Annotated in this window: 59 protein-coding genes, 1 tRNA gene and 5 pseudogenes (1 of these 65 only partly in view); 6 read left to right on the top strand and 59 right to left on the bottom strand. The window is 50.1% G+C overall.

Annotated elements, in window-relative coordinates; all coding sequences use genetic code 11:
* Positions 1–6 (top strand) — tRNA-Ala (locus tag GKG34_RS00315) (it extends 70 nt beyond the left edge of the window).
* Positions 7–193: 187 nt separating this feature from the next.
* Here GKG34_RS00315 and GKG34_RS00310 read toward each other — a convergent pair.
* From GKG34_RS00310 to GKG34_RS00280, 8 genes are all read right to left on the bottom strand, one after another.
* Positions 194–1807, bottom strand: coding sequence for a recombinase family protein (locus tag GKG34_RS00310; RefSeq protein WP_154255339.1), 1614 nt, complete (start codon positions 1805–1807; stop codon positions 194–196).
* Between the two features lie 117 nt (positions 1808–1924).
* On the bottom strand, positions 1925–2086 hold the full coding sequence (locus GKG34_RS15595; RefSeq protein ID WP_173015206.1) for a hypothetical protein: 162 nt from the start codon (positions 2084–2086) through the stop codon (positions 1925–1927).
* A complete protein-coding gene (locus tag GKG34_RS00305) occupies positions 2058–2468 on the bottom strand; it encodes a type II toxin-antitoxin system PemK/MazF family toxin (RefSeq protein ID WP_097783512.1) in 411 nt (136 codons plus the stop codon). Before GKG34_RS00305 ends, GKG34_RS15595 begins: the two co-directional genes overlap by 29 nt.
* A 5-nt stretch (positions 2469–2473) precedes the next feature.
* Entirely contained in the window at positions 2474–3271 is a 798-nt protein-coding gene (locus GKG34_RS00300) for a DUF6551 family protein (RefSeq protein ID WP_154255338.1), read from the bottom strand.
* Positions 3268–4257, bottom strand: coding sequence for a hypothetical protein (locus GKG34_RS00295; protein WP_154255337.1), 990 nt, complete (start codon positions 4255–4257; stop codon positions 3268–3270). Before GKG34_RS00295 ends, GKG34_RS00300 begins: the two co-directional genes overlap by 4 nt.
* Positions 4235–4480 carry a hypothetical protein gene (locus GKG34_RS00290; RefSeq protein ID WP_097783479.1) on the bottom strand — a complete coding sequence of 82 codons (246 nt, stop codon included), beginning with the start codon at positions 4478–4480 and terminating at the stop codon, positions 4235–4237. Before GKG34_RS00290 ends, GKG34_RS00295 begins: the two co-directional genes overlap by 23 nt.
* Positions 4481–4895: 415 nt before the next feature.
* On the bottom strand, positions 4896–5222 hold the full coding sequence (locus GKG34_RS00285; RefSeq protein WP_049935196.1) for a helix-turn-helix transcriptional regulator: 327 nt from the start codon (positions 5220–5222) through the stop codon (positions 4896–4898).
* A complete protein-coding gene (locus GKG34_RS00280; RefSeq protein ID WP_154255336.1) occupies positions 5212–5436 on the bottom strand; it encodes a hypothetical protein in 225 nt (74 codons plus the stop codon). Before GKG34_RS00280 ends, GKG34_RS00285 begins: the two co-directional genes overlap by 11 nt.
* A 419-nt stretch (positions 5437–5855) precedes the next feature.
* Here GKG34_RS00280 and GKG34_RS00275 point away from each other — a divergent pair, with 419 nt between their 5' ends.
* Positions 5856–6218, top strand: a complete 363-nt coding sequence (locus GKG34_RS00275; RefSeq protein WP_097793461.1) for a helix-turn-helix transcriptional regulator — start codon at positions 5856–5858, stop codon at positions 6216–6218.
* A 122-nt stretch (positions 6219–6340) separates the two neighbouring features.
* On the opposite strand, the gene GKG34_RS00270 is transcribed toward GKG34_RS00275, so the two are convergent.
* The 13 genes from GKG34_RS00270 to GKG34_RS15805 all read right to left on the bottom strand — a co-directional run bounded on the left by GKG34_RS00270 (position 6341) and on the right by GKG34_RS15805 (position 23819).
* Positions 6341–6562, bottom strand: coding sequence for a hypothetical protein (locus GKG34_RS00270; protein ID WP_015564162.1), 222 nt, complete (start codon positions 6560–6562; stop codon positions 6341–6343).
* Positions 6563–6701: 139 nt separating this feature from the next.
* Positions 6702–7127: a response regulator transcription factor gene (locus tag GKG34_RS00265; RefSeq protein WP_154255335.1), complete on the bottom strand. Its 426-nt coding sequence runs from the start codon at positions 7125–7127 to the stop codon at positions 6702–6704.
* A 75-nt stretch (positions 7128–7202) separates the two neighbouring features.
* Entirely contained in the window at positions 7203–8951 is a 1749-nt protein-coding gene (locus GKG34_RS00260; protein ID WP_154255334.1) for an ABC transporter ATP-binding protein, read from the bottom strand.
* On the bottom strand, positions 8952–10736 hold the full coding sequence (locus GKG34_RS00255) for an ABC transporter ATP-binding protein (protein WP_154255333.1): 1785 nt from the start codon (positions 10734–10736) through the stop codon (positions 8952–8954). It abuts the gene before it with no gap.
* A 126-nt stretch (positions 10737–10862) separates the two neighbouring features.
* Entirely contained in the window at positions 10863–12329 is a 1467-nt protein-coding gene (locus GKG34_RS00250) for an energy-coupling factor ABC transporter ATP-binding protein (RefSeq protein ID WP_154255332.1), read from the bottom strand.
* On the bottom strand, positions 12326–13078 hold the full coding sequence (locus tag GKG34_RS00245) for an energy-coupling factor transporter transmembrane component T (protein ID WP_006428309.1): 753 nt from the start codon (positions 13076–13078) through the stop codon (positions 12326–12328). Before GKG34_RS00245 ends, GKG34_RS00250 begins: the two co-directional genes overlap by 4 nt.
* A complete protein-coding gene (locus GKG34_RS00240; RefSeq protein WP_005601664.1) occupies positions 13078–13674 on the bottom strand; it encodes an MptD family putative ECF transporter S component in 597 nt (198 codons plus the stop codon). Before GKG34_RS00240 ends, GKG34_RS00245 begins: the two co-directional genes overlap by 1 nt.
* A 141-nt stretch (positions 13675–13815) precedes the next feature.
* The gene (locus GKG34_RS00235) at positions 13816–14781 is read right to left on the bottom strand and encodes an AraC family transcriptional regulator (protein WP_154255331.1); all 966 of its coding nucleotides are present in this window, start codon (positions 14779–14781) and stop codon (positions 13816–13818) included.
* 407 nt (positions 14782–15188) lie between these two features.
* On the bottom strand, positions 15189–16574 hold the full coding sequence (locus tag GKG34_RS00230) for a relaxase/mobilization nuclease domain-containing protein (RefSeq protein WP_154255462.1): 1386 nt from the start codon (positions 16572–16574) through the stop codon (positions 15189–15191).
* Between the two features lie 61 nt (positions 16575–16635).
* Positions 16636–16911, bottom strand: a complete 276-nt coding sequence (locus tag GKG34_RS00225) for a hypothetical protein (RefSeq protein ID WP_154255330.1) — start codon at positions 16909–16911, stop codon at positions 16636–16638.
* A gap of 103 nt (positions 16912–17014) precedes the next feature.
* Positions 17015–17347 carry a plasmid mobilization relaxosome protein MobC gene (gene mobC, locus GKG34_RS00220; RefSeq protein WP_347563405.1) on the bottom strand — a complete coding sequence of 111 codons (333 nt, stop codon included), beginning with the start codon at positions 17345–17347 and terminating at the stop codon, positions 17015–17017.
* The gene (locus GKG34_RS00215; protein ID WP_243139187.1) at positions 17344–23088 is read right to left on the bottom strand and encodes a DEAD/DEAH box helicase family protein; all 5745 of its coding nucleotides are present in this window, start codon (positions 23086–23088) and stop codon (positions 17344–17346) included. Before GKG34_RS00215 ends, mobC (GKG34_RS00220) begins: the two co-directional genes overlap by 4 nt.
* Before the next feature lie 374 nt (positions 23089–23462).
* A complete protein-coding gene (locus GKG34_RS15805) occupies positions 23463–23819 on the bottom strand; it encodes a TnpV protein (RefSeq protein WP_243139179.1) in 357 nt (118 codons plus the stop codon).
* Between GKG34_RS15805 and GKG34_RS15800 the strand changes: the two genes are divergently transcribed.
* Positions 23818–24348 (top strand): hypothetical protein, encoded by a 531-nt coding sequence (locus tag GKG34_RS15800; RefSeq protein ID WP_243139178.1) that lies wholly within the window; start codon positions 23818–23820, stop codon positions 24346–24348. The genes GKG34_RS15805 and GKG34_RS15800 overlap by 2 nt on opposite strands.
* Before the next feature lie 357 nt (positions 24349–24705).
* Here GKG34_RS15800 and GKG34_RS00210 read toward each other — a convergent pair whose 3' ends face one another.
* The 20 genes and pseudogenes from GKG34_RS00210 to mobC (GKG34_RS00115) form a co-directional block, all read right to left on the bottom strand.
* Positions 24706–25521, bottom strand: a complete 816-nt coding sequence (locus tag GKG34_RS00210; protein WP_154255328.1) for a hypothetical protein — start codon at positions 25519–25521, stop codon at positions 24706–24708.
* A 99-nt stretch (positions 25522–25620) separates the two neighbouring features.
* Positions 25621–25824, bottom strand: a complete 204-nt coding sequence (locus GKG34_RS00205) for a transposon-transfer assisting family protein (RefSeq protein ID WP_118554225.1) — start codon at positions 25822–25824, stop codon at positions 25621–25623.
* A complete protein-coding gene (locus tag GKG34_RS00200) occupies positions 25814–26731 on the bottom strand; it encodes an LPD16 domain-containing protein (protein ID WP_173015205.1) in 918 nt (305 codons plus the stop codon). Before GKG34_RS00200 ends, GKG34_RS00205 begins: the two co-directional genes overlap by 11 nt.
* Positions 26731–28809, bottom strand: coding sequence for a DNA topoisomerase 3 (locus GKG34_RS00195; protein ID WP_347563411.1), 2079 nt, complete (start codon positions 28807–28809; stop codon positions 26731–26733). The genes GKG34_RS00200 and GKG34_RS00195 overlap by 1 nt, the downstream gene beginning before the upstream one ends.
* 55 nt (positions 28810–28864) lie before the next feature.
* Positions 28865–29593 (bottom strand): DUF4366 domain-containing protein, encoded by a 729-nt coding sequence (locus GKG34_RS00190; RefSeq protein ID WP_154255326.1) that lies wholly within the window; start codon positions 29591–29593, stop codon positions 28865–28867.
* The gene (locus tag GKG34_RS00185) at positions 29577–29840 is read right to left on the bottom strand and encodes a DUF4315 family protein (RefSeq protein ID WP_097785686.1); all 264 of its coding nucleotides are present in this window, start codon (positions 29838–29840) and stop codon (positions 29577–29579) included. The genes GKG34_RS00190 and GKG34_RS00185 overlap by 17 nt, the downstream gene beginning before the upstream one ends.
* Before the next feature lie 14 nt (positions 29841–29854).
* The gene (locus GKG34_RS00180; RefSeq protein ID WP_154255325.1) at positions 29855–31588 is read right to left on the bottom strand and encodes a C40 family peptidase; all 1734 of its coding nucleotides are present in this window, start codon (positions 31586–31588) and stop codon (positions 29855–29857) included.
* Positions 31585–33069, bottom strand: a pseudogene (locus GKG34_RS00175) (DUF87 domain-containing protein); the annotation flags it as partial. The gene GKG34_RS00180 and the pseudogene GKG34_RS00175, both read right to left, overlap by 4 nt.
* A gap of 118 nt (positions 33070–33187) precedes the next feature.
* A complete protein-coding gene (locus GKG34_RS00170; RefSeq protein WP_154255324.1) occupies positions 33188–34984 on the bottom strand; it encodes a reverse transcriptase domain-containing protein in 1797 nt (598 codons plus the stop codon).
* 559 nt (positions 34985–35543) lie between these two features.
* Positions 35544–36452 (bottom strand): annotated as a pseudogene (locus GKG34_RS00165) (conjugal transfer protein TraE); the annotation flags it as partial.
* Positions 36424–36789 carry a PrgI family protein gene (locus GKG34_RS00160; RefSeq protein WP_154255323.1) on the bottom strand — a complete coding sequence of 122 codons (366 nt, stop codon included), beginning with the start codon at positions 36787–36789 and terminating at the stop codon, positions 36424–36426. The gene GKG34_RS00160 and the pseudogene GKG34_RS00165, both read right to left, overlap by 29 nt.
* 13 nt (positions 36790–36802) lie before the next feature.
* Positions 36803–37669 carry a VirB6/TrbL-like conjugal transfer protein, CD1112 family gene (locus tag GKG34_RS00155; protein WP_154255322.1) on the bottom strand — a complete coding sequence of 289 codons (867 nt, stop codon included), beginning with the start codon at positions 37667–37669 and terminating at the stop codon, positions 36803–36805.
* A 212-nt stretch (positions 37670–37881) separates the two neighbouring features.
* Positions 37882–37977: pseudogene (locus GKG34_RS00150) on the bottom strand (Maff2 family protein); the annotation flags it as partial.
* A gap of 87 nt (positions 37978–38064) precedes the next feature.
* Complete coding sequence (locus GKG34_RS00145) at positions 38065–39672, bottom strand: recombinase family protein (protein WP_154255321.1); 1608 nt, start codon at positions 39670–39672, stop codon at positions 38065–38067.
* Between the two features lie 134 nt (positions 39673–39806).
* On the bottom strand, positions 39807–39998 hold the full coding sequence (locus GKG34_RS00140) for a transposon-encoded TnpW family protein (protein WP_005946147.1): 192 nt from the start codon (positions 39996–39998) through the stop codon (positions 39807–39809).
* A 12-nt stretch (positions 39999–40010) separates the two neighbouring features.
* Complete coding sequence (locus GKG34_RS00135; RefSeq protein ID WP_117528307.1) at positions 40011–40850, bottom strand: ATP-binding protein; 840 nt, start codon at positions 40848–40850, stop codon at positions 40011–40013.
* Positions 40847–41587: a phage replisome organizer N-terminal domain-containing protein gene (locus GKG34_RS00130; RefSeq protein WP_005946141.1), complete on the bottom strand. Its 741-nt coding sequence runs from the start codon at positions 41585–41587 to the stop codon at positions 40847–40849. Before GKG34_RS00130 ends, GKG34_RS00135 begins: the two co-directional genes overlap by 4 nt.
* Entirely contained in the window at positions 41577–41771 is a 195-nt protein-coding gene (locus tag GKG34_RS00125) for a hypothetical protein (RefSeq protein ID WP_154255460.1), read from the bottom strand. Before GKG34_RS00125 ends, GKG34_RS00130 begins: the two co-directional genes overlap by 11 nt.
* A 174-nt stretch (positions 41772–41945) precedes the next feature.
* On the bottom strand, positions 41946–43565 hold the full coding sequence (locus tag GKG34_RS00120; protein ID WP_055221990.1) for a relaxase/mobilization nuclease domain-containing protein: 1620 nt from the start codon (positions 43563–43565) through the stop codon (positions 41946–41948).
* Positions 43537–43935: a plasmid mobilization relaxosome protein MobC gene (gene mobC, locus GKG34_RS00115; RefSeq protein WP_040647222.1), complete on the bottom strand. Its 399-nt coding sequence runs from the start codon at positions 43933–43935 to the stop codon at positions 43537–43539. Before mobC (GKG34_RS00115) ends, GKG34_RS00120 begins: the two co-directional genes overlap by 29 nt.
* 43 nt (positions 43936–43978) lie before the next feature.
* On the opposite strand from mobC (GKG34_RS00115), the gene GKG34_RS15590 reads away from it, so the two are divergent.
* Positions 43979–44431, top strand: coding sequence for a hypothetical protein (locus GKG34_RS15590; RefSeq protein WP_173015204.1), 453 nt, complete (start codon positions 43979–43981; stop codon positions 44429–44431).
* On the opposite strand, the gene GKG34_RS00105 is transcribed toward GKG34_RS15590, so the two are convergent.
* The 12 genes and pseudogenes from GKG34_RS00105 to GKG34_RS00050 all read right to left on the bottom strand — a co-directional run bounded on the left by GKG34_RS00105 (position 44376) and on the right by GKG34_RS00050 (position 51087).
* Positions 44376–44801: a hypothetical protein gene (locus GKG34_RS00105; protein WP_006573565.1), complete on the bottom strand. Its 426-nt coding sequence runs from the start codon at positions 44799–44801 to the stop codon at positions 44376–44378. The two genes, GKG34_RS15590 and GKG34_RS00105, sit on opposite strands and share 56 nt — an antisense overlap.
* Before the next feature lie 42 nt (positions 44802–44843).
* The gene (locus tag GKG34_RS00100; protein ID WP_008982227.1) at positions 44844–45041 is read right to left on the bottom strand and encodes a helix-turn-helix domain-containing protein; all 198 of its coding nucleotides are present in this window, start codon (positions 45039–45041) and stop codon (positions 44844–44846) included.
* Entirely contained in the window at positions 45019–45519 is a 501-nt protein-coding gene (locus GKG34_RS00095; protein ID WP_004853592.1) for a sigma factor-like helix-turn-helix DNA-binding protein, read from the bottom strand. Before GKG34_RS00095 ends, GKG34_RS00100 begins: the two co-directional genes overlap by 23 nt.
* Positions 45520–45635: 116 nt before the next feature.
* Positions 45636–46340, bottom strand: a complete 705-nt coding sequence (locus GKG34_RS00090) for a zf-HC2 domain-containing protein (RefSeq protein ID WP_006573567.1) — start codon at positions 46338–46340, stop codon at positions 45636–45638.
* Positions 46333–46845, bottom strand: coding sequence for an RNA polymerase sigma factor (locus GKG34_RS00085; RefSeq protein WP_003533443.1), 513 nt, complete (start codon positions 46843–46845; stop codon positions 46333–46335). The genes GKG34_RS00090 and GKG34_RS00085 overlap by 8 nt, the downstream gene beginning before the upstream one ends.
* Before the next feature lie 257 nt (positions 46846–47102).
* Positions 47103–47231, bottom strand: a pseudogene (locus GKG34_RS00080) (Maff2 family protein); the annotation flags it as partial.
* Between the two features lie 141 nt (positions 47232–47372).
* Positions 47373–48191 (bottom strand): annotated as a pseudogene (locus tag GKG34_RS00075) (TraG/TraD/VirD4 family protein); the annotation flags it as partial.
* 93 nt (positions 48192–48284) lie between these two features.
* Positions 48285–48650, bottom strand: coding sequence for a hypothetical protein (locus GKG34_RS00070; protein WP_014080225.1), 366 nt, complete (start codon positions 48648–48650; stop codon positions 48285–48287).
* 77 nt (positions 48651–48727) lie between these two features.
* Positions 48728–48922: a transposon-encoded TnpW family protein gene (locus GKG34_RS00065; RefSeq protein WP_005933543.1), complete on the bottom strand. Its 195-nt coding sequence runs from the start codon at positions 48920–48922 to the stop codon at positions 48728–48730.
* A 43-nt stretch (positions 48923–48965) separates the two neighbouring features.
* Positions 48966–49829 carry an ATP-binding protein gene (locus GKG34_RS00060; RefSeq protein WP_005933545.1) on the bottom strand — a complete coding sequence of 288 codons (864 nt, stop codon included), beginning with the start codon at positions 49827–49829 and terminating at the stop codon, positions 48966–48968.
* Positions 49826–50575 carry a phage replisome organizer N-terminal domain-containing protein gene (locus GKG34_RS00055; protein WP_005933547.1) on the bottom strand — a complete coding sequence of 250 codons (750 nt, stop codon included), beginning with the start codon at positions 50573–50575 and terminating at the stop codon, positions 49826–49828. The genes GKG34_RS00060 and GKG34_RS00055 overlap by 4 nt, the downstream gene beginning before the upstream one ends.
* A gap of 113 nt (positions 50576–50688) precedes the next feature.
* Complete coding sequence (locus GKG34_RS00050) at positions 50689–51087, bottom strand: cysteine-rich VLP domain-containing protein (protein WP_005933550.1); 399 nt, start codon at positions 51085–51087, stop codon at positions 50689–50691.
* Positions 51088–51213: 126 nt separating this feature from the next.
* On the opposite strand from GKG34_RS00050, the gene GKG34_RS00045 reads away from it, so the two are divergent.
* Both GKG34_RS00045 and GKG34_RS00040 read left to right on the top strand, forming a co-directional pair.
* On the top strand, positions 51214–51492 hold the full coding sequence (locus tag GKG34_RS00045; protein ID WP_005924829.1) for a type II toxin-antitoxin system RelB/DinJ family antitoxin: 279 nt from the start codon (positions 51214–51216) through the stop codon (positions 51490–51492).
* Entirely contained in the window at positions 51489–51779 is a 291-nt protein-coding gene (locus GKG34_RS00040) for a type II toxin-antitoxin system YafQ family toxin (RefSeq protein WP_002596328.1), read from the top strand. The genes GKG34_RS00045 and GKG34_RS00040 overlap by 4 nt, the downstream gene beginning before the upstream one ends.
* Before the next feature lie 107 nt (positions 51780–51886).
* On the opposite strand, the gene mobQ is transcribed toward GKG34_RS00040, so the two are convergent.
* From mobQ to GKG34_RS00010, 6 genes are all read right to left on the bottom strand, one after another.
* Entirely contained in the window at positions 51887–53332 is a 1446-nt protein-coding gene (mobQ, locus tag GKG34_RS00035; protein WP_007037415.1) for a MobQ family relaxase, read from the bottom strand.
* 186 nt (positions 53333–53518) lie between these two features.
* On the bottom strand, positions 53519–53809 hold the full coding sequence (locus tag GKG34_RS00030) for a DUF3847 domain-containing protein (RefSeq protein WP_005933556.1): 291 nt from the start codon (positions 53807–53809) through the stop codon (positions 53519–53521).
* Between the two features lie 28 nt (positions 53810–53837).
* The gene (locus GKG34_RS00025; RefSeq protein ID WP_035394327.1) at positions 53838–54299 is read right to left on the bottom strand and encodes a sigma factor-like helix-turn-helix DNA-binding protein; all 462 of its coding nucleotides are present in this window, start codon (positions 54297–54299) and stop codon (positions 53838–53840) included.
* A 10-nt stretch (positions 54300–54309) separates the two neighbouring features.
* Positions 54310–54762, bottom strand: coding sequence for a hypothetical protein (locus GKG34_RS00020; protein ID WP_005933558.1), 453 nt, complete (start codon positions 54760–54762; stop codon positions 54310–54312).
* Between the two features lie 103 nt (positions 54763–54865).
* Positions 54866–55279, bottom strand: coding sequence for a sigma factor-like helix-turn-helix DNA-binding protein (locus GKG34_RS00015; protein WP_035394329.1), 414 nt, complete (start codon positions 55277–55279; stop codon positions 54866–54868).
* Positions 55280–55732: 453 nt separating this feature from the next.
* Positions 55733–56194 (bottom strand): hypothetical protein, encoded by a 462-nt coding sequence (locus tag GKG34_RS00010; protein WP_038259777.1) that lies wholly within the window; start codon positions 56192–56194, stop codon positions 55733–55735.
* Positions 56195–56343 lie beyond the last annotated feature (149 nt).

Raw genomic sequence — 56343 nt, 5'->3', positions numbered from 1 at the left:
CCACCAATTTGCCGCATCGTTTTGTACGATGCGGCGTTTTTTATGCCTAAAAACTTTGGCAGACCGTGCCGGGCTCCGAACCCTGAAGTCGGATGCGAACCGGGTGGGGTCATCCATGTACTTTTTGAAAATCCATCGGTTTCACGCTTCTTTCTTTGCATTTTGCAGAGTTCTGCGGGCAAGCGCATCGCTTTTATGCCCCCTTCTCGGAAATTTCTTCAAAAATTTCCGCACCATCGTAGGTTGACACAGCCTTGAGCTGCTCCACTTGATTGAAGCTGGCGTTCAGCGTAATCGAGATCTCATAGTCTTTTCGGACGCGAATCTCCTTGATGAACTGCTGCAAAATGGCGCGGCGTTCATCGTGGTTGGCGGTGTCGTACACATCCGCCCATGTAAACAGCTCGTTGCAGATGTAGTTGCTGCGCTTTGCCGTTTTGGTGGCTTCTTCGTATTCTTCCTGTGCCTGCACGAGCTGCTTTTCCAGAGTTTCCAGAGCCTCTCTTGCCTCGGCTACCAGTGTGCCCAGCAGTTCTTTGTCCAAGGCACTCACGCCCCGGATGACGAGGATGGTTTCGGCTTTCAGGTCGTCCAGTTCTTTCTGCTTGCTTTCCAAGTCTTTCTGGATTTTCTTGACCTTCTTCTGGATGCGGGCGGCATCGTTGGTCTTGACCGATTCCAGCAGCTTCTTCCGGGAAACTTCCCGGAACTGTGCGAAGATCTGCCGGACAACTTCTTCTACAATGGAATCCAGCTTGGAAACACCGTAGCCAGACTGCCCATCGCAGTCACCCGGATGCCGGATCTTATAAAAGCAGCTATACCGGGGCCGGACTTCTTTCACCGTATGCCCATCGGCGTAGGTGTGTGTCCGTCCGCTGCTGGTCAGGCTCAAGCGGTTGCCGCAGTGACCGCAGTAAACCAGCCCGGTCAAAAGGGCTTTGGAGCTGGTGCCCAGTGAAGTGCCGCCACGCTCACAAGTGCGTGCCTGCCGCAGTTCCTGTGCCTGCTCGAACAATTCTGGTTCAATGATGCGGAGCTGTGGGCACTCGGCTTCCACTGCACCATTGATAAGGTAGCCCGTGTATCCTTTGTTCTTGATCATCCGAACGATGCTGGTGTTGGGGATATTTTTGTTGTTCCGTCCTACGACTCCCTGTTCATAAAGATAGTGGCTCAACTTCTGTGCGCCGTAGCCCTCGTAAACGTACTTGTGGAAAATCAGCCGAACGATCTCAGCTTCCGCTTCGTCGATCACAAGGTCACAGACCTCTTGATTTTTCTTGTTCACCCGACCAAGGCGGACACGCTTGTAGCCAAAAGCCACGGTGCCGCCCGTGTAGTGACCTTCCCCGGTGAGCTGTTCCAGCCTTGTCCGGGTACGGACAGAGGTTTTCAGACTCTCGCCGGATGCCTGCCAGTAGCGGATGTAGTTCATCAGCTTGTCCACATGGGTGTCGAACCGCTGCTGTCCCTCGTTCACGCTCCAGACCTCGATGCCCTGCTTCGTGAACCATTCCACGATAAAGGGCGTTTCATCATCACGGCGACCGAGACGGTCAAACATGAACACCAGCAGAATGTCAAACTTGCCCTCCATCGCGGCCTGTTGAATTTTCTGGAGTTCGTCACGCTCTTTGGCAGACTTCTTAAAGCCGGAAACGCCTTTTTCGGAAAATTCCTTGACGATCTCCCAGCCCTGACTTTCTGCAAAGTTGCGGCAGGCTTCTTTCTGCATGGGGATGTCGTCTTTCTCGACCTGTCCCTTTGTCGAAACACGGTATAAGGTATAGACACGTTTTTTCATTTCAATCTCTCTTTCTTTGAGTGAGAAAGGAAAAATCAAACGTGTTTCGTCCATATTTTGTTTTCAAGGTTCAGTTCGATTTTATCTTATCTCACGCATTCAAGGAACACAAGGATGTCAGGCAGCGGTGTGCCCTGCCGTGCGCAGGATGGTGGTTTGCAGCAGCTTCTGGATCGCATCCAGACAGTCCGTATCCGCAGGCGCATAGGTGATCTTGACCTTGCAGCCTTTGACGGAAATAGTATCCGATTTAGCGGTGGTATCGCAGATAGCGTTCATAGGCCTCCTTTCTCCATACCCATTCGTTCAGATCGAGCTGATAGAGCAGCGCATAATTGAGCCGAATGAGTTCCGGGATGCTCAACCGCCCCATCGGGCGGATCAGCCGTCCCTTGCTGATGGTCTGGACAGATTCTGCCAAGATCATAGAGGGCTGCAAAAAAGCCCGATTACCGTCCACAAGAACGTGGGCTTGGTGATCGGGCTTCTTTGCAGTATTTGATGTGACAGGCGCAACAATGAGGTTGGGCGAATAGCAGTTTGCGGTGTTGTTCTGCACCACGACCACAGGGCGGATACCGCCCTGCTCGGAGCCAAGGTGTGGCTCCAGATTGGCGTAGTAAATATCACCACGCAGAAACTTTCGGTTGACTGGAATCATGTTCATCACCGCTTGCAGGGCAAATTGTGGGTACGGCCAGCACCGTTGTAGATGGACAGGATCTGTTTCATGTGGCGGTCTGCCACATTGCCAGTGTCGTTTTGTGCCAACCGGGTGATGGTCTTGGGATGCACTGTGCGCAGCCGGAGAATCAGCCGTTCCCGGCTGTATTCGCCCTGATACAGAGCCAGAAAACGAGCCATGCCATGCAGGATGCCAGACAGGAACGAATCCGAATCGCCGCCCCACGCATCTACGAGAACGCTCAGCATTTCACGGTAAAGTGATGCACCGTAGCTCTTGTAGATGTAGTAAGCCGAGCGGATGCAGTAGATTCTCCACGGGGCACGAATCCCATCCAGCGCAAAGCGTACACCGGTATTTTCCGTTACGGCGGCAAAGCCGCAGGCGTTTTCTTCGTGTGCCACCAGTTTGGCACGAAGCTGTTCACCCGCGGTCAGTTCGCTGGAAATGCCTGTCTGCACAGCAAACAGCAGAGCTTCATGCTCTTTAGAAAGGCCGTAGAATACCTTGCAGCGAATCGGGAGGTCACGCCCACCGTTGCACGTTTTCCGTGCCTCAATGGTGTTCTGACCATCAAAGACGAAGTAGCGGCCATCCCGGTAGCTGACTTTCGGCTCATTGGCGATGTACTCCGAAAAGTTTGCTGCGATTCGTGCAACCTTGCCCATGCGGAGCAGCCGCTGATATTCGGCGCAGGGGTTCAGCAGAACGCTGTCAACGTACCGCACTTCAAAGTTGCACTCCGGCAGGCTGGAAAGGTTCAGGTTAGAAAGCATCATAGCGTTTTCTCCTTTATTTTCAGAAGATACTGTACGGCATCTTCGGTCAAGTCATGAATGATCTTGCGGCAGTCCGAATCTTCAAAAACATCCGGGTATTCTTTGAAAATGTTATTCCAGCGGCGAATAAAGTCCTCTTTGGCACCCTGTACCTCGCACATCATCAGGGAGCCGTTTGCAACGGCTCGTTCCTGATAGCGGTTGTCAATGGATGCTTTCAGAGAGGTTCTTTCTTCGGCAGTAAGCTGGCGTTGATGCCCATGGATGCTTTTGCTGATTTCAGAAAGTGTTTGTTTTGAAGAAGCGGTTTCGGCTTTTCGGGGCTGACGTTCCTGCTTTGGCTTCCGTAATTCTGCAAGAGCAGCAGGAATTTCTGCTTTTGGCGTTTTTGCCAAGGCGGTGATTTCTGCATCCGTTGCCTTGATGCGCCCGGTCAGGATTTCCTCTCTTGCACCGGGGACTGCATCTTCCGCAGCGTCCACGCCTTTGGCATACTTTTCCGCTCGCTTTACGGTAGCCGCCCCAACGCCGTTTTGTGCGGCAATGCGCTCACAGGTGGAGAGCTGCTTTGCCCTCAATGGATCATTTTGAACCATTGAGGTGAACCGTCCGTTCTCATCGTGTGCCCGCTCTTTGGAGCCGCCCCGTGCCAGCTTTTCGGATTCATACAGCTTGCCCATCAGAAACTTCTTCCGTTCCGGGTCGAGATTTCTGCGTCCAAGCTGGTTCTGGCAGATCCATGAGAGAGCTGCGTAGCGGTTAGCCAGTTCGATCTCCTGTATCTGGTAGGCGATGAACGGATGCTTCCGCAGGATGCGGTAGCGGGTATGCCCGTCCAGAATAAAGCCATTCCAGATGATAATGGGATTCAGCAGCCGCCCTTCGTGGAGAATGTTCTGCTCAAGCTGTTGTTCTTCTTCAAAATTCAGGGGCGGGATCTTGCCCTGAAACTCCGGGTCGATTTTAAGCGCATTCAGATTCATCATCGAAATGGCCTCGCTTCACATACTGCCCAGCGTTCTTATCGGGCTGTACATAATAATCGAAACCATAGCGAATCTGGCAGTAGGTGCAGACATCCTTGATCTTCTGCTTAGGGTCTGCGCGCCGGACGCGAACGCCCTTTGCCCCCTGAAAGGAATCCAGACAAATCGGGCAGAGGGTAGTCAAGCTGGCTTCGTCTACGCAGTTGTTATAAAATCGACTCATATAGATTTCCTCCATATCGGTATTTTGATGGGAAATGTAAAACCACCAGCCGAGAAATCCTCAACTGGTGGTTTGAAAAATACTGTTTTTCTCCTATTTGTCCTCGACACCCCGGAGGTGGGAACTTTTCGGCGGCGGATTTGCACCGCTCCATTGGCATCTCAGCCACCCCGTCTGCTTTCTGACCGGGCCGCGAATTACGGAAGTATCATTGTCTGGAAGTGCCGAAAAGCTGCTTCTTCAATTTTCAAGGTACACGGTACAGTTTCGGGTTTGTCGTCCCCTGTTAGGGGGGCTGCCCTTGCTGTGACCATAGTGTACTTGAAAACTGAAGTTCTCGTTAGGAACCAGTAGTTCCGGTTTTTCGATTTTAGCCGGAACCAATCGTTCCGGTTTACAACAGTAAAGCGTTTGATCAAGCAGATTCGCCCAGCATTTCCAGCATAACAAGAATCCGCCGCTGCATTTCTTTCAGTTCTTTGCGGAGCATTTGCAGCTGATCTTGCAGTTCCTGCTCCCGCTGGGACGCAGACACACCTAAGACGATGTAGTCCAGCGAGGAGCCAAATCGCTCCCGCAGCTCCACAAAGAGGTCGACAGACGGAACTTTCTCACCCTTCTCCAGATTTCTCATGTAGCGGTCACTGATGTTCAGGTCGATGGCAAGCTGTTCTTGTGTCACTTCACGGTCTTTTCGGAGGTTTTGGATTCGTTCACCCGTTGCAGCAGGATCATAAAACATCACTCCCTCCGTTTCTTCCGCCGGGAGTGGGCGGAGCTTCATCTCCCATGCCGGATACGGCCAGCACATGATTTTTCACCAACATGAAAATACGGTCGGCATCAGCACTATGATTTTTGGTGCGCTTTTTGACGTTGGAAACTTTCAGCAAGCGAGAAAGTCGAAAGTACCATGTGGTCATCTTGAACCACGGCAGCAAATAGGTCGATTTCATTATCAATAATCCTCCAGTTATTTTACGGAATGTGAGCATTCGGACAAAAAGGATCGTGGTGGCGCACGACACCTTGCCCTTAAAAGCGCGAAAACGCCAGCCTCCCATTGAGGGAAGCTGGCGCAATATTGCACATCGGCATGATTATGGGTGGTGAAGTAGAACAATTGTGCCGGTTTGTTGGCATTCTGGTCTACAGCAACAGACAGGCTTTTTTTGATGCGTTACCCCAATAAAAAATCACAGCTACCTCCACAAACGGCAACTGTGATCGAATAGCGCGTGAAATCGCCCGGACGAGTTACCGTTTTTTTATAACTCGACCGGGAAACGCAAAAATCGGCACAATAGGACAAAATCGCGGGAACGATGATGTTATACCGCTCTTTCCGCAAGAACGATACAATACTATTGAGGTGATGATGATGCCGAATGCGGATGCAATCGCTCTGGGGAAGCATATAAAGGCTGTCCGAAAAGCGATGAAAATGACACAAGAGCAACTGGCACTGAAAAGTAATGTTTCGGTGAAGTATATCGCCAATATTGAAAATGGAAAACAGAATCCTTCTTTTGACATTTTAAGTGCAATTCTCCATGTTCTGCCACTTTCCTTGGATTCGGTTATCAACCCGAACTTATCAGAAGCAGAGCGCGAATGTCGAGAGTTAGAATCGATTTATTTTGCTTGTCCGCCAGAAATGCGAAAAACGCTGTTGGATGCCACAAGGTCACTCGCAATCCATTTGACAGAACTTTCAGAACAGAACAAAAACACCTAAGCTGCCAGAGTGGACGTTACGCTTCTCTCTGGCGTTCTTTTGTCTGAATACGCAATATTCTAACAGGTCATTCAATAAAATCACGTGAAAAGCAAACGAATTACACAATAATTTTCTCGTAATCAGTCTCGTTGTGGATTTTGAACCTCTTTTTCAATGGCAAGATCATTTTCTAGCGTATCATATAGTTCTTGTGGGGTACGGCATAAGACTGCGTAGAAGTTGATAGGAGCACCCTCATTAAAAAGCCGTACATACCCCCATCGACATGGGAGAACCTCTAAATAGGATGCCGTTTGCAAAAAATCTTCAAACTCTCTCAGAACATCTTCGAAGGATTGCATCTTACCGCCTCCTAAAATCTTTTTTCTATATTTTAGAAAAGATTATTTCCGATTGCAAGGATGTCAATTTTTATCTATCCAGCTAACGATAAAAGCCATACTCAAGGTTTAAGTTACCCATTGAGTATGGCTTTTATCGTTATAAGGAATCTTTTTTCACTGAAATGTTCGGCATAAATTGGTAGCCGAGGTTGGAGATCGTTCGGATATAGACAGGTGCAGCTCTATCATCCTCGATTTTTTGCCGGATGCGTCCAATTGTATTGGTAACAGCAGTCAGGCAGCTTTCACTATCCTGATGCCACACGGCTTCAAATATCTGCTCTTTTGTAAACAATTGCCCCGGATTCCGTGCCATTAAACTTAAAACGCCATATTCGTAACGGCTCATGTACACTTCCTGTCCGTTTTTGAAAACACGACGGTGTTCTAAGTTTATTTCCAGACCGGGATAATTCAAAGTGTCTGGCGCAGCACGGTTCATTTCAATCCACTCAAAAATCGTCTGCTCTTGGGGAGGGCAGTGGCCCTTCGTGATACGAACAATAACTTCAATTTTTTGCATAGAATTCTTCTAGAATCTTTGGTGAACAACTTCTCACAGACATTTAATGCTCCGCATCGCATACGCTGAATTTTGTTAAGCAAGGCTCCATCCAGCCGCATTCTTTCGGATGTTGACAAACTCCTGATAAATGCCGGGCTGCTTCAAAAGTTCTTCGTGCGTGCCCTGCTGTGCAATCTGGCCGTTGTCAATGACCAAAATCTGATCGGCATTCTGGATGGTATTCAGACGGTGGGCGATTACGAGAAGTGTCTTGCCCTTTACCAGTTCCGAGATGGCCTCCTGAATATAGCTTTCGTTATCAGTATCTACGCTTGCGGTAGCTTCATCCAAAATGATGATAGGGGCATCTTTCAAGATGCAGCGTGCAATCGAGATGCGCTGCTTTTCACCGCCGGAGAGTGTAGCACCGCCTTCACCAACTACGGTCTGGAATCCATCAGGCAACGCCATGATGAAATCATAGCAGCGGGCCTTCTTAGCGGCTGCATAGACTTCTTCCTCTGTGGCGTCCGGTTTGCCTATGCTGATATTGTTGTAAATGGTATCTTGGAATAAGTACACTCGCTGGAATACCATGCTGATCTGCTCCATCAGCTCTGCCAAAGGCACGTTCCGAATGTCCATACCTCTTATTATTATGCTGCCAGATTTTACATCCCAAAGCCGAGCCAGCAAATTGGCAATAGTAGACTTTCCGCTGCCAGAAGGTCCGACTAAAGCAGTCATAGAATCTTTCTTCATGGCAAAGCTGATATGATGCAAAACTTCTTTGTCCTGATAAGCAAATACAACATCGTTAAACTGAACTTCTGGCTGTCCCGGCTGTGCCTGTGCAGGAAGATGCTGCTTGCCCGTGTCGGGAAGTTCAGGCTCATTCAGGACTGCTTCAATGCGGTCAAGAGCTGCATTCATAACGGTAAGGCGAGATGCTTCCCCATAAAGAGCTTTCAGCGGTCCAAAGAGGTCAAACACAAACAGCAGAACACCAAGCACATAGGCCAGCGGAAGTGCGCCGCGCTGTTCCAATACAATCGACAAGCCGAAAATCGCCGCAATACCAATGCCGTAAAGGATATTCAGACTCATTGTCCAGGGTGTCATTTTCTGCTCAAAAGCAAGGGAGGTGTTTCTGGAACGCTGGAAATTGTCAGTCAGTTCTTCTGATTTTTCGCCCAGCAGGTTGTAGCTCTTGATGACGCCAATGCCCTCCACAAAGGATAGCACCGCATCGGTCAGCCGTTCGCTTTGCTCCTGCCGCTCTGCGGCTTCCCGCAGGGAAACCTTGTTCATTCCTTTTGACACCAGCCATGCCAGAACCGTGACGGCGGCAGCAATCAAACCAAGCTGTACGTTCAAATAAAACATGAATACCAGCAGAATCAAGGAGGACAGCAGATAGCCCATCATGTTGCCCAGCGTACTCATAGCGACTTCTTCAATGAATACCATATCCGTGCTAAGAACAGAGCTGATTTTGCCAATATTCCCCGATGTAAAGTAACCCATCGGCATTTTTCTTAAATGATTTCCCAACTCCATCCGTTTATCAGCAAAGATCATAAATCCAGCGGCACTTTGCAGACGGTCGCTCAAATAGTGAACCACTGTCTGAACCACTACAACAGCTAATAATCCAAGTCCGACAAACAGACAGGTCTTTCCAGTCAGCGTATTATCAGCAAACCCGGCCAAGACAATAAACGCCATGAAGATCGGCATTTTGGAGAGAATGGACTCGACAAATGCACATAGAAATGCAGCCTGAATACGGCTTTTATACCTCCCGGAGAGGTTCAGGATTCTTGAAATCAATGCAAACATTTATCTTCCCTCCTTTGCAGTAGATACTTTCCACTCGGCGCTGTCCTGAGCCGCTTTCCACAACTTTTGGTATTCTGGGCAAGCTTGAATCAGCTCCTGATGTTTTCCGGTTGCCACCATCTTTCCGTGATCCATAACGCATATTTGATCTGCGTTCATTATAGCGGGAAGTTTGTGAGCGATAACTACCAAGGTTTTTCCCTCCACCAACTCCGCAATAGCAGCCTCCATTTTTTCCTCATTTTCTGGATCAGCATAGGCCGTGGCCTCGTCAAGCACTACAATCGGGGCATCCTTCAATATTGCCCGCGCCAGGGAAATTCGCTGGCGCTGCCCTCCGGAAAGCATTTTCCCCGCATCGCCCGCCATGGAGTGAATACCTTGAGGCAGCTTTTCCAGAAACTCCATACACTGGGCTTTCTTCGCCGCCTGCATTACTTCCTCATCGGTAGCATCCAAACGTCCAAGACGGATATTTTCCAGCAGGGAGGTGTTAAACAGGTACTGATCCTGAGCCACATAGGAAATGCGGCTGTTCAATGCCTCCAGGCTCATATCACAAAGTTTCTGCCCGCCAATGGAAATGCTCCCTTTCTGCGGGTCATAGTAGTGGATCAACAGTTTTGCAAGGGTGCTCTTGCCAGAACCGGATTCACCAACTAGGGCAGTTTTTTGTCCTGCTTGTGCCACAAAGGTAATATCGTGGAGGACTTCGTTTTCCGCTATTATCGGTTTCCCATCGGGGTCAGGCTGTGTCGTCTGATACGCAAAGGAAACATGGTCGTAAGAAATGTTAAAATCCTGTCCGTGGAAATCATCCTCAGCAGCTTGCAGCGGTGCCGCATTTAACATCTGTTCAAGTGCTGTGATCTTATAATTCAGATTCGGAATCGTCTCCATAAAGCCCAGTGCTTTCAGGAGAGGAATCCCAATGCTGAGGGAAAGGCAGAGGACTAAAATCAAATCAGGTAAAGTGCTTATGCCACAGAGAACAAACCATGCCCCAAGAGGCAAAGTCAGAATAACAGTGCAGGGCAGCAGACTTCCGTATATCGCCATCCAGGGCCAGGCGGCTTTATACCATGCCAAGGTATAATCCCGATAGTCCGTTACATCCTTGTGGAAGTTCTCGTAAGATTCACTCTCCCGGTTGAAAACCTTGACAACCTCCATACCATTGATGTACTCAATGATCGTGTTGTTCATTTTCTGTGCAGACTGATAGTAGGGACCCATGCGCTTCATTCCAACAGAGTACATAATGACCATGGAGAGCAGGCTAATCGGGATAGAGGCCAAAGACATAAGAGCCAGTTTCCAGTCCGCACAAAACATAGCAACATAAATCACCAGCGGGATCAGTAAATTTGCGATACCCTCCGGGACTGAATGAGCAAGGAGCAATTCCAAGCTGTCCACATCATCGACAAACAGCTTTTTGATTGTCCCTGTCCCTTTTTCCTCCACAATGCCAAGGGGAAGTTTCTCAAACTTCTTTTGCAGAGATACCCGCAGCCGGAACAATGTGTTATATGCTGCTTTATGAGAAATTGATAATCCCCATCCATAAAAAAACGCCTGCAAAACAAGACAGATCAAAACCCCTATAACACGCAATAAAACAAATTCTGTTTCAACAGAATCGCCCATAACCAATGGCGAAATGACCTGATAGGCCAGCACAAAAGGTAGGATGCCCATAAGAACGCTGACCAGTACGACAACCGTGGCCACATACATATTTTTCTTATATGGCCCTGCGTACTCAAAGATTTTTTTGAACATAAGCCCTCCTTATATTGAGCCGTACTGTCTGTGCTTCAAAAAAAAGAGGCCGCCAAAGTAAAGCAGCCTCTTATCATTATCTTTCTGTCCAGTCAAGGCGGCCCTGACATTCATAATTTCTAAAATTCACTGGCGGATTCGGAAAAAATCCAAAACCTTTTTACTGCCGGATTCGTCCAATGGATAGCTTTCTTTTACTTGCCCTTTTTCCATATGGACTACATACGAACATCCCGCCATCACCAACTCCGGATCATGCGTAATAACAAGAAGCGTTTTGCCCTGATCCGCGAGTGACTTCAAACTCCGCGCAACTTCCCGCATATGTTTGAGATCAAGCCCGCTGGTTGGTTCGTCAAACACAATGATCTCCCGGTTACTCACAATGGCAGACGCGATCGCTACCCGCTGTTTTTGCCCGCCGGAAAGAGAAAGCGGGTGCCTGTCTTTATATTCCAGCAGATCAAACTGTTTAAGAATTTTATCCACAACAGTTTCATCCTTGTTGTCCATGCTCAGAAGCACTTCATCCGTCACGCTTTCGGTAAATAGCTGATGGCTGGTATCCTGCATTACCATGTAGCAATGTTTGAGCCGGGCTTTCCAATCAAGGGTTTTCCCGTCAACCTGCAAAAGGCCACACTTCTTTTCCAGTCCGCAAATACAGCGGGCCAGAGTAGATTTTCCAGCGCCATTCAGACCGATAATGGCAATCGTTTCTCCAACAGGCAGTTCTGCACTCGGAATATGGAGGCTTTCCGGTTCCCGCTTTTTATACGCAAAGCAGAAATTTTGAAATTCCATCTGTTTAGCTGTATGCGCCTGATACTGATTCGCAGGCTTCAACTTCGAGAGAGAAAACGGCCGCAGCCCCATTTCTTTTCGAATGCCATCCGATAAGCTGTCAAATTCAGCAGGCGTGTATTCCCGTTCAATCTCCCCATCTTTTACATACAGCACACGATCTGCAAGATCGTGAAGGTAGTAAAGGCGGTGTTCTGCGATCAGAATTGTTTTGCCCTGCTTTTTCCAGAGGCTCAGGACCTGCCGCAGGTCATCAATAGCAGCCATATCCAAATTAGAAGATGGTTCGTCCAGGACCATAATTCCCGGCAGCAATACACTTGATGAAGCACAGGCTATTTTTTGCTTTTCGCCCCCGGACAGAGCAAACACGCTTCGCCCCATCAAATCTTCAATATGATAATCGGAAACTGTCCGGTCAATCCTTTTCAGGATATCCTCCTGAGGATATCCTAAATTTTCACAGGCAAAGGCTAATTCACTATCCGTATCCACGTTGAAAAACTGACTTTTGGGATTCTGGAATACAGATCCCACCATAGCAGCCAAGTCATAAAGCGGCGTATCTGATACGCTTTTTCCGTCCAGAAGGACATCGCCCTCTAAATTGCCCTCGTAATAATGAGGCACCAGCCCGTTTACCAAACGGGTAATCGTTGTTTTCCCACAGCCGGATTCTCCCGTGAGTAAAACAAATTCCCCTGTGTTTATGGTGAGATTGACATTTCTAATCCCTCCGCCGCTGGATTCTTCACCATAAGAAAAAGAAACATTTTGAAAATCTATCATGGCAAAATCCCTCCTGCGGAAATTATCGGGGAAGCAATCGCCCAAAACACTACAAAGCAACAAAACAAGATCAGCACCACATCGGCAAAATTGAATTTAAGCTGGCAAATGTTTGTGCGTTTGACAGGAGCGCCGAGGCCACGGGTAATTGCCGCAGCGGAAAGTTCCTCACCGATTTTCACGGAGCAGGTAATCATCGGGATCAGCTTATACTCCAATATTTTTGAAGATTTTTTCCCTCCAAGTTTAATCCCACGCATTTTCATAGCGTCACTGATTGCTTCTGACTCCTGAAAGACAGTTGGAAAGAAGCGGAACATGACCGTTAAGGGGATCGTCACTTCTTTAGGCATATGGATTCTTTCCATGCCGGAAATCAATTCACTGACCGTTGTTGTTTTCACTGCATAGGCAGCAATCGCAACACTGGGAAGGATTCGGCAGAAGAATCCTGTTGTAAACAGAACGAGGAAATTCAATATTCCCGTAAGGTGCGGCAAAACATAAATTTGAACAGCATAAAAAGCAGAAAACACAGCAATATAGCCCACAGCTTTTGCACATTGTTTCGAGGTAAGCAGCAATATAGCCGGAACCGTACAAAGAACAAGGCGGATCAGCCCCATAGCTTCTCCGCCTGTTCCACCCATGACAAAAATGCTTATGATGAAGATGAGCAACAGTTTTGTACGCGGATCGAGCCGTAACCCTTGTTCTGTTTTTTTGCTGAGCAGAATTTCCCGCGCCATTATGCAATACCGGCACGCTGGAAGTGCTTTTTGCAAATGGCTTTCCCAATCACACCTCCGACAAGGCCAAACACAAAGCAGGCAACCAGCAGAATAGGCGCAATCCACATAGGCATATATGTATTAAGGGTAGCTGCATATTCAGCGCCGTATCCTTCAGTCAACATTACCATATAGCTTTCACGGTTCAGGAAAATGGGAGCAAAGTTGCCAAACACCCAGATGCTGAACACGCCGCAGGAAAGAACTGTGCTCTTTGCACTTTTGTAGTCCGCCTTTTTCAGGATCACGTCGGCCAACAGGCCGCCAACGAGACCAGTTACCATAGTAAGATAGCCGTTGCCGAAGAACACCATGATTAGGCCAATCAGGAAACCCATGATTGCAGTCATCCCGAATTTTTTAGCCTTTGTAACATACAGCATATAGGGGATGCCGCCAATCAAAGGGCACAGCACCGCCATCAGCGGAATAAAAATGGGGATAAAGCCAAGCATCGCCACCAGCATAACAATCACGACATAGATGACGGTGTAGATGCCGATAGTAATTAAATCTTTTCCCTCAAGCCGGGAACTTTTTTTCTGGGAACTCATACCAGTATCCTCCTTATCTCTGAGAAAATGAAAATGTGGTGTGGTTAGCTTCCTCTAATCACACCACATATAATAGCAATTTGCGCCCACGATTCCAACCCAAAACCAATTTTATTCTACCCAAAATCAGTATTTTTGCATTTATCCAATCGTAGCTTCTGCTTTATAGTTTTTCGGATTCACTCCGTATTTCCTTTTGAACGCCGCTGCGAAATTGCTCGCTTTTGAATATCCCACCAGTATAGCCACCTGGCTGACATTCAAATTACTTTCTAACAGCAGGCTTGCCGCCTTTTCTAACCGCTGGTCGATGACATACGCATGAACCGATGTTCCGAACAGGGAGGAAAAGCCCTTCGTCAATTTTGAAGTGCTGATATTGACCTGCCGCGCCAATTCCTCGCAGCTCGGAGCCAGGGCAAGCTGGCTGTCAATAATTCGCTTTGCCTCTATGATGGAATCCCGGTCACTTCTGGAAATTGCAACGTAGGTTGACGCGAGAATACTCAGCTCCAGGACCTCGCTCAAATATACCGATAGCAGCTCAAAGACCTTGCTTTCCAGAAACAGGTATCCCAACCCGCCGCGATATTGCGTGAAGTCTTGCAGCTCCGCAAAAATGTGTTCCATATAGGGCGTGATATTCACCTTTGATATGCCGTCCAATAATTTTTTCTGATAGACCTCGATCTCACCAGCCTCAAAGTAGTCATTCAGAATCTTATAGAAATAGGATAGAGGTATTTTCACATTTTTGAAAAGGAAATCGCTCTTTTTAGAATAGCACAGATATTCCATTTTCCCGTGGCCGCGATAAATACAGGATTCACCCTTTTGTATGCTGGCACTTTGCCGGTTGTCTGCAATATTCCAGGAGACACCGTCATTGAAGCAGAACAGCATTTGTATGTATTCTTCACTGCTCACTCCCTGCACGTTCATATCCGAAAAGTAATTCATTCTCCAGTCTGAAACAACTGCTCCCTGTTTCGTGACGATCTGCGAAATCTGACCGGTTCCCATGTCTGTCGGAATATCTATGGTGATCGTCTGCGGTGAATTAGAGAGCAGATCACGATAAAGATTATTCATGTATTGATTTGTCATGTATGAGCGCCCTCCTTATGGTTAGCTAAAGCTAATAACAGTTTACAACACCAACCCGGAAAAGTCAATTTGTATTCCTTGTGTAGCCAGAGCCATGATGGATCACACCATGAATGGAGGTTCAGCCGTGGCCTTTTTCTGTTTTTCTTTGCGGATACAGCCATTTTACCCTTTCCAGATTGTAGTATTAGTAGAGGGAGAAATAGAAGGTAGGGTTTCGATAGCAAGCAGGGCATTCGTCTATACAAATGCTATTTTGCTTTGCAAAAATGCTTGTTGGGCTATGCCCAAACCCCATTTGTTCTGCATCGTGCCGATGCAGGCTGCGCGTTTGTTCCAAACACTTTTATAACAAAAAAGATAGCCTAGGACTCTCCCATAAGGGAAGAATCCTAGGCTATCGTCGTTTATCGGGATTTCGTTTTTTCAGTGCCGTCCTTTTCTTCTGCAAAGAACAGTTCTACGTTTCTCCGCGCACGAAGAAGTTCCTGCATTTCTTCTTTCGCTTTGCGGTAGTCCGGGTAGAGTGCTTTCTTTTCTGTCAGCAGTTTGGAATATTCCGCGTCCAACTCCTTGACCTTGGGAAGCGTTTTCAAATTGGATTCATCAAATGCTGCTTTCGCTGCCTTGTGCAGCGTGATCTCTGTGTGATGCGCCTCCAGAAATCGCTTGCTATATCCTGTCTTTCGGTAGGCATCATAAATCGGTCGCGTTTTGGCGTAGTTGATGATGTGCGCTTTCAGCACTGCAATTTCTGCCAGCCGATTTTCAGAGGCTTTAATGGAATCACCCAGTTCATGATAACGGGAAGTGGCAGCGTCCACACGCTCCTGCATTTCTTCGATGCTGACAATTTTATTTTCCTGCAAAAAAATCAGGGTCTTGGACATCTCTTTCAAATTGTAGCGTTTCGCCCACCGTGCATAGCCTTCGCTTTTGCCCTCGGAGAGCTTTGCCTGAATGTCCACCAACAGGTGGAACGGCTGCTCTTTCGGTGGCTGCTTCTGATATGGGCGGTGTTCGGCTTCTCCGGCAATGACCGCCTTGATTTCATCTTCGCTGTATCCTGCGCCTAGTGTCCGAAAACGGATAAATCGTTTCTGCCGTGTTCCTTTGACCGAAGTGTACTTTCCGCGTTTGATTTCGTAGCCCTGTTGCTCCAGCTTTTGAAGAAAGCCTTCGAAACTTGTAGGCTTCTCGCTCAGCAGGATGTTGTCGATTACGGCACACAGCTTATCACGATTACTTTCTCTGGGGGGATAAAGGGTGCGCTTCTGCCGCTCCCGGTACGGCTTGATTTCAATGACAGACAGCTGATGTTCTAGACAAATCAAATCGCTCAACCGCTGCACAGCCAGCCCGGACAACAAAAAATCCCGGAATTTCCGGGTGCTGTCTAGCGCAGTGGAGTTGTAAATAATGTGATTGTGAATGTGTTCTCGGTCGGTATGCGTTGCGACAATAAACGCATACTTGCCTTTGGTGAAACGCATTGCCAGTTCGTAGCCCACCTTGTTAGCCTCCTCTGCGGTGATCTCTCCGGGTTTGAAGGACTGTCGAATCTGATAGGCAATCACGTCATTTTTTTGTCTGCGCCCAGTCATCAGTTCATACTGGCGTTTGGAGAGCATAAATTCTTCATCTGCGGTCAAGGGGCTGCACTCATAGCTGCTGACCAACTCTCCTTTGTTCGTTTTGTCAGGATTCTGCGCATAGTCCGTGCGGCTTTTCAGGCAGGCCGCAACCGACTTGCCTTTGTTTTTGTGCAGCGCAATCAAACGTGTTGCAGCCAGTTCTACCACCTCCCGGCAAAAAGAAAATGCCGCACAATGGCGGCATCAAGATCAAAAAGCTTCACAATCCGGCAACCCAGCCACTAAAACGCTCTGCTGCATCTGCGATCAAAGCGCCCATGAAAATCAACACAAAGCAGCCAAACTCTGCCACCAGTAAAATCAAAAACTGCAGCCACTCCCGGCAGTACAGCGTATAAAGACCGCAGCCGAAAATATACATCATGGGCAGCGCCAGCACAAACGCTGACAGGTTCAGCGTCCATTTCAGCATCAGCGCAAGGAAAGCAGTAAGCAGCCAAAACGGAAAAATAATCATCTTAAAAACGAACCTCATAGCAAGCACCGCCTTTCAACTTTATTATAAAGGCATCTCCACACCCCTTGCAAGGATGTCAACCTATATGTAGCCCCGCAGCCCTCCAACTGCGGGGGAAAATTTAGAGTTCTGCCAGCCGGGAGAGAATCTGCCGGCCAATCTCAATCAGTTCATCCAGCCGCTGCCGCAGATCCTCCATGTCGGCGGCGTAGATCCGGCCATTTTCATTGGCGGCTTTGGCGTACTGGTTCAGGTTGTTGCTGCACATCTGCAAGAGATATGCCATGCGCCGCAGCTGCGGCAGGTCGAGGTTCAGACAGTAGCCATCCAGTGCCATCTTACGAATATAGGCACTCAGGCTGCGGATGCCCATGCCCAGCATCTTTTCATAAATGCGGTTCTTCTCCGCCTTTGTGGTTCTCAGGATGATGATCTCATCCCGCTTTTCTTTCACCGGGCATCACCGTCCTTGTCCAGATAGCTCTTGAAGGGCTTCACCGGCTCCAGTTTGTCTGATTTTTCTTCCAATGCTGCCAGCACCGATGAGCGGCGAGGTTTATCCTCTTGTTCTTCCTCATCCTGTTCTGGCTCATGGTGCTTTTCATCCATATCCAACTGGGCGTTCAGTTCTGCAAGACGAGCCGATTTCTCTGCCAGTTCTTCCTCCTGAGGGAAAGGCTTTTCCACTTCGATTTGTGCCGCCGCTTGCTGCTGATGCAGGGTATCCAGTTCGTTTTCGGCAGAAGTGATTCGTTCCGGGAAATTGTTCAGCGAATTATCCAGCCGGATGATGCAGCCAAGAGGGTCTTTGCCCAGTGCTACCGGGTATTTCCGCTGGCCTTTCAAAAGAGCCTGATACTCGCTGTGATAGGTGTCGAAGCGCAGGGACAGTTCAAAGCCACGGTAGCTGCCGATTACTTTTTCCTCACTGTTGGGCAGTTCGGAGCAAGCGAGGAGAAGGCGTTCGCCAGCAGTTTTTTTCTCATCGTAGGTCACGCCCTTGATGATAATACCGCAGAAGCCCTCCTTTTCCTGCGGATGGGCGGCGGCAACTTCTGCATCCGCTTTCACTCCAGCTAGATAGGCGTTCGTTTCCTGAATGTCAGCCGGGAATTTTGTGAGCAGCTTATCTTCCAGACGGAACTTCTGGCTTTGGTGGTCGGCTTTCAGCACTTTCAGTTTCGCCACCTGTACATCCAAATCCATCTTTTCCTTGATGAGCGGATTTCCAGCACACAATGCCTTGATCTCTGCATAAGACAAAGCCTGTTCGTCCACATCATCGCAAGAGCGTACCGGGGATTTTGAAGTCATGATTTGGCTGATGAATCGCTGTTTATTCTCCAAAGTTTGGAACAAGTAGCTGTCAAAAGTTCCCTCTGTGACGTAGTTGAACACCTTGACTTCCTTATTCATATTGCCCTGCCGGATAATGCGTCCGTTGCGCTGGGTCATGTCGCTGGGCTTCCAGCCGACATCCAAGTGATGCACCGCCGCAAGCCGCTGTTGGACGTTCGTTCCGGCTCCCATTTTTGCGGTGCTGCCGAGCAGAATCCGCACATCGCCGGAGCGCACTTTGGAGAACAATGCAGCCTTTTTTGCTTCGGTGTCGGCATTGTGGATGAACTCAACTTCACTTTCCGGCACCCCGGCGGCGACCAATTTCTTGCGAATATCATCGTAGACATTGAAGTTGCCATCGTTCTTTGGTGTCGAGAGGTCGCAGAACAGAAGCTGCGTCAGCTTTTGCTCCTTGCCATCCGCCCAGATTTGCAGCACGTTCTGAACACATGTGTTCAGCTTGCTGTTGGGGTCATCCGGCAGCATGGGGTTCATCAGACGGACATCCAGACCAATTTTGCGGCCATCGTTGGTGACGCAGAGCATATTGTCCTCGGACGCATCCACTGCACCGGTGTGGATTCTTGCGGCGCGTTTGCTCAGTTCCTGCACCATTTCTTTTTGAATCTCGGACGGTTTTGCTACCACGGTTTCAAACTTCGCATCCGGCACGGGCAGGTGGAGCTGGTCGCTGGTTTTAATGTCGGCTACCTCTTTGAACATCGACATCAGCTCCGGCAGATTGAAAAACTTTGCAAATCTCGTTCTCGCTCGATAACCCGTACCCTCCGGGGCAAGTTCGATGGCGGTTGTGGTTTCGCCAAAGGTCGATGCCCAACAGTCGAAATGCGTCAACCCTTTCTGCTGGAGCGTACTGTATTGCAGATACCGCATAACGGTGTACAACTCCGACATGGAGTTGCTCACGGGCGTTCCCGTTGCAAACACCACGCCGCGCCCACCTGTGATCTCATCCAAGTAGCGGCACTTGCCGAACATATCACTCGATTTTTGCGCTTCCGATGTGGACAAACCAGCGACATTGCGCATTTTTGTCGTGAGGAACAAATTCTTGTAAAAATGGCTCTCGTCAACAAAGAGCCTGTCAACGCCCAACTGCTCAAAGGTGATAACATCATCCTTTCTCGCATCGGAGCGCAGCTTTTCCAGCTTTGTTTCCAACGTTTTGCGGGTCTTTTCCATCTGCTTGATGCTGAAATTCTCGCCTGCATTGGCTTTCAGTTCTTCGATGGCGGCAAGCGTTTCATCAATCTGTTCCTGAATAATGCGTTCCTGCCGCTCGTAGGACAGCGGGATGCGCTCAAACTGGCTGTGGCCGATGATGACCGCATCATAGTCCCCGGTCGCAATTCTGGCACAGAATTTTTTGCGGTTGGCGGTTTCAAAATCCTTTTTCCGAGCCACCAGTAACTTTGCATTGGGGTAGAGGTTCAGAAACTCCGAAGCCCATTGCTCCGTCAAATGGTTGGGCACCGCAAATAGGCTCTTCTGACACAAGCCAAGGCGTTTTGCTTCCATTGCGGATGCTGCCATTTCAAAAGTCTTGCCCGCGCCCACTTCGTGTGCGAGCAACGTATTACCGCCATAAAGCACATGGGCAATGGCATTGCGCTGATGCTCCCGGAGTGAAATTTCCGGGTTCATGCCGACAAAGTGGATGTGGGAACCATCATATTCTCGCGGCCTGCTGCTGTTGAACAGTTCGTTATACTGCTTCACCAGCGCAATGCGCCGCTGGGGGTCTTGCCAAATCCAGTTGGCGAAAGCATCTTTAATGACTTGCTGTTTCTGCTGTGCCAGCATAGTGTCCGTTTTGTTCAGGACACGCTTCGGTCTACCTTCTTCATCTTCGATGGCATCATAGATGCGCACATCTTTCAGATTGAGCGTGTCTTCCAGAATCTTGTAGGCATTGGCGCGAGATGTGCCATAGGTTTCGGATGAGATAATGTCACCTCTGCCCATGGCAGACTTGCCCTCAATGCGCCATTCTGCGGTATAGGGCGAATATCTCACTTTGACTGCATGGCGCAGATAGTAGGGAATTTGGAAGGTTTCCGCCATAAATTTTTGGATGATACTGGGGTCGAGCCATGTTGCACCCAGCCGCACATCAATTTCAGACGCTTCAAGGTCTTTCGGCTGCGCCTTTTCCAATGCGGTGACGTTGACTGCAAACTCTGGGTTGGTTTCGGCAGCAAGTTGTGCCATGCGCAGCTTTGCCCGGACATTGCCGGACAAATATTCGTCTGCCATTTGCCAGCCTGCTTCCGGGTCGGTGGGGTCTGCGCCGGGGTCTTTGAAGATGACGCCGGACAATTCACTGGTAATGCGCTCATAGTCACCGGGAATACCGAGCAACTCTGCCATATAGGGCAAGTCCACCCGGCCATGTTCTCCGATGGAAACCGCCAGAGCTTCCGTGGGCGTGTCCACGTTGGTGACGGTGTGTTCCGGGCGGATGGTGCGTTTTGTGAACATTGCCGCTTTGGATTTGAGCTGACCCTGCTCATCCAGATTTTCCAGAGAACACAGCAGATAGTAAGAGGAATCCTGCTCAAATAATCTGCCGTTCTTACGGTCATTCAGCAGACCGTACTTTGCGGAAAAGGCATCGTAGGCGGTGTTCAGCTTATCCTGCGTTGCCTGAATGTCAGCATCCGGGTAGTCATTCAACTGCTGGTCGATAAGTTCGTTGACAATCTGCCGCAGTTCCACCATCCCGGTCACACGGCCTTTGGCAGTGTCAGAAAGCTCCACCTGTGTCATGACCGAATTTTCCCGGTAGTATACCTCACCGTCTACCACCGTGTAGGAGAAATTCTTCACATCCGGGTCAGCCGGAAGAATGTGCTTCTCATTTTCAGCATCCGCAATATCTGGTGTTTCCACCTCAACTTCAGCGTACTGTCCCTCAATATGCTGGATTGCTTCGGCAAGCTGGTCGGCCAGCACTGCGCCCTCGATGGGGCGCACGGTGCATTCCTCACGGCCATACTGGGTGCTTTCAGAAGTCAGCTCACCCAGCACCATCTCCGGGTGGTCTACAAAATACTGGTTGATGGCAAAGCCATCTTCCGTTTTGCCGAGCTGTACCCAGTCTGGCTCATGGTCGATAGGGCGGTCACGCTTTTGCAGAAAAATAATATCGCTGACAACTTCTGTTCCAGCATTTGCCTTGAACGCATTGTTCGGCAAACGGATAGCTCCCAGTAAATCAGCGCGTTCTGCAATGTGCTTGCGGGCAGAGCTGTCTTTACTGTCCAGCGTGTAACGGCTAGTGACAAAGGCCACAATGCCGCCCGGACGCACTTGGTCGAGGGCTTTGGCAAAGAAATAGTTGTGGATGCTGAAACCAAGTTTGTTGTACGCCTTGTCGTTTACCCGGTATTGGCCAAAGGGAACATTACCCACGGCAAGGTCATAGAAATCGCGGCGGTCAGTGGTTTCAAATCCAGCAACTTTAATGCTGGCTTCCGGGTAGAGCTTTTGTGCAATGCGGCCTGTGATGCTATCCAGTTCCACGCCGTATAAGCGGCTGTCCTGCATGGTGTCCGGCAGCATACCAAAGAAGTTGCCCACGCCCATGCTCGGCTCCAGAATGTTGCCGCTGCGGAAGCCCATTTTTTCGACTGCATCATAGATAGCGCGGATAACGGTTGGGCTGGTGTAGTGGGCATTCAGAACAGAACTACGGGCAGCAACATATTCATCTTCGGAGAGCAGTCCTTTCAGTTCGGTATACTCTTTTGCCCAGTTGTCCTTGTCAGGGTCAAAGGCATCCGGCAGACCACCCCATCCAACATACTGCGAAAGCATTTCCTGCTCCTCGGCGGTGGCTCCACGGTGTTCCTGCTCCAACTGGAACAGGGTGCGGATGGCGGCAATATTCCGGGCGTATTTCTGTTTTGCACCGCCCTCGCCCAAATGATCGTTCGTGATGTGGAAGTTTCCGGCAGCTTCCGGCACGGGTTCGGCGTTCAGAGCTTCGTCTGCGGCAGCGGCATCCGGGAAAGTCTGCCACTCGCCGTTGACTTCCACGGAAATGGGCAGCTTGTCCAGTTCTTCATCGGAGAGTTCCGGCTCATCCTGCCGCAGACCATCCTCGAACTGCTGCCTGTTCAGAACCTCATTGCTCCATGAATAGCCCTGCGCGCTGGTGTCGATGCGCACATCGGTTTCGCCTACATAGCCGATAGTGCCTTCGATGGTTCGTGTGGGCAGGTCTACAACAACGGAATCGCTAACCTTGTAATCAACTGCCTTTTCGGGAGCAGCATCAAGGGCTTCGTCCTGCTGTTCGTACAATTCCCGGACAACAGCCAGAGGTTCTTCTCGGAAAATCGGCATCCGCATATCGGCCAGTGCCATATCCTGCAAGGAAACCTTGTCCTTATCAAAGTCCACGCCATCAATCCGAAATTTCCGGCCATCCATATTGATAATGGAGTCGATGGGCAGATAGTCCTCTTTGCGCAGATACTTGGTCTGATGGTGAGTGCCATCTTCGTTTAACCCGGCAAGGTAAACATCATTGCCCGCAGACCATAATTCTTTTGACTTTCTTGCCCATAAGCTAGGGAGAAAGCCTGTGACCTGAACTTCGCCCAGTGCGGTTTTTCTCGTGAACAAAGCACTGTTGATGATTTTTGCGACCTTGGCGGCATCTTCTCCATAGAACATAAAATTTCCGCCAGCTTCAAATCCAACGAGAGTGTCCGGGTGCTGTTCCTTTAATGCCGTGTATTCGGCAGCACTGGCAGCGTTCAGTTCAAGGGGAAACTCGATGGTTCGTTTCTCTTTGTCTGACAGATAGCGGTCAGTCTGAATCATCAGGTCGATATACTTTTCGACCTGATTCCAGCGGAGAAGCACTTTCTGATGGTCTGGATAGTGTTCAAACGTCAGACCCTTGCTATCATGGTCGAGCCAACCACTGCTTCCGTCCAGATAGGTGTGCGAGGAACCGCCGGGGCCATGCGGTGCATATTCTTTCGCAAGTGCTTTTGCCCGAAGGCTTCGGTCAGGCTGCAACTGATAAATTTTCCAGATCCGAAGTTTGCTGTTTTCAAAGTTAGAACCTCTCCACAGCGCGTTTTCAATATCAGCCTGTGATAAAGAAAAAGCGAAGGACGATTTCTCGTTCTCCGCTTGGTCGATGGATTCAATTTGTTCGGCTTCGGTGGGAATGTGGGCATCGAAGAAACTTAGCTGTAGATCAGCTCGTTCATCACCAGTTCCTCGGCCTGTGCTTTCAGACTGTTCATGTGCTGCACCCACTCCATCTGATGCTGCTCCTTGTTCGGAGCCGGGTTCTTCATCAGCAGTTCCTGCATGGTCTGCCGCATCCGGCTTTCTGCGGTCTGCTCCACTTCCAACAGGTGTGGATGCAGAGTCCCCGACAGGAGCATCGAGTTGTACAGCACCGGGCGATGCTGCATCAGGTAAGTCCGGCGCAGCCGCCCGTACTTGCCCAGTGCTTTTTCCTGCTGGGGCAGGGTCAGGTTCGGGAGCTGGTAGTCCCCGATGGTCGAGTAGGTCAAGTTCCTGCTGCTCATATTCATGTTGGCTCCTTTCTACGTTGCGGCGGCGAGTGGTCGTCTTTACGGTTCTTTCGATGCTGCGCAGCAGTTCACGGCTGCAATCACTGACTGCCGTACCCAGTGCGTACACAGCGGCAGGAGTGGAAAAGGAGAAGATGGCCTGAAAATCGTCCCGGTCAAAATGTCCTTCCGGTTCAAAGCCGCAGCGTTCAAGGACGGCATAGGTGATGCTGATGGCAGCTGCACTCTTAAACTGGAACTCCTGTCCGGCTTCATCATAATCCATCAGAAGAGAGCCGTCAACGATGTCGAGAATGTCACCGCTGTTGTTATCCCAATAGGAATCCACCAGTTTGCCGCAAATGTCTGCGATTTGCTGGGTGATTCGTTCATGCCGGATGCCGTACTCTCTAGCGAGCATTTCCGACACAGGCTGAACCAGATCGGGACCGAGCTGCCATACTTCTGGATCACGCGAATTACGCCGTACTCCAGTGTCGCTCACATCGAAAACGTAGTGCAGACGCGGAACACTGCTGGACTGGTCTAACAGAGCGATGCCCTTGGAGCCACGCCGGACATAGCGGTTCATGCGGTCATTCCAGAGGTCGAAACTGGCGCAGGCGGTGGCATCAGGCCGCTGGGCGTAAATCATAAGCTGGTCGGCAAAGTTGTACTTGTACAGCCGGGATGCTGTGGTCAGGTAGTCCGTCCAGTTTTCCCAATACCGGGTCAGTTCCTTTGCCGTTTGCTGTGCAAGGTTCAAGTATTCTTGCGTTTTATTTGGCATTGCGTTCCTCCTTTCGATTTTAGGATATAAAAAGAGCGACCTTTGTAAAGGCCGCTCTCAGGAAAATAGCGTTCGGATGTATCGTGATTTCCAATAAATTAGTAAAATTAAAAGGATTTAGTCGGAATTTTGCAACAATCTCTTATACCAGTCGATTTCATAGCAATTCTCAAACGAATTTGTGGCGCGGCCTAATATTCCTTGAACATTTCCTTTATAAATATTCTCCACAACGTTACTTGTGGTTTCAGCAGCGATTCCAACCAATAAGCCAATAGTTCCGCGTAGATAATTTTCAAAAATAATAATCTTTTTGCCTTCCAAAAGAGTACTTTGAGGATTTTCTCTTATATATTTCTTGTCAACTCTACCGGAATTATGGATTATGGCATTTCGTCTTCCTAAAATCTCACTATATAGAGAAATGGCTAAACGGTATTTGGAAGAAAAAAGTGTTCCCAACTCTAATTTGCACTTATCTTTCAAAAACACATCAGCAGGATTTCCATAGAAAATACTTCGGACCTTTTCTTCAGCAAGCGTGTCAATCATTTCGTCACGCGTGCTACAACTTAAAATCAATTGGAATGCCTTAGAGGTTTCGGTTTCAGAATCAGATCCCTTCATCTTTTGAGGATAGTCTATAAACACAACCTTAGCTAAAGAGGAAATATATACTTCAAATCGCCCAACAGAATTGATGAAATGACTTCTTGAATTGCCACCGCTCAAAAACCTAGTTTGCATTCCGCCAGCATCAACAATAGTTTTATGCAATACACTGTCACTTAATAGGCTATTAAACTCAAAAGGTTCTTTAGTCGGCTTTCTTATGCAATGATTCAAGTAAGCATACTCTTCCCACTCATTATACATATCTTGTCGAAAGATACGATACTGATTGTGTATTTGTTGGACTTTAACTAAATCCATCTAAAACCTTCCTCCTTCATTTACTATATGTGATGCTACTAGTATATCACATATTTGAGGGAAGAAAAGATATTCATACTACTTATTGGCCATAAAAATTCAGTCGAGCGGAAATTCCAGCTCGGCAAACTCGGCATCGGTCATAAGTTTCAGCTTTTCAATGACCTGTTCGGACAGTTCTCTCAGGGCAGTTTCATCAGGCATCAGGTAACACTGCATCAGCCGCAGCTCCTGCATCAAACCCGGCCGGGAGCCGGAATTGTAGAGCATCATCAGCGTCAATTCTTCGCCATTAAAGTTCATGAGCATCCCTCACTTTCCGGCACCCAACGGGGCTGCACTCCGGGGCATCGCATTTTTCTTTTGCGCCAGCCAGTGAAGCCAGCTTTTCCAGCGTGGAAGGGCGGCTGTTTAGTCCCAGTTCTTCGGCTTCGGCGGCTCTGTCCATGATAAAATCGTAGTCCTGTATCAGCCGCCGACCTTTTTCCATGTGATGTGCTTCCAGAATTTCTTCCCGGACTTCCTGAATCGTCAGCTCCGGCGCGTCGATTTGGCCGCTGTCCATCACAGAGTAATCGCTGTGATAGAGGGTGTAATCCCAGCCATCGTCACAGGACTGGATGGCAATATAGCCTTTTCCGCCTAGTTCCCATGCACCTGTTTCATCCTGTGTCTGGATTTCCGGGTAATAGCTGGCTCCATTGCGCTCCATGACCTCGGAAAACTGGCAGATGTGGAACATATCGCCCAGTCCACCAACATCAAAATGATACTCGTCCCAATGTTCCAGCCGTGTTGTGAAACTTCGGCCATCCGGGTAGTCCACCTGAATCACACTGCCATTGGGAACACGGTATAAGTCCTTGTAGTTGCTGTCGATGAGCCGCACATCATTCATAGTAATGGACGGATCTTCCCAGATACGCCGCTTGCGAATGCCGGAATCCGGGATGTTGTCGAGGATTCTCACACTTTCAAGCTGGATAGCCCTGCGAGGATCATCGGATAGTTCAAAAAGGAACCAGTTCCGGGCGGCAGGAATAGCATTTCTGCCATCGGGCGGCAGATGCTCAAAGGGAATCTGTCCCTTTTCCAACGGCAGCAGGGTCAGCTTGTCATAGGTGGCGTAGCCAACGCCGGAAGTATTTTCCCGCAGATGCAGGTATTTTTCGTTGTTCAGCAGATAAACGGCTTCATCCTGTACCCTCATCAGCGGCCACCCTCAAATTCCAGCGAAAACTTGCTGCGACCATCGGCTTCGGTAGACAGCAGGACAGTGGCGTTGTATACCTTGCCCTTGGCACTCTTGCAGTCCTTCAGACGGACGCGGCCATCCCGCAGCAGCTTGTCGGCCACATGAGCATCCAGCCGTTTACCCAACCTCTTGAAGAAAGCATTGTCTTTCCACAGCACGAAACGGCAGGGATTGGATTCACAAAACCAGCCCTTTTCACGTTCCACAACAGATTTGCCACAGTTCGGACAGACACCAATCACTTTATTTTTCATAAGCACATTTGCTCCTTTCATGGCCTCGGTGGTGTTCACCAACGAGGAGATCATATCTTTGATTTCAGTCATAAATGTTTCCGACTCCATCTCGCCGCGCTCCACGCACAACAGTTTTGTTTCCCAGTCGGCGGTCATGTCAGCGGACTGGATTTCTTCGGGCATCACAGTAATCAACGCCTTGCCCTTAGCGGTGGGCAGCAGCACCTTGGTTTTCTTGGTGCCCTTGCGCTCCAGAAAGCCCTTCTGCACCAGCTTTTCGATGGTAGCGGCACGGGTTGCCGGAGTGCCGATGCCCTGACGTTCCACGCCTGCCGGCATACTGTCTGCACCCGCTGCCTGCATAGCTGACAGGAGAGTATCTTCCGTGTAGGATTTCGGCGGGGACGTTTGACCCTCTTTCAGTTCTGCACCGGCAACGCTGCACTGGCTCTGCTCCTGCACATCGGGCAGAGCAGCCGATTCTTTCTGCTTGCCCAGCAGTTCGCCCAGCATTTTTCGCTCCGCAGCTTTCCATCCCTCGGACAGCACCACCTTGCCTTTTGCGGAGAACTCCTCTTCGGCGCAGATGGTGGTGAGTGTGGTTTCTGCATAGCGGTGCGGTTCGCCTACGGCGCAGAGCAGCCGTGCGGCAATCAGCCGAAGGACATTCCGCTCCCCGGCAGGGAGTGCGGCAAGGTCTGCTTTTGCCATGCTTTTCGTGGGCAGCAGCGCATGGTGGTCGGTGACTTTGCTGCCATTGATGACCTGCTGTACATGGATGGGAAACGGTTCTTCCACAGCAAACGCTCTGCCCGTATCTGTCACCAATCCCGGAAGGGATGCCGCCATATCCTCCGTCAAAAAACGGCTGTCCGTGCGGGGGTAGGTGATGAGCCGTTTTTCGTAAAGGCTTTGGGCATAATCCAAGGTCTGCTGTGCCGTAAATCCCAGCAGACGATTTGCATCCCGCTGCAATGCAGTAAGGTCATAGAGCTGCGGTGGGCTTTCGGACTTTTCCTTGCGTTCCATCTTCTGCACTGTGACACGTCCCTCCTTTCGGCATTTGGAAAGCAGCAGTTCAGCATCCACTTTCTGTGCAAATCGTTTGCTGGATGCAGTGCCGCCGTCTGCAAGGGTCAGGGCAACCGTGTAGAATTTCTCTGGCGTAAAGGCAGTGATAGCAACTTCCCTCACCACGGTCATGGCAAGCACCGGGGTCATAACACGCCCCACCGCCAAAGGCTGGTTGTACAGACACGAAAAAAGCCGGGAGCAGTTGATGCCAACCATCCAGTCGGCACGTTCCCGGCATAAAGCCGCCTCATACAAGGCATCGTATTCAGTTGACGGTTTGAGATGGGCAAAGCCCTCCCGGATGGCGGTTTCCTCCATGCTGGACAGCCACAGACGAGAAAAGGGCTTTTTGCAGCCTGCTTGCTGGTACACCAAACGGAAAATCAGTTCTCCCTCCCGACCGGAATCGCAACTGTTCACGATGCTATCCACATCCGGGCGGTGCATGAGTTTTTTCAGGATGCCAAACTGCTTTTTGGTGGACGCAGAAACCAAATACTGCCACTTCTGCGGCAGGATGGGCAAATCGGCGATGCTCCACTTGACGTATTTGGCATCGTAAACATTGGGCGGAGCCAGTTCCACCAGATGACCGATACACCAACTGACGAGATAGCCGTTGCCCTCAAGGTAGCCGTCCTGACGGCTGGTGGCACCGAGGACTTTAGCGTAAGCCATGGCAACGGACGGCTTTTCCGCTACGATCAATTTTGCGATAAGAATCCCTCCAATCTGTTTCGGATTACAATATGTAAGGCGGCAAAATGCCGCCTTAAAATCAGATGGGTTCGGTATCTTCCTCGCCGCTTTCTTCCGCCTCATCTTCGGTAGGAATTTCAAAATCGCCCTTGTCCTCGGTATAGTCTGCATCCGGGTCAATGGCTTCTTTTTCAGCTTGCTTTTTATTCTTCTGCTGGATGAAGAAATACGCACCGCCGCCAGCCACCAGTGCAATCAGGGCAACGACACCGAGAAAGCCCGCCGCATACTTCGTGACCTTGTTTTCTTTCGGTGCGTCAGCCGCTTTTTCCGCTTCCTCTGCGGCTTTCTTGGCTTCTTCCTCGGCTTTCAGCTTGTCCTGTTCAGCTTTTGCCGCAGCTTCTTTTTCAGCAGTGTAAGCGTCCGCATCTTCTTCCTCCATCAGAGCCAACAGGTCGGCTTCATCCACAAGGTTCATAAAGTGAACGGTCTGCGCCCCTTTGCTGTTCCTGTCGATGACCAGATAGAAGGTATTGCCCGATTTGCTGACCAGCGTAATAAACTGCTGTCCGCTGCCATCGGAATAATTGGTGTGGTAGTCATCCACCAGCGTCAGATTGCCCTCCGGGGTCAGGGCACCGGAGGTTTCATCCGTGACGGTGACAACATCCTCCTCCACCACTTCCGGCAGAACAGGCTGCTCCACCGGGACGGCTTCGCCCTCAAAGGCAAAGGCGGGAGCTGCCATGCCAGCGCACAGCACCGCCGATACCAGCAGTGCGCCCAGTTTCTTAATCTTCATCTGCATCCTCCTTCTCGAAAGTGGCACCCACGGCGGACAGCGCAGCCGGGTTCGGGGTGGTGGTGGCTGACTGCCGCAGCAGGGCGGCGAGCTGTTCCGGCGTGACCTTTGCAGTCCGAACCATCTCGTTGACCTCAGCAGAATCTTCCTCCTGAATGCGCCGCTCCAGAATCTCGATGCGGTTGTTCAGTTTGATGCGGCGTTCCTTCTCTTTTGCCAGCATCGCCCGCAACTTATCCGATTTTTCGCTCATAGTAACTCCTCCAATCATTTTGAAAGCCGTCCGAACCCGGCGAGATGCTTCTCCCAGTAGGACGAGTGAATGTTTGCGTACTTGATGGGGTCTCCGGCACTGACCATCATGCCGTTGCCGAGGTAGATGCCCACATGGCTTTTCCCCGGCGTATCATACGTTCCCTCGAAGAAAACAAGGTCACCGGGCTTTGCTTCTGCCTCGCTGATGTGCTGGCTCTTGTTCCACAAACCGTTGGCGGTGGTGCGTCCTACATCATAGCCGTTCTGGTTGTACACCCAGCAGACGTAGCCTGAACAGTCAAAGCCGGTTTCTGGGGTAGAGCCGCCCCAGACGTAGGGCGTTCCCACATACTTTTGGGCTTCCTTGTAGATGGCGGCAAATTCCTCGTCCGTCAGAGCTTCTGCCGGAACCTGATAGTCGATGCCCGGTGCGCCGGAGCCATCGGAGCCACCGGGCGGTAATCCGCCGTTGAACAGGTAAGGTCTGCCACCCAAGGTGTCCTGAAAGATCTCGTAGCGTTTCCACTGGTCGTTGTTCAGTTCTTCCCGGATGACCACCTCCAAGCCACGGTTCACCAGTTTGGTGTGGAAAATTCGATACTCATAGGGCACCTGCGTAGGAATTGGGACTCCTGCCGGAGTCATGACCCACACAGTCATATACCGGGTCTGCACCTCCACCCATGTGGTGAGCTTGTACTGCTTTTTGAAGGTCTCCTTCAGCTTGCTCTGCACCTCTGACCGAGTGTAATCGTCATACAGAGTCGTGAGAAAAGAGGTGAGCTGCCACGGGTCGTGCTCGATGGGGTCAAGGTGGTACTGGTACTCGTTGTAGCCGGGGTGATCGGTGGGGGTGCGCTTGATCTTTTTGTCCAGTTCCTTTTCCAGCTTCTTGTAGTCCTGTTCTGCGCCCCGGATGTCCCGGTCCTCGGCAGAATACATGGTCTGCCCGGACACATGTGTGCCGCCGGAAAAGAGGATTCCGCAGGAGGAAAAGCCCGACATCACCATGAGGACGAGCAAAAGAAAAACGCCCACGATCACCAGAACGTGTGCGTTGCCCTTGGCGGCATTCATCAGCCCCTTTACGGCGGTGCTGACGGCAGTTTTGCCTTTCTCCACCGCCTGTTCCACGCCGGACCGGGCGGCAGATACACCGTTGGATGCCGCTTTGCCACCTGCGGTCTGCGCCGCCGTGCCCGACCGGGCGGCGGTATAATAGCTTTTGTGAATTTCTTGCCGCTGTTTCCAGCGGGAAAGCCAGTTGGAGCCGCCCTCACCGGTGCAGGATGCGCCTGCATCTTGTGCCGAGGTCGGCTTCTGCACGGAAGGTTTTGCGGTTCGGGCATCTTTCTTGCCCTGCATCTTGGCTTTCTTCTTAAGTTTGCGGGCGTATCTGCTCTTGGAAATATCCCTGACATTGCCAGCCGCCTTTTCGCCCTCGCTCAGAGCCTGCGTGCCCACATTGTCATCCTCGTACTGGTCGATTTCCCGGTGCACCGCAGACCGGGCGGCATGGGCGGCGTACATCTCCCGCTTCTGCGCCATGCTCAAACGGCTCAGTTCGTCCGGGGTCAGTTCCACCTTGCCAAACCGCAGATGCTGTGCCTTTTCCGCAGCTTTATCTGCATCGGTTTTCAGCTTTTTCTTTTTGGGCACCGTCTGCTCTACCTTGGCTTTTTTCGGGGGAGAACGGGTCTTTTTGGTTGACGTTTCCTCTTTAATGTTCAGCTTCGGTTCACTCATTTCTGTGCGCCCTCCGAAACTTCACCCAACTTGGTGGTCATAATGCGGTAGAGTTCCAAATCGGTGGGGAAACGGTCCACAAACGGCAGAATGACATTTCCGAAAAACAGCAGCCCTTCGCCCTCGCCGGAGTGGGTAACGTAGGAAAGCTGATGGGGCGAAATATTGAGCTGCTTTGCGAGAATTTGCCGGTCTCCCGCCGCCTGATTCAGCATGATAATCATGTCGCTGTTCTCGAAAATATTCTCGACTTCACGAGAAGAAAGGAGGTCTTTCACGTTCTGGGTCAACCCTGTGGGGATGCCGCCCCACTTGCGGAAACGCTTCCAAATCTCGACGGAATAAGCGGCGGTCTGTTCCTCTTTTAAGAGGAGGTGCATCTCATCCATATAATACCGGGTGGACTTTCCGCTGCTGCGGTTTGCCGTGACACGCCCCCAGACCTGATCCTGCACGATGAGCATACCGAGCTTCTTCATCTGCTTGCCCAGTTCCTTGATGTCGTAGCAGACGATGCGGTTATTGACGTTCACATTCGTGCGGTGGTTGAACAGGTTCAGACTGCCCTTGACGTAGATCTCCAGTGCGGTGGCAACATGGTGGGCTTCTTTCTCGTCCTGTTGGAGTAGGGCGTTGTACAAATCCTCAAGGATGGGCATATTCTCCGGGCAGGGGTCCGCAAAATATTTGCGGTAGATCAGATGCACACAGCGGTCGATGACGGTTTTCTCCACCGGCAGCAGCCCTTCCTTGCCGCCCACCACCAGTTCGCACAGCGAAAGGATAAAGTCAGCTTTCAGGGAAAGCGGATTATCTTCCTCCGAATAGTTGGCGTTAATGTCCATAGGGTTGATGAACTGGGTACTGTTGGGGCTGATTTTGATGACCTGACCTTTCAGTCGATTTACCAGCGGAGAATACTCTCCCTCAGGATCGTTCACAATAATATCATCGTCCGTCACCAGAAACGCATTGGTGATTTCACGCTTTGCCGAGAAACTTTTGCCAGAACCGGGAGTGCCGAGGATCAGGCCGTTGGGATTCTTCAGCTTCTTCCGGTCCACCATGATAAGGTTGTTGGACAGGGCGTTCAGGCCGTAATACAGGCTTTCTTTGCCAGACTGGTACAGTTCCTGTGTGGTGAACGGGATGAAGATGGCGGTGCTGCTGGTGGTCAGTCCCCGCTGAATCTCAATCTGACAGTCTGCCAGCGGCAGGCTGCTCATCAGCCCTTGCTCCTGCTGATAGTCCAGTCTGCACAGATTACAGTTGTGCTTCTGGGCAATGGAGCTGGCCTGAAAGACGTTGTTTTCCAGTTCCTGCTCAGTCCTGCCCGTGTTCAGCACCAGAAAGGTAACAAGGAACATCCGCTCGTTCTGGCTCTGCAATTCCTTCAAAAGAGCCTTGGCATCTCTGCCGTAGGTCGCCAAATCCGACGGAATGATGTCGATATCATACCCGGCGCGGATTGCCTTTTTCTGGTGGAGTAGGGAGCTGCCGCCTTACTATCTTGCGATAGCAGGTTTGCATCACCCTCTCCGGGAACCGTACTTACCTCTCTCGAAGTATACGGCTCTGTCATTGTTCGGTCAGAAAAACTCATTGATTGTGAATTAGATGGTGGCAATGCTCACACACTACAAGTGTCTTTCGCCGTTTTGCTAACATTGCGATTTCCCACGGTTCTTTTCCTTTAAGGTTTTTCAGTTTATTGATATGGTGGATTTCGTAACGTTCGCTTTCCGTTGTGCCACAGAGTTCACAAATTCTTGCTTTCAAACGCTTCTCAAGCGGTGTTACCGACTGACCATAAATAATTGCGGCATTGCTAATGCAGTCTGTTGAAATTTTCGCATCTTTACAGTCCATATAGTTGGCGAAATAGCGGCGCTTGGCTTTCTTTTTCGTTTCATAGGGGATACCCCATTCGCCAGTTCCGTCTTTATACATAGCAACAACTTTTGAGATTTTGCTTTTGTGTTTTGCTGCAAGCGTTTTTAGGCAGCTGTATTCCATAAGGTAAGACAGATATTTCAGTTTACAGAAGTTGCTGGCTATTCCGTAATAATTACAAATACCTCTCAACTCATCGTTGTAAACTGTGACTATCTCAAGGTCTGTCAGCCGTAGCAGGGAATTTCTGTGAACGGGAAATAGCTTTCCGTCCTTTTTCTGTATCGCTATACCCTTTGAGAAAATAAAGTTGTGGATTTTGTCATCGAATGGCACTAGCAGTTCAACATGGTTGTTGAGAGTTCTCGCTTTTGTGCCTTTCTTGTTCCGCTTTACTTTCTCACATCTTCTGACACGAACATCAAAACCTAAGAACCGGGCACATTCACTGCTGTGGGTAATAAGTGTCTTTTCTTCGCTGAGTTCCATCTTGAGTGTTTGCCCAATAAACTCAGAGAGTTTGCTCTTAATCCACTGGCAATCCTCTTTACTGCCCTTTACACCAATAATAAAATCATCTGCATAGCGGATATATTTGAGCTTTTTATCCGTCTGTGCTGTGCAAGGAGTTTTCAAAAGTTGTTTGCGGAGTGTTTTACACTCTGCAATCATGCTTTCTCTTTCTACTCCATTCTTTCTGTCGATGTGGTAGCAAAGATTTTTGATTCTATTGTGCAGTTCACGGTATTCCGGGGTGATTTTCCCTTTTTCAGGAGTGTCAAATTCGTCTTTTAGCTGCATGACGAATTTATCAAGTTCGTGCAGATAGATGTTTGCCAGCAACGGTGAAAGAATACCGCCTTGCGGTGTGCCGCTGTAGGTTTTGTGGTAAACCCAATCTTCCAAATATCCTGCTTTTAGAAATTTGTAGACCAGTTTTACGATGCGTGCATCTTTGACCTTGCTGCCGATAAATCCAACCAGTGCATCGTGATTTATATTGTCAAAGCACCCTTTAATATCCCCCTCAACAAACCAACGCACACCACCAAATTGGTACTTCAATTTGTCTAATGCGGTGTGACAGCTTCTTTTCGGGCGGAATCCATGCGAGCAGTCCAGAAAGAGCGGTTCATAAATTGCTTCCAATATCATACGGAGTGCTTCTTGAACCAATTTGTCCGTAAAGGTCGGAATACCTAATGGACGCTTCTTCTTCGGATTGCTTTTCTTTGCAATATAAGTTCGTCGTACTGGCGTGGGCTGATAGGTTTCATCTGCCAAGGACTGAATGATTTTTTCAATCTTAGCTTCGCTGAAACCGTCTGCTGTGTCTTGATTGATACCTTTTGTCGATGCACCCTTGTTCGTGTACAGACGCTGGTATGCCTGATAGTAAATATCTGGGCGCAGCAGATAGCGATACAATCTAGTAAATACTTCTTCCTTATGGGTTAATGAGTCTTTGCTGATTCTTTCTAAAATTTCGGTTGTTGGTTGCAATGAGGTTTTCCTCCCTAATCAACGTTCTATCTTAGTACACAATAACTACGCTCCTTCGCCATGTAAGGGTCATTATCCCTCTCGGACTACTATGAGCGTTCCGTACCCATGCAGGATTTTCAGGCTCTACAGCCATAGCCTTTTCAGGCGTTCCTGTGTAGGGTATCCCCAGTTAACATTGTGTGTAGGGAAATGCGGATTGTCGGTATGCGCTTTCGTTTCCTTGCCATAGGTTCTCCTACAGATTCCATGAACATTGAGATAACCGATGGATGGAAGAGCATCATCCATCGCGTTCATGACAGAGGTTTCAGACATTTTCCTCCGCCTGAAAATAACAGAAATTAGAAACTTGCGTATCAGTAAACCCAACTTCATCCTCGTATCCGCTTAACATGGCGGTTCAGTCGCACAATACTGTCTTTCAGTGACTTACCGCTTTCCTGCCGTGCTCTGTTCCCGTTTCAGCTTTCGCCTTTCGGTTAGGCAGGTTGTTTCCCGCGTTATCCTACGGGGTAGTCCCTTACGCTACACTACACAATGCCCTATCTGGGCGCACCTCCTCAATCTTTGATCTATCGAGTTCGGTGATGGTGTGCTTGATGGTTTTGATAGCCTTGTTCTGGTCAACGGACTGAATGTGCATGGTAACGATCTGCGAGGAATCCATATCCAGAAAGTCCTTCAGAAGCTGGTCGCTGATGTCGGATGCCGTGATGCTCAGAAAGCTGGCGGCGCAAAAGATACCGCCCATCTGGAAGGTGCGGCTGTTCTTGAAGGCAAAGGCGGTGGGTGCAATGGCATCCTTCGTCGAAAGCCCACTTTTTACGAGGTCTTTCCAGTCGAAATGAAACTTGCTGGCACCGTCCATGTTGAACATATCGTGCATGAGTTTCAGCCGCTGGGCACCGTTCAGGGGCTTTGCCTGCACCCCCAGCCGGTGGAAGTTGTTCAGCAGATCGTTCTGGATGTGGTCCAGACGGGGCTTGACCTGCGCCATGCTCTCGCCCTCCACACCAAAGGTGATGAATTTGGTCTTAGTCAGACCATTATTGCCCTTGGCAAGCTGCTGGCGCAGCATCTGGGAATACTCCGCACGAACATCATCGAAACCGTCCTTCTGGTACGGGATACGGATGCTCTTTTCAAACTCGGTGCTGTCGGTCGCCATGTTCACAAAGGACAGCTCAAATTTGATGGAGCTATCAAAGAAGTTCAGGAAACTGCACCATTCCTCGAAAATGGCGGTCCTGTCCTCCTGCTGGGCGAGCTGGTAATTGATGTCCTGATACTGGATGGTGCGGGTGTAGTAGTTGGGCTTCACCCGGCAGGTGCCATCCTCAAACATCCGCTGCATGGGGATAGATTGCTGGGCAGTCCGGGGAATAGCAGGCTTTGCTTTCTGCCTGCGCTTCTGCGCAGACTGGGACTTGCTGTGCTTACCGGTCTTTTTCCAAAACGGGATCATGGGTCACGCCTCCCTTCATAAGCAGTGCATAGTAGTTGTTGGTCTTATAAGGTCGAATCTTCGGGCGCAAGAATCGCGCCTGAACATAGTGCGACAGCAGCTTTTCCATAGGTTGACCGTTTTTCTCGTACATCCCAAGGAAAAACGCCGGCAGCATAACGGCCATCATGCCGAGGGTGGTGGCAGTGTTGCCGCCGGAATCCCGGAGAACAAAAAACAGCGGCACTCCAATCAGTGCCGCCGTGCCGAAACAAAGCAGTTGCCGTTTCGTCAGGTTGAACGCGACCTTCGATTTTACTTTCGTCAGGTCACGGGGAACGGAAATATACGCAGCCAATAAAGCACCTCCTTTAATGCGCTCCGAGGACGGATTTTGTCACGGAGCTTGTCTTGAACAGGCTGAAACAAAGCAGAACGGTGTAGCCCACAATGCTCCAAATGGAGTTGATGGCATCCCCGGAAATCGCTACGCTCTGGATCAGCACAGCGTAAATCGCCACACAGATGAGGATGAGAAAGCCCTGAAAACCCAGCGCAAACAGGCATTTCAGGTAGTTCTGCCCCATGTGCGACTGCTCGTGGTTGCCCCATGTTGCCATGGGGATGGGCGCAAGGCTCACCATGCAATAAATCTCGATCATGCGCCCGTAGACAATGACAAAAATGATGATGCTCAAGATCCGCATGGTGATGCCGATGAAGAAACTTTGCAGGAAAAGCCCGAACAGGGGTCCTACATCCATCTGCATCAGGCTGGATTGCAGCATGGACAAACCAATGTCATTGACACGGGTGTTTCCGGCAATGATGCCGCTGGAATCGGACACCACCTTCTGTGTCAGGTCAAAGACCGCCATCACAATGTCGAAAGTATTGCTGATGAGCCAGACCGACACCGCCGTTTTGAAGATCCAGCGCATGATGAGGGCAGGCTCAAACTGCGCCATGTTGTTGTGCTGGGTGATCATCTCAATCAATTCATAACAGGCGATGAAGGTCAGGATGATGCCTGCAATGGGCAGCACTACATTCCGGGAGAGGGCTTCAATCATCGCAAAAACGCGCGGCTCAAAACTGGAGGGCTTGGTGCCCACCTGCTGGGCGATGTTTCCCACCTGCGTGTTCACATCGTCGAACAAGCCGGAAAGGTTTGACATAATGCCTGCCGTCAGGATGCCTTTGATCCAGTCGGCAATGGCCTTGAGAACGGTTTCCATTCAGCAGTCACCGTCCTTAGCTGAAGTGGTTGATAAGGGTCTTGAGGAGATTCAGGAGAAAAATGATGTGGGTCAAAAACTGCATAAGACACCGCCTTTCATTGATGGGTGGAGATTCGTACCGCAATGCGCTCCTTATGATAAAGGGCTGTTATCCACAGCAGAGATGGAGCGATTGCGTATGTACAGGCGGGAAACCCCGCCTGCGGCTCTTAGCCGAACAGACCAGACAGCAGAGGAATCAGGGTGATGCCCACCAGAGCAACGCCGCCGCCAGCCATGAGCTGCTTCATGCCCTGAGACTTTGCTTATGTGTGATAAAGAAGTAATAGAAGTGTAAAAAATTTTGCCTTTCCTATCCGATACTTGCCTTTGATATCGGATAGGGCGGGCGGTCATTCGGGCAAGTCCACTTTGCCGACGAAAGAATAGTAAATCTCAATATCCTGTCTGCGTGTGCCGTTTTCATCGTAGCTGCACTCATGCACAACGATTTTCTCTACAAACTCACGCAAGAGGGTGTGGGTCAGTTCTTCAAAGTTCATGTGCTTGCGGACAATGTTCATAAACTTTTCTGCGTTTACGGTAGCTTCCTGTGCTTTGGAAAGCTCCGCCTGTATTCTGGCAACACGCTCTTTCAATTCCTGCTGTTCGGCTTCATAGTCTGCCGAAAGCTCCGTGAAACGCTCGTCAGAAATGCGACCGCTTACGCTGTCCTCATACAGCCGCTTGAAAATAGCGGAAAGTTCACCGATACGCTTTTCGGCAGCTTCCAGTTCCTTTTTCTTGGCGGCGTTCCGGCGTTTGCCGCCGTCCTCGTTCTGCTCGATCAGCAGCTTCATAAAACGGGCTTCATGCTTTGCCGCATAGCTCGTCACTTTCCGTAGATTGGAGAGAACGCCCGCAGTCAAAAGGTCGGTGCGGATAAAATGTGCGGTGCAGTCATGGGTGCGCTTCTTGTAGTTCCCGCAGATATAGCAGTCCTGTTTCCGCTTATCGGTCTGGTAACGCTGCTGATACATGACGCTGCCGCAGTTCGCGCAAAAGAGCATACCAGAGAACAAGCCCACTTCATCATAGCGGTTCGGACGCTTGCGCTGTTTGCGTAATTCCTGCACACGCTCCCATGTCTGGGTGTCGATGATAGGCTCATGGTGGTTCTCGAAAACTGCCTGTTTCTCAATGGGATTTTCTATGCTGTGCTTGGTCTTGTAGGACGGTTTCTCCGTCTTGAAGTTCACCAAACAGCCCATGTACTCCCGGTTTTCAAGGATATGCACCACGGTATTTGTCGCCCATTTGCACTCATAGCCGGGGTGATAGCGGCGTGTGCTGCCCGTCCTGCGGTATTCCAGCGTTCCCGGCGTTGGGATTTCCTGCTCAGTCAGCATACGGGCTATCTTGGTCGGACCGTTCCCGGCAAGGCACAGACGGTATATCTGCTTGACCACGGGTGCGGCTTCCTCGTCAATGATGAAGTTTTCGTCCTCGTCCATGAGGTAGCCGTACACGGGTTTGCTCGTAACAGGCTTGCCGCTCATGCCTTTTGACCGTTTTACAGCTTTGATTTTCTTACTCGTATCTCTCACCAGCCATTCGTTGAAAATGTTCCGCAGAGGGGCAAAATCATTATCGCCCTGTGCGCTGTCCACTCCATCGTTAATTGCGATAAAGCGGACGCCTTTTTGTGGGAAAATCATCTCGGTATACATTCCCACCTGCAGGTAGTTTCGCCCTAACCGTGACATATCCTTTACGATAACGGTAGCCACTTTCCCGGCTTCAATGTCCGCAAGCATGGATTGAAAGCCCGGTCTTTGGAAGTTCGCACCAGAATAGCCATCGTCCGTGTACCAGCGCAGATTGGAAAAGCCGTTCTGCTTTGCGTAGGTTTCAAGGATACGCTTCTGGTTGGAAATGGAATTACTTTCGCCTTGCAGCTCGTCCTCATGGGATAGTCTTGGATAAAGGGCAGTGATTTTCTGGGTGGTCTGTCTTAACATAAAATCCTCCGTTTCCGACAGCCAGCCCCACTATTCCGTATTTCGATTATACCACATGGGGCGGCTGTCTGTATAGCGGCTTCTGCTTCTTTACCGCCCGGTAAAATGACGATTTTTCTGTGCGGCTTGTAGCGTTAGGGCGAAAGCTGGGCTTTGTGTCCTGCGGCGGCTTCCGCCTCCAGCACTTTCATCATCTTATCGGCTGCGGTGTCGGTGGTATCTTTTTTGAAAAATCCGGAAACGACAAGGACGGTGTTGCCCATGCGGATCTCTGTCACGCAGTCCGGGCGGCGTTCCGGGGTGGTGTTCTGCTTGTTCTCTGCCATAGGCAACTCCTTTCATTTCATCAATTCTTTTAGTCTGTTCAGCTTGGCTTGCGCCGTTTCACGGCGGAAGTTCTCTCCCGTAAAGAGGATAGGGGCGCACATTTCCAAAAGGCGGTCATAAATCCGGGCATGGGCGGTGTCCAGCGGATTTTGCAGGCTGTCCAATGTCAGATTGGTGGTAACGATTAAGGGCTTGCGGCTGCGGTAGCGGCTGTCAATCACATTGTAGACCTGTTCTAAACCGTACTCTGTGCCGCGCTCCATTCCAAAATCATCAATGATAAGCAGAGGAAAACGGCAAAGACGCTCGATATACTCGTTGCGCCCCTCAAAGCTGGCGGTCAGGTCATTCAAAATCGCAGAGAAGTTCGTCATGCGGACAGCGACTTCCTGCTCCATGAGGGCATTAGCGATACACCCGGCAAAATAGCTTTTTCCTGTGCCGACCTTGCCCCATAGCAGATAGCCGATATTTTCCTCGCGCATGGTTTCCCAATGCTCCACATAGAAGTGTGCAATCTCCATTTGCGGGCATTTCCCGTTGTCGTTGGCGAAAGTCCATTCCTGCATGGTAGGATTGGTAAATCCCCGGCGCTTCAAGTCCTCCACGGTGTCAAGGTGCTTTCTGCGCTGTTCGGCGGCTTCACGCTCCAAACGCTGGGCTTTCTGGCAGTCACATTCTGCCGGGTGGCGGTCACGCCCAAACAGGGCGGCTTGCTTTTCCGGGAAGTAGGCTTCTTTCGGAGTGTGACACTTGCCGCAGTAAAGCAGTCCGTCCTCGCCCGTGTAGTCCTCCGGCTGTGGGGTAACAGCCGCCATATTCAAAACTCGTTCTGTAAACAGATTACTCATAAGCTCTCGCCCTCCTTGCAGGTGTATTCGGGTATGCCCTGTTTCGGGGCAGCCTTTGCGGTATCGTCTGCCGCCCATCTGCGGATAGTGGCGGCGTGGTTTTTATATTTCTTGCCCGTGGACGCGATATAGCCGGAAAGCCGCTCAATGTAGTACGCCCATTTTTCGGGCAGCTCCGCTTGCAGTTCGGAAAGCTCCGTATCAGTCAGAAATACATTCTCATATCTGCCATAGCTGCGGGCGAGGGCTTGTCCCTTTAACTCTCCCTCTTTTTCTAACTCTATATCTATCTCTTTCTTTATCTCTATCTCTGGTGGACGAATGTCGGACAAATGTCCGCCATTTGTCCGCGGCGGCAAAAGTGCCTTATTTTCAAGCCTTGCGGCGCGTTTCCGTTCCGCTTCGGTAGAGGATTGACCAATCATCAGCTCAATGTCGGTCATATAAAGCAGCCCGCAGTCAAGCTGCTCCACAAGCCCTAACTGCTGGAAGATGGCTAATGCCCGTTCCACCGTCCCGATTTGGTGACGGGTCAGCGTGGCTATCATCTGGGCGGTATAGGGGATATGCTCGTCAAGCTGCAATCTGCCGCCATTTTTCAGCGATTTTAAGTACAGCTTCAAGAGGATATTGGAATACAAAATCCCGTCTTTCATGTCCTCCAACAGCACAATGGAATCGCTGTCGAAGAAGTTTTCTTTCAGTTTGAGGTAGTAATATTTGCGGTTATCTGCCATTGGCGGTGTCCTCCTTGTGTTTCCATCTCTTAGAGAAATACCGGGGGCAGAGGACGATAATCGCCCGGAAGCTCTGCTTGCAGCCGTGTGTGCAGCCCCGGCAAAGGTCATTGTAGGTAATACGGTTTCGGTGGTTGAGGAAAAAGCTCCATTCCAACCGCCGCTTTTTGCTCATGCGTGGCATTTCTCGCTCCTTTCTGCCGTTTCCGCTGGTATAAGCGGATAGGTCGGTAAAAATGTAGTTTCTCGGTGTCATTTTCGGGGATTTCCTGCGCTGTGCGCCCCGTTTCAAAGGTGGGCAGTATTGCGGATAGGGTGCAGGGCATATCCCCGTTTTGGTATCGTTTCGGGGCGGTTTTTAACGCTCATGTTTGTGCTTTTTCTCTCTGTCTTTCTCGCCTTGCAGGATTTGAGAAAGATTGCTTTTCACGGTATGCAGCTCCTTGACACGGGCTTTTTTCTCCCGGTATTCGTTGTAATGGGCGTTCTTTTCGGCGGTAAGCTGCTCGATTTCCGCTTGCAGGGCTTTATGGCTTGGCAGCTTGGAAACGCCATGCGCCCGAAAATAACGGGTGGCTGCGTCCGCTATGATAAAATCGCTTTCGTGCCGTTCCCGGTAGGCGCTGCGGGCTTTTTCCGTTTTCTGCGCTTTCAGACCGTCACGGGCAGGCTTGGTCTTGGCATAGGCAAGCACCTGTGTCTGAAGCTCCTTTTTCTCCCGGATAGCAGCGTCTAGGGCTTTCAGCTTGGCGGTGCTGTCCTGTAAATCCGCATTGGTGGATACAAGGGCTGCGTTCAGCTCCTCCGGCGAATAGCCGTACTGCCCGTAGGCGGCAACGGTAGCCGCCATTTGTTTCAGATTGTGGACTGCCGCCCAGCGGTCATAGCCCACGCCTTTTCCCTCCGCTCGTTTTGCCGCCCGGTCAACCATGCGCTGAATACCGTCCTTTTCCGGGGTGGTTTGGACAGCTTTTTTACCCTGCAAACGCTCCCTTATGTTGCGGGGGTATTCGGGTACGGTTGCGGTCTGCTCGGCGGCTCTGTGGGCATTCTGTTCCAAAAGGGCAAGAACGGCAGCGCGGTCAAAATCATCTCCCAGCTTGCGGGCGGTAATGGGCTTTGTCCTGTCCGGCGTGAGGTAGGATAGCCGCCCTCGGCTCTCCTTGACAGTCACGCCCTGTTGCAAGAGAACGGCGGTGAACTCGCCATAGCTTGCGGCAGAGGACAGCGCGGTGCGTATGGCCTGCCGCAATTTTTCCTTGTCTGTTTCAAACTTCGTGGGCTTGGCTGGCTGCTCCTCGGCTGGCAAGGCGGCAGCTTCCTTGTCCAGCTTTGCCTGCCCTTTCCGCTGCGCCCAATACTCACGCTCGGTAATGCGGTTTTTGCTGCCATGCAAAAGGTCGATTTGATAGAGATTTTCCCGGTGGCACAGCTCCATGACTTCGGCTTTGAAGTATTCCATCGTCGCGTCTGTGCAGCGGTGTTTGCACCCGGCGCGGGTGTCTGCCGGTCTGTCCATGTAAGGCAGGAACGGAACTTCCTCTATCCGCAGAGAATTGATAACGATATGCACATGGATATTGCCGCTGTGGTTGTGTCCGTCCGGGTGGGTGCAGACAATGGCTTGGTGTCCGGGAAACTGCTTCCGGCAAAATTCCTCGCCCAACGCCTGCGCCCGGTCTACGGTCAAACCGTTGTCCACCGCGTCCCGTGGGTCAAAGCTGATAATGTAGTGGTGGCTTTTTACATCTTCCCGCTTCTGGTTCTTCCCATAGCGGAGATTGGAGCGCATACAGGCAACGGCAAAATCCTCGTCGCCGCAGTTCAGCGTGGCTATTCGATAGTCCTCCCTGAGCATGAGCCGCCCGTTTTCATCAAGGGTGGGCTTCATGGTAAACTCGTCATGTTCAAAGGTGAGGTACTGCTCGGCTGCGCCATAGTCCGCATTTTTAGAGCTGATATGTTTGAATGTTGCCAACAGCGTCACCTACCTTTCGCAGGACTTCAAACTTCAAGGCAGCAAGGTCAGAAATGGCGGCGCGGACTTCAACGGACAGGGCGTTGTATGGTGTGCCGTACTCGTTGAGGGCGCGGGCAATCTGATTGAGGTTGCCACCGATTTTTCCGTATTCGGCGGTCAGCCTGCCAACGGCGGACAACAGTTCATCATTGACCGGGGAAACGGTAACGATGGGGCGAATGGTCGCCCGTGTAATGGCTTGCCGGATAAATTCGGCTTGGCTCATGTCATAGTGTTTCAGCCGCTCGGTAAAGTCGGCGTATTCTTCCTCGGTCATGCGGGTTTTGACCACATGGCAGCGGTGGGGCGTGTTGTATTTTTTCTTCAAGCGTTGACCTCCTTTCTCGCCCGACAGGGCGCATGAGCAGGGTTTGGGGAAGGCACTCCCCAACAAGATTTACCAAAGGGGGCAAAACCGCAGATATGCGGATTTTGGCACCGTGGTAGAATCTTGCTCTAAAAAACTACCGCTTTCCTCGGCGGCTCTGGTTTGCGGATATACTGGCTTGCTCCACCAATATAGCGATTGCGGCGGCGTGTTCTGCCCGCTGTTCACCACTACAACGGTGAAAAGGGGGCGTTTTGGCAAACGCAGCGGAAATTTTTTTGTTTTACCTGTCTGCTCCCTACAACAATCCGGCGGTGTGGTTTGCCAAAGATTTTTGAAAATGGGCGCAAAAAAAGCAGTAAACCTTTTCAAGATTTACTGCTTATCTGCCGCTGTGATGGGCGGCGGTATTAAATTGTCAGCCGTTTTTCAAATGGAATTTATCTGCAATCGCTTTCTTTCTGCTTTCCAATTCCTTTTCTGTAATCTTCCATAATCCTAACGCAATGATCTGCTATCTTTTGCATTCCGAGTTTTTCAAAAAAGGCAATTTGTATTTTCATCATTTCTTCACAAACAGTCAACTTCTGCTCATCCATATTGCTAATAGCAAGCCATGGGAACGCTTTATATTTCTTAGTGTCCCCAATGAGAAAATTGTACCCTATCAACTCATTTTCACGGAAAACGAAATAGAATTGTGGGCCTGAACCTGGAACTGACTTTTCCATAATTTGCTGCATTGTTTTCACGCCGCCGTATGCCGGAAAAAAACCTATTCGCTCAAGAGCATTTAATATGTCAATCCTTTTATCTGTGGGTATGTCTCTATAATTGATAATCTGTTCCATTTGCTCTACCCTCATTGAAGTTTAATTTGTTAGGCTCTAATTATACAACTTTTCTGTTTAGCGGTCAAAGTGGAACTTCAACAGGCTTTCTATCAGTTGCCTGACGATATGCTCCTGCATATCCGTGTTAATCTGTCCGTCCATTTTCGCACAAGAGCGGATATATCCCGCATAATGGGATAGGACGGCGGCAACAGCTTCCGGGTCGCCCTCGCTTGCCTTAACGATTGTCTCATAGGGAAGTAGCTGGCTCATAGGACAAACCCTCCAACTCTGCCCGTAGCCGCCGTAAAATCATCTGAATACGCCGTCCGGTTGTGTTGCCAGCCCGTCCATATCTCCGTCCAATCTCCCTATGCGTCAATCGTTGGAAGTAGTACAAGAAAATGATTTCCTGTTCCATCTGTGATAGTGCGGACAGGGCTGCGGCAAGCTCTGGGCTTTCCAAAAGCACCATCTGACCACAGACGAAAAGCGGATAGCTGGTCATGCCGGATTGCTCCGCAAAGTATTTATCTGTGGTACTGAATGGATAGTGTTTTTCTTCTATCAGATATTCAAGCGAGATTTCCCGCTTGCGGCGGCTCCGTATGCTCCGGGCTGCGTCTATGGCAGCGTGGCGAATAACAGTCTTGCAAAAGGCATCGTGTGTATGCCGGATATGTTCTTGATACTTTTCGTGTTCGGTCATGGAAAATCCCCCTTTCTGAATAATGGCAGAGGGCGGCAGCATCTTGTGCTGTCGCCCTCTTGATTACCGAACAGCAAAGACGGGCGGGGCTGTCAACAGCGGCGCATTTCCGCCGTTCATCTTGACCGTTGACAGGCTCGGCTGGGTTTGCTATCTGCTCACGGCAATTCACTCTCATTGATAGGAATTGCTTCAAGTTCCGTATTCAAATTGTTCCAATAAGAGCCGATATCCGCACTTGTGAAATACTTAAAACCGCCTGCTGCTGACTTCAATTCGCCGTTTTTAACTCCATAGCAGGCGTAAATCAAATCGTAGCTTGTTCCATCTGAGAGGTTAAATCTAAAGCTGGTCACAGCTGCTCCGGCAGTTTCCTCAGTTGTTTTGTCTTTTAAGGATAAGCCCTTGAACTTATCATACAGGGTCTTTATATCATTTTCAGCAACAACTACTTTCTTTTCTGCTGATGCAGGCACTTCGTCATAGTGGTACATTTCAACGCTTTCGACATCTTCAACCTCAAATGGGAAGTCGATTTTGACAGGCTCATAAGCAATGTTTATAGGTAACAGAAAGAGAGCTGCAAAAATTGCAATGATACAAAGAGCGATGGAAACGAGAACAGCAATCGTTATCTTTTTTTTGCCTCTCTGCTTTTCTTTTGCCTCATGGCGCATAATAACGCTTTCGCTTTCTTCGTGAAGAACATCTTCGTTCGTGTGAGAAAGCAATTTCTGATAAATTGCGTTACAGTCAGCACAGGCGTTCAAATGCTCTTTTACCATCTCTGCGCTTGCTTCGCTGCAAGCACCGTCAACATACAGCGGAAGAATATCTCGAACAATATCGCATTGTTTACTCATGCTTTTCATCCATCCTTTCTTGAATTTTTAGCTTTGCACGATGATAAGTAACTCTCGCCCATGATTCTGTTTTTCCAAAAATTGCAGCGATTTGTGAAAAAGATAGTTCCCCGAATACGCGAAGCTGAAAGACTTCTTTGTATGGTTCTTCCAAACGGTGAAGAACGAGGTGTATGCGGAACGCCATGTCAGAATCTGCAACTGAGTTCTCAACATTTTCATTTGATGGCAAGTCATTGATTTCACTCACATCAGCTACTCGCTGACGGCTTCGCATTTCATCATGGTAAAGATTTTTTGCTATGGAGCAGAGCCATGTCAATTCATCTGACTTACCTTTGAATTGTGATGTTGTAGAAACAGCCTTATAGAATGTGTTCTGCGTGATTTCCTCTGCTATCTCACGATTTTTGGCAAGAGAAATAGTATACGAGTATACCTGTAAATAGTAGGCTTTATAGAGCTTTTCATAGTCCATACTTGTCATCACCTCCTTCAGCTTCATAGGTTAGACGGAGAAATCGGAATTTCGTTACAAAGAAGTTTGAAATTTTTATACCTTTACGATACTCTTGCTTTCTGCGGACTATTGGTAGACGCGCATTAACGGCAAGCAAAGAGATTGCTGTGTCAGCTTGATATGTTCAAATGCTAATTAAGTATAGCACACAGCTATGAATTTTTCTATTGCGTTCCCCTGACTTCGGAATAGTGGCAGGGCTGGCTGTCTTTGTTTTGCTTTGTGCTTCTCTACCGTACATGAGCATTGGAGCCGGGGTTGTCGTTACCGTAACCTTCCAGCAGGTTGATGGCACCCCAAACACCGAGACCGGCACCCAGAGCGACAACCAGAGTCTGAAGAACCTCGATAGCAGAGTTAAAGAATTCCATAGTCGTTTCTCCTTTATTTTGAAAAAATTGTAGACCGTCCGTACACACCTGAAATCGTACATTTTTGAGCCACGAACTGCGGCAGAAGTGGATTTGCCGGTGTACCTCTCTGGTCTGGATAAAATAAAACCGCCTACCGGGTCAGGCAGACGGGAGCGAATCAGCGTCAATCACAACAAATTCATCATTGGGATTGATTTTTTCTTTTCGGTTCAGATATTTTTCAATATCAAAGGTGTTTTTGGGGTCGTAGTCGGAGGTGAGCTTGTAATTCGGGTGCTGGGTCAGATCGTACTTGTCAGAAAGAAACGGTCTGACGCCGCGCAGCTGCAAGATGCACTTGCCACCGTCCAGCACCGCCAGCTCATCCCGGCTCAATAATTCGTGCCCCATCTTCTGGAACGTAGTGCCATAGCTGGGGCTGTTGCCACGGGTGTCCGAGGTGTTGAATGCGTCGATGGTCTCTTTTCCCAGCATTTCGGACAGGTCTTTCAGGGTGGTGGGTTCGGAGCCGCCCAGAAATATCTGGCTGTCCATGTTGCCTACAATGGTATCTGCGTTGTCCTTGTAGATGGCTTTCAACTGACTTCTTGCCTGCAAAACAAGGCAGGCGGAGATCTCACGGCTGCGAATGGTCGCCACCAGCTTTTCCAGATTGGGAATCTGCCCGATATTGGCGCACTCGTCGATCAGACAGCGTACATGGATGGGAAGTTTGCCGCCGTACACATCATCTGCTTTATCGCAAAGCAGATTGAAAAGCTGGGTGTAGACCATGCTGATGAGGAAGTTAAAGGTGGAATCCGTGTCCGACATAATGAGGAACAGCGCCGTTTTCTTATCGCCCAGCGTGTCCAGTTGCAGTTCATCGTACATGGTGAGGTCGCGCAGTTCCTGAATGTCAAAGGGCGCAAGCCGTGCGCCGCAGGAAATGAGGATGGATTTTGCGGTCTTGCCAGAGACAAATTGTCAAGGACTTTTTAATCAAATTCACAGAAAACTCACAAAAGGTGCCAGAAGCACTGTATGGCTCCTGACACCTCATTTAACAGATTACATTTTTCCGTTCAGCAGGTCTTTGCAGAGATACGCATAGTCTGGCAGCTGGTTGATATATGGCTCCCAGAGCCGCTTGATTTCGGCTAACTCCAGCGGGTCGGCTGCTTCCAGTGCATGATCGTTGCCAGTCATATATAAAACATCCGTAGCAACATCATCCAAACACTTGCCGCAGAGATCGGCGGCAGATTCTATCCTGATACCGGTATCCACATAGACTGGATTTACGCCAATCGTCAGCCAGACATAGCCCACCTTGTCCGACCAGAGCAATTCAAAATCAGGGCTTTGCCGCAGATGTTCCGCAAAGACTTCCTTTACTCGCTCAATTTCATGTTTCTCTTTTTCTGTGTAAAGCATTTTCATGTCCTCCTTGACAAAAATTTTGGTGCGTACCATCATCAGTTTAGCACAAGGCGGCTTAGTTTATCAGTCTGTCACATCTGCTGAATTTCATTTTTGAGCATACGCTTGATTTTATCGCTCATGGTTTCTGTGCTGGTATTGCTGAAATGGACATGAACCTTGTAGGTCGTCTTGCCGATTTTCTTTACCATCGCTGGCGTGTTTTCCGGCGCTCTGGCCGCAGCAGCGGCGTCTGCCATCTGCATAGTACGGGGTTCTTTGTTCATAGCGCTCCTTTCTCCGAACGGGTCTGTGCCGCCCGGTAAAAAATCAATCGTGCTTACTGTTTACAATGTCTTTTGCTGCCTGTCGGGTGACACCGGCATTTTCTTCCCGGAAATTCTTCCCGTCAAAGAGGATCGGCGCACACCGTTCCAAAATACGGTCATAGATACGGGCGTGGGCCAGATCAGGCGGATTTTTCAGCTCGGACAGTTTCAAGTTTGTTGTGATAATCATGGGTCTTCGGCTGCGATAGCGGCTGTCGATGACGAAAAACATCTGCTCCATAGCATATTCGGTACTGCGCTCTACACCCAGATCGTCAATGATAAGCAGGTCATATTCGTCAAAGCTGGCAATAAACTCTGACCTGTCCTCAGAGAACATCCCTGTCAGGCGGTTCAGAATGGTGGGGAAGTTCGTCATCAGCACCGGCACATCCTGGTCAAGTAGAGCGTTGGCAATACATCCGGCGAAAAAAGACTTGCCGGTTCCCACATCTCCAAACAGTAAAAGCCCGATATTGCTCTTATATGCCTCTTTCCAGTTCTCCACATAGGCATGAGCCTTGTCCATCAATGGGTTTTGCCTGTTATCATTGGAAAATGTGTAGTCGTACAGATAACGGTCTTGCAGGCCCTGTGCCTTTCGGCGTTTGATACGCTCCATGCGGCGCTGCCGTTCTTCAGCAGCCTTGCGCTGCTCCTCAGCCTCCCGCTGGCACTGGCAGATGCAGTGCGGCATAAAGTAGCCGGATTTCCCGAAGCATGGCACAACGGTCTGCCTCTGGCCGCCGCATTTCTTACAGTGAATGAGCCCGTCTGACGGGTCTATATACTCGTCCTCAGCCAATTCCACACCGGCAGCTGCCTTGTCGATGAATGCCCGGATTTCTGCGGTAATCTCAATCATACAGTTTCATCCTCCTTTACGCTGTAATCCCGGTTGCGTGAGGGTGTGACCGTTTTTTTAGCGTCCTCACCGGCCCAACGCCGGATGGTCGCTGCATGGCTCTGATAACGCTTGCCAGTAGAAGCCATGTACTCGGACAGCTTTTCGATGTACTGTTCCCATACAGCAGGAAAGCTGACCTGCAAGTCTGCCAGTTCTTCATCCGTCAGGAAAACATTCTGGTAACGGCCATAGGTGTGGGAAGGGTGCCCCGTTTCAGGGCGTACCTTCTCTATCTCTCTCTTTATCTCTATCTCTTTCTCTAACTCTATCTCTATCTCTGGTGGACGAATGTCGGACAAATGTCCGCCACTTGTCCGGAGCGCAGAAAGAGCCTTATTTTGAAGCCTTGCAGCCCGCTTTCGCTCGGCCTCGGTAGAGGACTGGCCTATTAAAAGTTCGATGTTGCTCATGTAGAATGTGCCGCTGTCCAGCACTTCCACAAGACCCAGCTTCAAAAAGATCTGCAAGGCTCTCTCCACAGTGCCGATCTGCTGGCGGGTAATGGTAGCGATCATCTGCGCTGTGTAAGGGATGTCCTCGTCAAGCTGGAGCCGCCCGCCATGTTTCAGCGATTTCAGGTACAGCTTGAGCAGAATGTTGGAATACAGCACACCGTCCTGCATACTTTCCAGCAGCACGATGGAATCATCATCAAAATAGTTTTCTTTGAGTTTCAGGTAATAATATTTTCGATTGTCTGACATAGGGTTCCTCCTTAGGGGTTCTTTTGGGATTCTGTACGCATTTTAAGGCTATTTTAGGGGTCAGAGGATAAATCTATCAGACTGCCTTTGACACCCTCAAAAAAAGCCTTGATTTACAAGGGTTTTTCAGCCCCTAAAGCGTGACATTTCTCCCGTTGTTTCCGCTTGCGCTTTGCGGCGTTAATCCGCTTCATGCGTGCGGCACATTCCGGGCAGTATTTAGCCCGGTTAGAACCGGGGGTAAACAGCGCCCCGCATACGGCGCATTTCTTAGCATTCAGCCGGTGGAACAGCGCCGTTTCCAGTTCCTTATCCTGCGGCAATACCGCCGCCCGAAACCACCTGCACAACAGGGAGTAGGAAATGGACTGGACACAGATACATTCCTCCCCATCGTCCAGGGCGATACAGTTTCCGGCAATGTAGTTGCAGCACTCATGCACCAGTTTCCGCGCTCTGCGGTACTGGCGGTAATCCATGACAGGGATAGGTTCAGTCTTGTTGTTCTTCATAAATGATTTCTTTCATAAAGCAGGTAACCTCCTTGAATGAATTTATTGTTAAATATTCGTGCAAAGTATTGTTTTCTTCGTGCAAATGGCATATACTATAATTGCCAGCAGAAAGGGGTTGATCGTATGGCTGGAAATACCACAAACATCAGTATCCGCATGGACGCAGATTTGAAAGCGCAGGCGGACGCACTGTTTACGGAACTTGGCATGAACCTGACTACGGCGTTTAACATCTTTGTGCGCCAGTCGCTTCGTGAAGGCGGCATTCCCTTTGAAGTAAGGCTGGAACAGCCGAACAAAGAAACGGTTGCTGCCATGCTGGAAGCGGAAAGGATTGCAAAAGACCCGTCTGTAAAGGGCTACAATGACCTTGACGAGTTATTTGCTGACCTGAAAAGATGAAAGAAACCAAATATACCGTCAAGTACACGACCAGTTTCAAAAAGGACTACAAACGAGCCATCAAGCGTGGCTTGAAGATTGAGCTGCTGGAGCAGGTCGTAGCATTGCTGGCAATGGGCGAACCGCTGCCGGATAAGAACCGTGACCATGACCTGTCCGGCGATTGGGCAGGTCATCGGGAATGTCATATTCTCCCGGACTGGCTGCTTGTCTATCGCATAGAGGATGATGTTCTGGTGCTGACGCTGGCCCGCACCGGCACACACAGCGACTTGTTCGGCAAATAAACAGTCTGCCGCCGTATGGGGAAACCTGTACGACGGTTTTTCTGTATGCAAAAGTATGTCGTGAAACGCGACGCACTTGACAGGGGTACGCCAAAACGCGGTAGCCTTTACCGCTCCGGCCCACGGTCGTGAGACTTGTCCCTTTCCTGTCGGGACAGCTGCTCGGCGGTTTTGCGGAGCCGTTCCACTGCTTTCAACTCCTCCCGCATGGATTTCATGGCAAGCGTGTCCGTCTGCTTTCCGGCGGCCAGCTGGTCGATTTCCCGCTGCCATGCCTTCGGGGTGATCCCCTCGCCGCTGTCTTTCAGTTCTTTCAGATACCGGGCTGCTGCATCATACAGGATCAGTTCCCGGCTGTGGCGCTGCTCAAACTGTTCCCGTTTTTCCGGTTTTACTTTGGCAAGCTGCTTGTGGATGGACTTGTACTGGTTGTACTGTTCCCACATCTCCCCGCGTTCGGTAAGAATGGCGATCCGGCGCTCAGCCTTGACGATCTTTCCCCGCAGGTCATAGTAACAGCTGTTCATATCAGCGATTTTTTCATGAAGCTGCTGCATAGACTGGATGCCGTTTACCTGCAAAAAGCTGAATAGTGCAGCGCTTTCCTGCAAAGCCCGGATTTTGCCGGTGCGGGTGCGGGGAGCGTTCAACTGCTGTTGGGCTTCCCACAAGGCGGTCAAGCTGCTTTGCTGCGTTTGTGGTTTTTCCGCTTCCGCTTTCGACCAGCGATAAAGACGGGTAATGCGAGCTTTGATTTCTTTCAGCAGCTTGTTGTCGGCGACGATCTGTCGGTTTACTTCCCCCTTGTCGGTGCGGATACCGCGCTTTTCCATTTGGCTGGCAGCTGGCCCCAGATGGACAGAGGGAATTTTATCAATGCCCTGCCGCTTGTAGCTGCGGTGGTCAATACGCTCCGGTCTACCGGCAGATTCCAGTGCCCGGTTGGTGTAGGCTGCCCACGCTGCCCGCCAAATCTCCACATTTCCTTTATCGTTCCAGTCGGTCGTATCCTCCCGATGATTTTTCCAGCCGCCTTTCCCATCCGGGATACGCTGTCCATTCTCGTCCAGATCGTATGCCTTGCGGCACTTTGCGCCCCACTGTCCATTTTCTTTCAACGGCCGGAGCGTCAGCATGATATGGACATGAGGGTTGCCGGTTCCCTTGTCATGGATAGCAAAGTCGGCGCACATTCCTTTGTCTACAAAGTTGTCCTTCACATAGGCACGCACAAGGGCAAGCTGTTGTTCGCCGGACAGTTCACGGGGTAAAGCTGCCTCAATCTCGCGGGCAAGCTGGCTGTCTCTTGCTTTCTCGATTTGCTCCACGCTGTTCCAGAGGATAGAACGGTCTGCAAATTCCGGCGGGGCGTGGGCAGGCAGCATGATCTCCGCATGGACAATGCCGCCTTTCCGGGTGTAGTCGTGGATCATTCCGTCCCATTCATTTGTCAGCTTGGTTCCACTGCGGTAAGCAGCTGCGGCAACGGCTGAACGGCCTGCGCTGCGCTTGATGATACTGACGGGGATATGACAGAAATCTATGGGGAACACCTCCTTTCAGTGAGGGGATAACAGGCTCTGTGGAGCCGGACAAACGCAAAGCGGGTGTTTGGCTGCGCAGAGCACACAAGGGGTTTGGGGAGCGTAGCTTCCCATCGCGGACGAAGTACGCAACGCCCCCGGCAGGGCGCACAGCACCGGCAACGGTGTATAAGTGCGCCCTTGTAAACAAGGGACTTATGGCATATCCCCGGATTTTGGCAGGTTTGCAGTCAATTCCGCAGCCCCCGGAAGATAGGACAGGGCAATCAGAAATGCTTTGACCTCTGCGCCGGAAAGGCTGGAAGCCAGCGGGAAAATCCCCTCCAAAATGGCTCCGCGCTCAATCAGGCGGCGGGTGCGAACCCTGCGTTCTTCGTTTCGTTGCTTGTTCTCCAAAATCTTCTTGCGGTTTTCAAGCTGCCGGATCTCCTTCAGGACTTCCTGCCGTTCTTCTTTTGGGGGTTGGGCTGTAATTTTTTCGTTCATGTCATGCACCTCTTTTCTTTGGAAACGCTTATAGATTGACCGTCCATTTCTGACGCGCAAAGTACCGGCGCAGCCTCCGCAGTGCAGCGTGGATGGATTTTCCCGCCTGTGATGGTGTGATACCCTCCATTGCGGCAATATCTTTCACTTTCATACCCAGCATATAGCGGGCGTGGACACGGCGAGCCTGCATAGGCGGCAGGGAAGAAATGGCTTCATACAATCGCCGTATCAGTTCTTCGTATTCGGCTAATTCTTCTTTTTCTATCAGATGATCCTCCGGCGATGGCTGCGCCCAGCCGATTGCAGCATTTTCGATTCCATCGTTACAATCGAGGGAGTAAAACGCCTTATACCGGAACATCTTGCGTTCTCTGGCGGCCTCGGCTCTCTTATCCAGAAGAAACGCTTCGACGATCTCATCGGACACCTCCACAAAAATGTCCTCTTTGCAAAATGGATAATATTGTTTGAGATTGATGGTCTGCATAGGCACGCCCTCACTCTGTTTGAAAAAGGTCATCATAGCAGCGGCGCATATTCCGCAGACCCCGACGGATGGAAACGCTGACCTTGCTGCTGTGGACGCCCTCTCTCCGGGAGATTTCCGGCTGCTTGATACCGGCAATGTAGTAGGCGTGAACACGGCGGGCCTGTGTCGGAGTGGCATGAGCCAGAGCCACCGGCAGAGCTGCTATCAGGTGCAGGCGGGTGGTCATTTCTTCTCGTTCCAGCAAAATATCTTCCGGCGATCTGCTGTGTTCCAGTGCGTAATTTTCCAGCCAGCTGTATGCCTCCAGAGAGTAGTAGGCGCGGTGGTAGACTTTCCGACGCTCATAGTTCTCCATCTCCCGCTGGGCCTGATACATCGCTGCCCATACCTCGTCCGTAACATCCACAAACTCGTCATGCCGGTAGTGGGGATACATCCACCGCAGATTGATTGTTTTCATAGGCTTACCTCCTGAAAATCGGAGAGGCGGGCAGCTCGTCCGCTGTCCGCCCCTCGCTGAGATAAGGGAAATGATCCCTTTCACTTGGTAGCCAGAAAACAGGTCATTCGTTAAGCCTGCTCTCAAAGAAATTTATAAATTTTTTTCTGACCGCCTCCACACTTTGATACACAGCCACTTTGGAGCAGCCGCACAGCACACCGATCTCTGCAAGGCTCAGCCCGTCAAGCGCATAGAGCAGGAACCGGCGGCGCTGGGCCTCGGTACAGGTGTCCAGAACTGCCATCAGCTCATGTAGCGTTTCCATGCGGCAAAGGTATTCTTCCGGCGTTTCGCCGTAGGCTCCTACACCCTCGGTGGTAATGATGTACTCGTCAAACTCCCGGCCATCCCAATGCCGCCGCTGTTCATGGAACAGGTTCTCCGTTTTGTGATCTGCCCGATCAAGAAATTCATAGACTTCCAGCGTGACCTCCACGGCCACAGCTTGTCCGTTATAATTGATGGTAACTTCCATCTGTCCTTCCTCCATTCAGACTTTTTTGGGAAAATCTGAATGGGGTGGTGGGGCGCGGCACCGGGGATAAAGTTCGGGCCATGCTGACCCGATGTTCCGGCTCCATAGGGACAAAAAAGCGCCCGGACGGCATAAAGCCATACGAGCGTCATGGAATATATTTTGCTGTTTAATTACATGGTATAGTGCATACTTCTGACCGCATTGCTCCGCTGCTGGGAACAGGCTTTTTTTAGCTGGTGCAGGTCATGGGTACTGTGAAAAAAGGCAAACATAGACACGGCGGCATCCTCCTATGTGCCGCCGTGGATTTACACGGTGTTAGGTCGTCGTTGGTTTAGGATAAACGAAAAGAAACGGCGGCTCTGAAATCAAAGCCACCGCTTCATAGGCGCGTGGAAATGTGTCTGCTTTACGACGGCTTTTTTTCTTTTGCCGTCGTCCGGCAGAATGTTACTCCATATTCAATTCAATGCTTCCAGTGAAATTTTCACATTCAATGCCGATATAGTTTCCACCTTCAGGGAGTGTAATTGTATCACTATATGTTCCGGTTGTTTCAAGCAAAGTGACTTCTTCATCAGCTCCAGAAATCCAAAATACTTTTGCAGTTCCATCCGTAACCTCCAGCGCGCAGTCAATAGACAGATCCTTACCCGCTTCACGCTTTATGGAAGTTCCGCCGAACAAATACTCTGTATCTGAAAAATCCTCATAGTTGGCTGTATAGCTTCCTGTATAATCATCAATTCCTTTTTCTTTCGTACCTTGTAAGGATGAATTTCCGGTAAGTGCTATGGAACCAGCAGACTGAACAATATTGTTATACTGATCGAGAACTTCATCTTTTGTACAACCGGAAAGCACAGAAGCGCCCAACAGTATCAAGCATAATGATAGAACTATTTTCTTCACAGGTATCACCTTCCTTTCCTGCGTACAGCACGCTTTCCTTTTCCCTTGGAATTTGCCTGTTTACGGGATTTTATTTCTTTTTTGTTACTGGACATCAGTAACAACAGCACCGCCCAGAGAACCATGATGCCAACCCCAATGACTGCCAG

Source organism: Faecalibacterium sp. BIOML-A4, assembly GCF_009679665.1.
Classification (GTDB): Bacteria; Bacillota; Clostridia; order Oscillospirales; family Ruminococcaceae; genus Faecalibacterium; species Faecalibacterium taiwanense.
Note: the sequence above shows the minus strand (reverse complement) of the source record. Positions and strands in the feature narration are given on the sequence as shown.

Bases quoted from the DNA above. Each gene is read 5' to 3' on its own strand.
- GKG34_RS15595 (WP_173015206.1), bottom strand. From the start codon at position 2,086: ATGAACGCTATCTGCGATACCACCGCTAAATCGGATACTATTTCCGTC.
- GKG34_RS00070 (WP_014080225.1), bottom strand. From the start codon at position 48,650: ATGCTTTACACAGAAAAAGAGAAACATGAAATTGAGCGAGTAAAGGAA.
- GKG34_RS00135 (WP_117528307.1), bottom strand. From the start codon at position 40,850: ATGAGTAATCTGTTTACAGAACGAGTTTTGAATATGGCGGCTGTTACC.
- GKG34_RS00210 (WP_154255328.1), bottom strand. From the start codon at position 25,521: ATGGATTTAGTTAAAGTCCAACAAATACACAATCAGTATCGTATCTTT.
- GKG34_RS00155 (WP_154255322.1), bottom strand. From the start codon at position 37,669: ATGGAAACCGTTCTCAAGGCCATTGCCGACTGGATCAAAGGCATCCTG.
- GKG34_RS00065 (WP_005933543.1), bottom strand. From the start codon at position 48,922: ATGAACAAAGAACCCCGTACTATGCAGATGGCAGACGCCGCTGCTGCG.
- GKG34_RS00055 (WP_005933547.1), bottom strand. From the start codon at position 50,575: ATGTCAGACAATCGAAAATATTATTACCTGAAACTCAAAGAAAACTAT.
- GKG34_RS00200 (WP_173015205.1), bottom strand. From the start codon at position 26,731: ATGAGGGTACAGGATGAAGCCGTTTATCTGCTGAACAACGAAAAATAC.
- GKG34_RS00185 (WP_097785686.1), bottom strand. From the start codon at position 29,840: ATGAGCGAAAAATCGGATAAGTTGCGGGCGATGCTGGCAAAAGAGAAG.
- GKG34_RS00265 (WP_154255335.1), bottom strand. From the start codon at position 7,127: ATGCAAAAAATTGAAGTTATTGTTCGTATCACGAAGGGCCACTGCCCT.
- GKG34_RS00130 (WP_005946141.1), bottom strand. From the start codon at position 41,587: ATGGCAGATAACCGCAAATATTACTACCTCAAACTGAAAGAAAACTTC.
- GKG34_RS00305 (WP_097783512.1), bottom strand. From the start codon at position 2,468: ATGATTCCAGTCAACCGAAAGTTTCTGCGTGGTGATATTTACTACGCC.
- GKG34_RS00280 (WP_154255336.1), bottom strand. From the start codon at position 5,436: ATGAAATCGACCTATTTGCTGCCGTGGTTCAAGATGACCACATGGTAC.
- GKG34_RS00290 (WP_097783479.1), bottom strand. From the start codon at position 4,480: ATGAGTCGATTTTATAACAACTGCGTAGACGAAGCCAGCTTGACTACC.
- GKG34_RS00030 (WP_005933556.1), bottom strand. From the start codon at position 53,809: ATGAACGAAAAAATTACAGCCCAACCCCCAAAAGAAGAACGGCAGGAA.
- GKG34_RS00240 (WP_005601664.1), bottom strand. From the start codon at position 13,674: ATGAGTTCCCAGAAAAAAAGTTCCCGGCTTGAGGGAAAAGATTTAATT.
- GKG34_RS00020 (WP_005933558.1), bottom strand. From the start codon at position 54,762: ATGAAAACAATCAATCTGCGGTGGATGTATCCCCACTACCGGCATGAC.
- GKG34_RS00190 (WP_154255326.1), bottom strand. From the start codon at position 29,593: ATGCAGATGAAGATTAAGAAACTGGGCGCACTGCTGGTATCGGCGGTG.
- GKG34_RS00145 (WP_154255321.1), bottom strand. From the start codon at position 39,672: ATGTTAAGACAGACCACCCAGAAAATCACTGCCCTTTATCCAAGACTA.
- GKG34_RS00285 (WP_049935196.1), bottom strand. From the start codon at position 5,222: ATGTTTTATGATCCTGCTGCAACGGGTGAACGAATCCAAAACCTCCGA.
- GKG34_RS00040 (WP_002596328.1), top strand. From the start codon at position 51,489: ATGAAAGAAACCAAATATACCGTCAAGTACACGACCAGTTTCAAAAAG.
- GKG34_RS00205 (WP_118554225.1), bottom strand. From the start codon at position 25,824: ATGAACTTTAATGGCGAAGAATTGACGCTGATGATGCTCTACAATTCC.
- GKG34_RS00180 (WP_154255325.1), bottom strand. From the start codon at position 31,588: ATGAGTGAACCGAAGCTGAACATTAAAGAGGAAACGTCAACCAAAAAG.
- GKG34_RS00050 (WP_005933550.1), bottom strand. From the start codon at position 51,087: ATGAAGAACAACAAGACTGAACCTATCCCTGTCATGGATTACCGCCAG.
- GKG34_RS15805 (WP_243139179.1), bottom strand. From the start codon at position 23,819: ATGAATATGAGCAGCAGGAACTTGACCTACTCGACCATCGGGGACTAC.
- GKG34_RS00250 (WP_154255332.1), bottom strand. From the start codon at position 12,329: ATGATAGATTTTCAAAATGTTTCTTTTTCTTATGGTGAAGAATCCAGC.
- GKG34_RS00255 (WP_154255333.1), bottom strand. From the start codon at position 10,736: ATGTTCAAAAAAATCTTTGAGTACGCAGGGCCATATAAGAAAAATATG.
- GKG34_RS00295 (WP_154255337.1), bottom strand. From the start codon at position 4,257: ATGATGAATCTGAATGCGCTTAAAATCGACCCGGAGTTTCAGGGCAAG.
- GKG34_RS00245 (WP_006428309.1), bottom strand. From the start codon at position 13,078: ATGGCGCGGGAAATTCTGCTCAGCAAAAAAACAGAACAAGGGTTACGG.
- GKG34_RS00015 (WP_035394329.1), bottom strand. From the start codon at position 55,279: ATGGAAGTTACCATCAATTATAACGGACAAGCTGTGGCCGTGGAGGTC.
- GKG34_RS00310 (WP_154255339.1), bottom strand. From the start codon at position 1,807: ATGAAAAAACGTGTCTATACCTTATACCGTGTTTCGACAAAGGGACAG.
- GKG34_RS00275 (WP_097793461.1), top strand. From the start codon at position 5,856: ATGATGATGCCGAATGCGGATGCAATCGCTCTGGGGAAGCATATAAAG.
- GKG34_RS15800 (WP_243139178.1), top strand. From the start codon at position 23,818: ATGTTGGCTCCTTTCTACGTTGCGGCGGCGAGTGGTCGTCTTTACGGT.
- GKG34_RS00090 (WP_006573567.1), bottom strand. From the start codon at position 46,340: ATGAGTAAACAATGCGATATTGTTCGAGATATTCTTCCGCTGTATGTT.
- GKG34_RS00235 (WP_154255331.1), bottom strand. From the start codon at position 14,781: ATGACAAATCAATACATGAATAATCTTTATCGTGATCTGCTCTCTAAT.
- GKG34_RS00300 (WP_154255338.1), bottom strand. From the start codon at position 3,271: ATGATGCTTTCTAACCTGAACCTTTCCAGCCTGCCGGAGTGCAACTTT.
- GKG34_RS00045 (WP_005924829.1), top strand. From the start codon at position 51,214: ATGGCTGGAAATACCACAAACATCAGTATCCGCATGGACGCAGATTTG.
- GKG34_RS00215 (WP_243139187.1), bottom strand. From the start codon at position 23,088: ATGATTCAGACTGACCGCTATCTGTCAGACAAAGAGAAACGAACCATC.
- GKG34_RS00225 (WP_154255330.1), bottom strand. From the start codon at position 16,911: ATGAGGTTCGTTTTTAAGATGATTATTTTTCCGTTTTGGCTGCTTACT.
- GKG34_RS00095 (WP_004853592.1), bottom strand. From the start codon at position 45,519: ATGCTGCCGCCCTCTGCCATTATTCAGAAAGGGGGATTTTCCATGACC.
- GKG34_RS00025 (WP_035394327.1), bottom strand. From the start codon at position 54,299: ATGCAGACCATCAATCTCAAACAATATTATCCATTTTGCAAAGAGGAC.
- GKG34_RS00105 (WP_006573565.1), bottom strand. From the start codon at position 44,801: ATGAGGGTAGAGCAAATGGAACAGATTATCAATTATAGAGACATACCC.
- GKG34_RS00270 (WP_015564162.1), bottom strand. From the start codon at position 6,562: ATGCAATCCTTCGAAGATGTTCTGAGAGAGTTTGAAGATTTTTTGCAA.
- GKG34_RS00125 (WP_154255460.1), bottom strand. From the start codon at position 41,771: ATGCCACGCATGAGCAAAAAGCGGCGGTTGGAATGGAGCTTTTTCCTC.
- GKG34_RS00140 (WP_005946147.1), bottom strand. From the start codon at position 39,998: ATGGCAGAGAACAAGCAGAACACCACCCCGGAACGCCGCCCGGACTGC.
- GKG34_RS00260 (WP_154255334.1), bottom strand. From the start codon at position 8,951: ATGTTTGCATTGATTTCAAGAATCCTGAACCTCTCCGGGAGGTATAAA.
- GKG34_RS00100 (WP_008982227.1), bottom strand. From the start codon at position 45,041: ATGAGCCAGCTACTTCCCTATGAGACAATCGTTAAGGCAAGCGAGGGC.
- GKG34_RS00085 (WP_003533443.1), bottom strand. From the start codon at position 46,845: ATGAAGCTGAAGGAGGTGATGACAAGTATGGACTATGAAAAGCTCTAT.
- GKG34_RS00060 (WP_005933545.1), bottom strand. From the start codon at position 49,829: ATGATTGAGATTACCGCAGAAATCCGGGCATTCATCGACAAGGCAGCT.